The sequence below is a fragment of the Saccharothrix ecbatanensis genome (assembly GCF_014205015.1).
GTDB lineage: Bacteria > Actinomycetota > Actinomycetes > Mycobacteriales > Pseudonocardiaceae > Actinosynnema > Actinosynnema ecbatanense.
The window spans coordinates 4428194-4485864 of the sequence record NZ_JACHMO010000001.1; the positions used below are offsets into that span (position 1 = coordinate 4428194).

At 70.9% G+C, this 57671-nt stretch carries 35 protein-coding genes and 2 tRNA genes (1 of these 37 cut by a window edge); 14 read left to right on the forward strand and 23 right to left on the reverse strand.

The features are described 5' to 3' along the window. Window positions 1–339: 339 nt before the first annotated feature. Window positions 340–1710, forward strand: a complete 1371-nt coding sequence (locus tag F4560_RS18140) for a hypothetical protein (protein WP_184921521.1) — start codon at window positions 340–342, stop codon at window positions 1708–1710. A gap of 134 nt (window positions 1711–1844) precedes the next feature. Here the strand turns inward: F4560_RS18140 and F4560_RS18145 are convergent. After that, window positions 1845–1921, reverse strand: a tRNA-His gene (locus F4560_RS18145). A gap of 2 nt (window positions 1922–1923) precedes the next feature. Continuing rightward, window positions 1924–1996: transfer RNA gene (locus F4560_RS18150), tRNA-Val, on the reverse strand. 272 nt (window positions 1997–2268) lie between these two features. Here F4560_RS18150 and F4560_RS18155 point away from each other — a divergent pair. After that, window positions 2269–2922, forward strand: coding sequence for a pentapeptide repeat-containing protein (locus F4560_RS18155; RefSeq protein WP_184921522.1), 654 nt, complete (start codon window positions 2269–2271; stop codon window positions 2920–2922). Here the strand turns inward: F4560_RS18155 and F4560_RS18160 are convergent. From F4560_RS18160 to F4560_RS18170, 3 genes are all read right to left on the reverse strand, one after another. Next, the gene (locus F4560_RS18160; protein WP_184921524.1) at window positions 2906–4267 is read right to left on the reverse strand and encodes a serine hydrolase domain-containing protein; all 1362 of its coding nucleotides are present in this window, start codon (window positions 4265–4267) and stop codon (window positions 2906–2908) included. The genes F4560_RS18155 and F4560_RS18160 overlap by 17 nt on opposite strands. Window positions 4268–4328: 61 nt before the next feature. Next, window positions 4329–4904: an LOG family protein gene (locus tag F4560_RS18165; protein ID WP_184921526.1), complete on the reverse strand. Its 576-nt coding sequence runs from the start codon at window positions 4902–4904 to the stop codon at window positions 4329–4331. Window positions 4905–5298: 394 nt separating this feature from the next. Further along, the gene (locus F4560_RS18170) at window positions 5299–6018 is read right to left on the reverse strand and encodes an SDR family NAD(P)-dependent oxidoreductase (RefSeq protein WP_184921528.1); all 720 of its coding nucleotides are present in this window, start codon (window positions 6016–6018) and stop codon (window positions 5299–5301) included. 398 nt (window positions 6019–6416) lie between these two features. On the opposite strand from F4560_RS18170, the gene F4560_RS18175 reads away from it, so the two are divergent. Then, on the forward strand, window positions 6417–7427 hold the full coding sequence (locus F4560_RS18175) for a S66 peptidase family protein (RefSeq protein WP_184921530.1): 1011 nt from the start codon (window positions 6417–6419) through the stop codon (window positions 7425–7427). A 527-nt stretch (window positions 7428–7954) separates the two neighbouring features. Continuing rightward, window positions 7955–8422: an allene oxide cyclase barrel-like domain-containing protein gene (locus F4560_RS18180; RefSeq protein ID WP_184921532.1), complete on the forward strand. Its 468-nt coding sequence runs from the start codon at window positions 7955–7957 to the stop codon at window positions 8420–8422. Window positions 8423–8436: 14 nt separating this feature from the next. On the opposite strand, the gene F4560_RS18185 is transcribed toward F4560_RS18180, so the two are convergent. Together F4560_RS18185 and F4560_RS18190 are read right to left on the reverse strand one after the other, a co-directional pair. After that, a complete protein-coding gene (locus F4560_RS18185) occupies window positions 8437–8973 on the reverse strand; it encodes a type 1 periplasmic-binding domain-containing protein (protein WP_184921534.1) in 537 nt (178 codons plus the stop codon). After that, complete coding sequence (locus tag F4560_RS18190; protein WP_184921536.1) at window positions 8954–9547, reverse strand: ABC transporter substrate-binding protein; 594 nt, start codon at window positions 9545–9547, stop codon at window positions 8954–8956. Before F4560_RS18190 ends, F4560_RS18185 begins: the two co-directional genes overlap by 20 nt. 419 nt (window positions 9548–9966) lie before the next feature. On the opposite strand from F4560_RS18190, the gene F4560_RS18195 reads away from it, so the two are divergent. Continuing rightward, a complete protein-coding gene (locus F4560_RS18195) occupies window positions 9967–12063 on the forward strand; it encodes a cellulase family glycosylhydrolase (RefSeq protein ID WP_246477838.1) in 2097 nt (698 codons plus the stop codon). Between the two features lie 99 nt (window positions 12064–12162). On the opposite strand, the gene F4560_RS18200 is transcribed toward F4560_RS18195, so the two are convergent. The 8 genes from F4560_RS18200 to F4560_RS18235 all read right to left on the reverse strand — a co-directional run bounded on the left by F4560_RS18200 (window position 12163) and on the right by F4560_RS18235 (window position 22795). Further along, window positions 12163–14184, reverse strand: a complete 2022-nt coding sequence (locus F4560_RS18200; RefSeq protein ID WP_184921538.1) for a HEAT repeat domain-containing protein — start codon at window positions 14182–14184, stop codon at window positions 12163–12165. Next, entirely contained in the window at window positions 14159–16492 is a 2334-nt protein-coding gene (locus F4560_RS18205; protein WP_184921540.1) for a glycoside hydrolase family 95 protein, read from the reverse strand. The genes F4560_RS18200 and F4560_RS18205 overlap by 26 nt, the downstream gene beginning before the upstream one ends. Before the next feature lie 45 nt (window positions 16493–16537). Next, window positions 16538–18229: a cholesterol oxidase substrate-binding domain-containing protein gene (locus F4560_RS18210; protein ID WP_184921541.1), complete on the reverse strand. Its 1692-nt coding sequence runs from the start codon at window positions 18227–18229 to the stop codon at window positions 16538–16540. 29 nt (window positions 18230–18258) lie between these two features. Next, window positions 18259–19482: a cytochrome P450 family protein gene (locus tag F4560_RS18215; protein WP_184921543.1), complete on the reverse strand. Its 1224-nt coding sequence runs from the start codon at window positions 19480–19482 to the stop codon at window positions 18259–18261. A 44-nt stretch (window positions 19483–19526) separates the two neighbouring features. Next, window positions 19527–20027 (reverse strand): aspartate carbamoyltransferase, encoded by a 501-nt coding sequence (locus tag F4560_RS18220; RefSeq protein ID WP_184921546.1) that lies wholly within the window; start codon window positions 20025–20027, stop codon window positions 19527–19529. Further along, window positions 20014–20466: a MarR family winged helix-turn-helix transcriptional regulator gene (locus F4560_RS18225; RefSeq protein ID WP_184921548.1), complete on the reverse strand. Its 453-nt coding sequence runs from the start codon at window positions 20464–20466 to the stop codon at window positions 20014–20016. The genes F4560_RS18220 and F4560_RS18225 overlap by 14 nt, the downstream gene beginning before the upstream one ends. A 58-nt stretch (window positions 20467–20524) precedes the next feature. Continuing rightward, window positions 20525–21799 (reverse strand): MFS transporter, encoded by a 1275-nt coding sequence (locus F4560_RS18230; RefSeq protein ID WP_184921550.1) that lies wholly within the window; start codon window positions 21797–21799, stop codon window positions 20525–20527. A gap of 135 nt (window positions 21800–21934) precedes the next feature. Beyond that, window positions 21935–22795 carry a universal stress protein gene (locus F4560_RS18235; RefSeq protein WP_184921552.1) on the reverse strand — a complete coding sequence of 287 codons (861 nt, stop codon included), beginning with the start codon at window positions 22793–22795 and terminating at the stop codon, window positions 21935–21937. 144 nt (window positions 22796–22939) lie between these two features. On the opposite strand from F4560_RS18235, the gene F4560_RS18240 reads away from it, so the two are divergent. Next, window positions 22940–24541, forward strand: coding sequence for a serine/threonine-protein kinase (locus tag F4560_RS18240; protein ID WP_184921553.1), 1602 nt, complete (start codon window positions 22940–22942; stop codon window positions 24539–24541). 20 nt (window positions 24542–24561) lie between these two features. On the opposite strand, the gene F4560_RS46205 is transcribed toward F4560_RS18240, so the two are convergent. From F4560_RS46205 to F4560_RS18265, 5 genes are all read right to left on the reverse strand, one after another. Continuing rightward, window positions 24562–26916 (reverse strand): transglutaminase TgpA family protein, encoded by a 2355-nt coding sequence (locus F4560_RS46205; RefSeq protein ID WP_184921555.1) that lies wholly within the window; start codon window positions 26914–26916, stop codon window positions 24562–24564. 334 nt (window positions 26917–27250) lie between these two features. Continuing rightward, on the reverse strand, window positions 27251–28405 hold the full coding sequence (locus tag F4560_RS18250) for a DUF58 domain-containing protein (RefSeq protein WP_221483555.1): 1155 nt from the start codon (window positions 28403–28405) through the stop codon (window positions 27251–27253). Further along, window positions 28402–29388, reverse strand: coding sequence for an AAA family ATPase (locus F4560_RS18255; RefSeq protein ID WP_184921558.1), 987 nt, complete (start codon window positions 29386–29388; stop codon window positions 28402–28404). The genes F4560_RS18250 and F4560_RS18255 overlap by 4 nt, the downstream gene beginning before the upstream one ends. Before the next feature lie 55 nt (window positions 29389–29443). Then, window positions 29444–31612: a fibronectin type III domain-containing protein gene (locus F4560_RS18260; protein WP_184921560.1), complete on the reverse strand. Its 2169-nt coding sequence runs from the start codon at window positions 31610–31612 to the stop codon at window positions 29444–29446. A 169-nt stretch (window positions 31613–31781) separates the two neighbouring features. Beyond that, the gene (locus F4560_RS18265) at window positions 31782–32273 is read right to left on the reverse strand and encodes a MarR family winged helix-turn-helix transcriptional regulator (RefSeq protein ID WP_184921562.1); all 492 of its coding nucleotides are present in this window, start codon (window positions 32271–32273) and stop codon (window positions 31782–31784) included. Between the two features lie 93 nt (window positions 32274–32366). Between F4560_RS18265 and F4560_RS18270 the strand changes: the two genes are divergently transcribed. Next, a complete protein-coding gene (locus F4560_RS18270) occupies window positions 32367–32912 on the forward strand; it encodes a YceI family protein (protein WP_184921564.1) in 546 nt (181 codons plus the stop codon). A gap of 368 nt (window positions 32913–33280) precedes the next feature. Next, a complete protein-coding gene (locus tag F4560_RS18275) occupies window positions 33281–33781 on the forward strand; it encodes an ATP-binding protein (RefSeq protein WP_184921566.1) in 501 nt (166 codons plus the stop codon). A gap of 197 nt (window positions 33782–33978) precedes the next feature. Here F4560_RS18275 and F4560_RS18280 read toward each other — a convergent pair whose 3' ends face one another. Then, a complete protein-coding gene (locus F4560_RS18280) occupies window positions 33979–34824 on the reverse strand; it encodes an EamA family transporter (RefSeq protein ID WP_184921568.1) in 846 nt (281 codons plus the stop codon). A 207-nt stretch (window positions 34825–35031) separates the two neighbouring features. On the opposite strand from F4560_RS18280, the gene F4560_RS18285 reads away from it, so the two are divergent. Both F4560_RS18285 and F4560_RS18290 read left to right on the forward strand, forming a co-directional pair. After that, on the forward strand, window positions 35032–35646 hold the full coding sequence (locus tag F4560_RS18285) for a GTP pyrophosphokinase (RefSeq protein WP_184929231.1): 615 nt from the start codon (window positions 35032–35034) through the stop codon (window positions 35644–35646). Between the two features lie 255 nt (window positions 35647–35901). Further along, on the forward strand, window positions 35902–36363 hold the full coding sequence (locus tag F4560_RS18290; RefSeq protein WP_184921570.1) for a VOC family protein: 462 nt from the start codon (window positions 35902–35904) through the stop codon (window positions 36361–36363). Between the two features lie 6 nt (window positions 36364–36369). Here F4560_RS18290 and F4560_RS18295 read toward each other — a convergent pair whose 3' ends face one another. After that, on the reverse strand, window positions 36370–37065 hold the full coding sequence (locus F4560_RS18295; protein ID WP_184921572.1) for an MOSC domain-containing protein: 696 nt from the start codon (window positions 37063–37065) through the stop codon (window positions 36370–36372). Between the two features lie 2 nt (window positions 37066–37067). Further along, the gene (locus tag F4560_RS18300; protein WP_221484348.1) at window positions 37068–37490 is read right to left on the reverse strand and encodes a nuclear transport factor 2 family protein; all 423 of its coding nucleotides are present in this window, start codon (window positions 37488–37490) and stop codon (window positions 37068–37070) included. Window positions 37491–37581: 91 nt separating this feature from the next. Here F4560_RS18300 and F4560_RS18305 point away from each other — a divergent pair, with 91 nt between their 5' ends. The 4 genes from F4560_RS18305 to F4560_RS18320 all read left to right on the forward strand — a co-directional run. Next, window positions 37582–38160, forward strand: coding sequence for a CGNR zinc finger domain-containing protein (locus F4560_RS18305; protein ID WP_312869353.1), 579 nt, complete (start codon window positions 37582–37584; stop codon window positions 38158–38160). A 380-nt stretch (window positions 38161–38540) separates the two neighbouring features. Continuing rightward, on the forward strand, window positions 38541–39809 hold the full coding sequence (locus F4560_RS18310; protein WP_184921576.1) for a serine hydrolase domain-containing protein: 1269 nt from the start codon (window positions 38541–38543) through the stop codon (window positions 39807–39809). A 92-nt stretch (window positions 39810–39901) separates the two neighbouring features. Further along, entirely contained in the window at window positions 39902–47578 is a 7677-nt protein-coding gene (locus F4560_RS18315; RefSeq protein ID WP_184921578.1) for a non-ribosomal peptide synthetase, read from the forward strand. 7 nt (window positions 47579–47585) lie between these two features. After that, window positions 47586–57671 carry the 5' portion of a non-ribosomal peptide synthase/polyketide synthase gene (locus F4560_RS18320; protein ID WP_184921580.1) on the forward strand. Its footprint extends 8637 nt past the window's final position, so 10086 of the gene's 18723 nt are visible here — the first part of the coding sequence; its start codon is at window positions 47586–47588; its stop codon lies beyond the right edge, outside the window.

Below are 57671 nucleotides of genomic sequence, written 5' to 3' on the forward strand. Positions count from 1 at the left end.
CATGCGGGCAGCATTCGCCGGCGACCGCGGCCAGGGCAATCACCCGCGCGCATTCTTTACATCACCCGTGCGCCGAAGTACCGCTAGGCAGGGGTCGCAGGCGGGAGGTCAACGGCGCTCACCTCCAGCAGGTGCCGCAGCTGTTCTGCCTGCACATCCGACCCGCCAACCCGGTACCGGACGGCCACCCGGCGTTACGCCCACTGGGGATGGCGCGCGACCGTCGAAGGGGTGAAGTTCGAACTCTCGCGGGTGAGAGCCGCCTCCGCAGTCTCTCTGTCCTTCGTATGGTCGGTGCGGAAACTGCGATCAGGCCGAAGGAAGAGGTGGATCGTGCGCGTGTCCCCGATAGTGCACGGGCTCGTGGCCGTCTGCCTGGCCGCCGTCATGCCGGCCGTCACGTCCGCGACCGAGGAGATCACCCCGAAGGCGCCCGTCCACGCGTACGTCCACCCCTGGAACACCGTCCCACTCCAGCCCACGGTCTACGGCGTCAACAACGAGTGGCGCCAGGTCACCCACGCCGAATTCCCGGCGTTCGCGGACAAGATGCGTGCCCTCAACTATCAGATGCTGCGCTTCCCGGGCGGTTGGGAGGCCGAGCACTACGACTGGGCGACCAACCGAACCCCCGGCTGGGAGCACTCCCCCACCGTGCCCGGCGCGAACTCGACCCAGGCGAAGAACGCCGCCGCGAACCTCGCGTTCGTGATGCGCACCGCGCCCTACATCGACAACCCGACCACCGCCAACCTCGACGCACTGGCCAACCAGGCCCGTGACCTCGTGCTGGCCCACGGCGACAAGGTGAAGCACTGGCTCGTCGGCAACGAGTGGTGGCTGCACTGGGGCGGCGGCAGCGAGCGGGCGGTCAAGCTCCGGCGGTACGCGACCGTGGCCCGAGCCATCACCAATCGCATGAAGGCCGCGAACCCGGCGATCAAGGTGTACGTGACCGGCGACTGGACCCAGCCGGACGAGTTCGGCTCGATCAAAGCCGTCTTCGACGCCAATTCCAGCTGGCCCAACGTGGACGGGATCGACCTGCACGTCTACTCCGGCGACAACCCGGCCCTGCCGACCCACTACTCGAACATCGCACCGAACCTCGCCGACATCAAAGCGACCACCGGAAAAAGCGACCTGTTCATCTCCGAATGGGCCGCCACCAAGGGCGACTCCACCGACAACAAACGAGCCCTGCGGTCGGTGAACAACATGGTCCTCGTCATGCACAAGCTGATCCGCGCGGGCGCGACGGCCATGACCTATTGGCCCGCACCGGACATCGCCCCGGGCATCGGCCTGGTCGACGAAGCAGACGGCGTCTACACCGACCTGCCCCACGGCCAAGCTTTCCGTTGGATGGCGACGAGCATGGCCCAGCATTCGGTGCAGACCACCGGCACTCCCGAGACGGCGGCATCGCACAACACCGTCGCCAGGACGATCACCGTCCTCGTCCCGGCGAAGACCCTGTCCAACCAGGCCATCACGGTCCACTTCGCCAACACCGCGCTCACCGGCGTCCTGTCCGCGCAAGCCATGTGGATGCCCGACCCCGACACCACCAAGGAACCCGCGCGAATCACCGACGTCACCACCACGCTCGACACCGCGAACAACACGGTCACCGTCGTCGCCAACCCCGGCGCCACGGGCCGGGGCAGCAGCTACGAACTGATCCGCCTGATCGTCCGCTACCAGTAGTTCCGCTGGTCGCGCGTCCTGGTGTCGATCCAGGCACTCCGGAGATATGAGCTCCAGGTGGCCGCCGGGCCACGCGCGTGACCGCCCACCGCTCACCGGTGGACGGAATTCTAGGGTGGGTTTTTGGGGTGGTTTGGGGTGACCGACCGGACTCGCACCGGCTTCGACCAGATCCACAATCTGGCGCCTCGTCTACTTCGGCTTCGGCCACAGTCGTCCCGCCAGGCTTCGAACCTGGGACCTTCCGCATGTCGAGCGGATGCTCTACCGGCTGAGCTACAGGACGTCATTCTCCACATGCCAAATAGAAGAGCCGCCCGGATCGGTTTCCCGATGGGCGGCTCCCCGGTCACGACGACAGTCACGTCATGACAGGAAGTCCGCACAGCCCAGGAGCATTCGATGGACAGGATGGACCGCGTGTCGCATGTTCATCATGATGTCCGCTCCTTTCACGGTGGCGCGTCTCTGTGGTGCGGCAAGCATGCACGTCGCACGCAACCGCAAGCAACACCTTTATCCAGTCCCGCAAGCGATCGCTCGGCTACGATCCACCGCATGCCGGAACCCCGAGCCCTGGCGGACCTGCCCTTCGCCTCCTACCTGGAGGACCACGACGAAGAGCACCTCGAACCCGGCGGCGACTACAACGTCGTCCGCTTCACCGACCGGGAGTTCCCCGCCCAGACCGCCGGCAACGCGAGGTTCAGCGAGACGGCCATGTCCACCGTCCGGTTCACCGACGGGTCGTTGCGACGCTCCCGGTTCAACGACGTCTGGCTGCACGGCGTCCAGGTCATCGGCACCGACCTTGCCGAAACGGGATGGCTCGACGCGGAGATCGTGAACAGCGCGTTCGCCGGGGTGGCGATGTTCGAGTCGTCGCTGAGCCGCGTGACGTTCTTCGGCTGCAAGCTGGTCTCGATCAACCTCCGTGGCGCGACGCTGCGCGACGTCACGTTCGTGAACAGCATCCTGCGCGACGTGGACTTCACCGAAGCCGAGCTGACGAACGTCTCCTTTCCCGGCTCCACGCTCGAGGAAACCCGGTTCGAGCAGGCCAAGCTCAAGAAGGTGGACCTGCGTGAAGCCTCCGAGCTGGGCATCCGCAACGGTTACGACTCCCTCAAGGGCGCGACGATCACCTTCACGCAGGCACTCGACCTCGCCCCGATGTTCGCCCACACGCTCGGCATCACCGTGAAGGACTGACCTTCGGCGCCGCACGCAGCCCGAAGTGCAAATAGGGCGAACCGTCGGGCAGGTCGTAGAACACCACGGGCGCCCACGGGTCGTGCTCGTTGCGCCGTGCCGCGAAAAGCCCATCCCCCACCGGCACGAGGTCCATGTCGAGCGGCGTGCTGACCTCGGCCAGCTCACCGCTGTTCACGCCGCGCAGGTGCAGCACACCGTTCCGCTCGGTCACCTCCACCGTGAAGCCCTCGCGCGGGTAGCAGCCGACGTACCGGGCGATGTCCACGACGGGCGGCTCGTCCGGCGGCGCGAAACGCGGCACCGTGACACCGGCGCACTCCGCTAACAACTCAGTGAACAAACGGGAGTAGACCTCGGTGGCCACACCGCCGTTGGCGAGCAGCGCGACCGCCACCCCGGCCTCCGGCACCACCCGCAGTACCGCTTTCTGGCCGATCGTCGCGCCGTCGTGGCCGATCACGCGACCGCCGGGCCAGTCGTAGAGGATCCAGCCGAGGCCCCAATGCGCCCGCACGGCACGGCGGAACGGCAGCGCCACCTGCGGCTCCAGCATCGCGGCGACCTGGCCGGCGGGCAGGATCACGGTGCCGTCCGGCGCACGGCCGCCGTCCATGTGGAGTCGGGCGAACCGGACGACGTCGGCGGCGGTCGCGGTGATGGTCCCGGCCGGTCCGGCGGAACGGGCGAGATTCCACACGGGCGCGGGCACCGGATCTTCACCGGGTTCACCGAGATGGCCCAGGGCGGCACGGAATCTCAGCGCCTCCTCGGGCAGCGTCATCGTGCTGTGCGCGCCCAACGGGGTGAGGATGCGTTCCCGCAGCGCGACGTCCCAGACCTGATCGGTGAGCACCTCGACGATTCGGCCGAGGATGGTGAAACCGCTGTTGCAGTAGGACATCGTGACGCCCGGCGGGTGGTTCTGGCCGAGCCCGGCGCACGCCGCCACGTACACGGCCAAGCAGTCGTCACCGCGCCCGGTGTCGTGGAAGAAGTCCCCGTCGATGCCGCTGGTGTGCGAGAGCAGTTGCCTGGTCGTCACGGTCTTCGTAGCCACCGGATCGGCGACCGCGAACCCCGGCAACACCGAGGCGACCGGCGCGTCCAGGTCGAGCCTCCCCTCGGCGACCAGCTGCATGACCAGGGTCGCGGTGTACAGCTTGGTGATCGAGCCGATCTGGAACAGCGAGTCCGTGGTCGCCTCGACGCCGGTGCCGACGTGCAGCACGCCGGTCGCGCACTCGTGGATCTCCCCGTCGACCAGAACGGCCAGTGACGCGCCGGGGACCCGGTGCTCCTCGCACAGCTCCGCAAGCCGGTTCTCCCAATGGCCGATGTCCATCGCGCGCTCCCCCCGGATGCCGGAAATACCGTCCTGCCAACACGTTAACCGACTTCGTGATCTACGGGAGGGCGCTTTCCTCCGACCAGGTGTAGTCGGGCGGACGGTAGTCGCGGCAGCGCTCCAGGAGCCGGTCCAGGTCGTGGTCCACCAGCAGCATCCGGCGGTACGGCGGCTTGAGGAACCCCTCCTCCACCATGTGGTCGATCATCTTCAGCAGGTGCCCGAAGTAGCCGTCGACGTCCAGCAGGCCGACCGGCTTGGAGTGCAGGCCCAACTGCGCCCACGTCCAGACCTCGAACAGCTCCTCCAGCGTGCCCGCGCCGCCGGGGAGCGTGATGAAGGCGTCGGCGAGGTTCGCCATCAACGCCTTGCGCTCGTGCATCGACTCGACCACGTGAAGTTTCGTGAGATTTTCGTGCGCCACTTCCCACGCGACCAGGCTGCGCGGGATCACGCCGGTCACCGACCCGCCCGCCGCCAAGGCGCCGTCGGCCAACGCGCCCATCGTGCCGACCCTGCCGCCCCCGTACACGACTTCGATACCGCGTTCGGCCAACGTTCGGCCGACCAGCGCGGCGACCTCGACGTGCCGCACCCGGCCGCCGGACGAACCGCAGAACACGCACACTCTCATGCGCCCACGGTAGGATGTCGGCGGCCGGGCGGCCGAGATCACCCGAAAGTGGCACCGAGTTCGGGCATGAATGGAATCCCCGGATTTGTTGCCGAAGAAGAAAGGTGTGGCGCTCGGCCCCCCATGCTGACGGTAGGCCGTCGGCGGCCGGGCAACCGATGGAAGCCGGTGGAAGCCCGGCCGGGAACCCTAGGCGTGGAAGCCGGGCAGGCGGTGGAAGCCCGGGCGGGGCGGGCCTAGCCGGTGGAAGCTGGGCATCCGGCGGACGTCGCGGCTGGGGAAGGCCAGGTGACGGGAGCCGGGCATCCGGTGGACGCCCGGCCGGAAATGTCAGCCGGCCGAAGCCGGTCGAAGCCGGCCGGGGAAGGCCAGCGGCCGAGGCCCGCGCGGAAGGTTAGCGGCCCAGGCCCGCGCCTCCGTTCACGCCGATGACCTGACCGGTGATGTGGCCCGCCTCCGGTGACGTCAGGAACGTCACCGCTGCGGCCACGTCGGCCGGGGTGCCGGTGCGGCCGTTGGCGGGCTGTCCGACCAGCTTCTTGCGCCGTTCCTCGGACAGCGTGCCGCCGAAGAACTCGGTCTCCTCGGTGACGCCCGGCGACACCACGTTGACCGTGATGCCGCGACCGCCCAACCCGAACGCCAGGTCCGCGGTCCACGCCTCGATCGCTGCCTTGGCCGGTCCGTAGCTGCCCGAACCGCGGCGGGCCGCGATGGAGCCGATCGTGACCACCCGCGCGTCGTCGGCGAGGCGCGGTTCGAGCGCGGTGGTCATCAGTACGGCGGTGAGGACGTTCGACTCGAAGTTCGCCAGCCACAGGTCGCGCACATCTGCCAAGCCGTCCGGCGCGGGGCGGCGGCGGGCCATGTTGCCGCCGGCGTTGTTCACCAACACGTCCACGCGCTCGGGCAGTTCCGCCAACGCGGCCTGCACCTGCGCCGGGTCGGCGGCGTCGAACACCACAGCCCGTGCGCCGATCTCCGCCGCCGCGGCGGCCAGCACGTCCGCCCGCCGACCGGTCACCACGACGTCCAGACCCTGCTTGACCAACCCGGCCGCCACTGCCTTGCCGATACCCGTCCCGCCACCGGTCACGACCGCTGTTCTTGTCATGTGAAGGTCATATCAGCGCGATTCACCCGGGTCGATCCGCTCGTCGGCCCAATAATTCCGGTGATTGTTCACATTTGTGATCAGGGTGGCGATCCGTGTGGTCAGGGTGGCGATCCGTGTGATCAGGGGTGGTGCGCGAGGGGCGTTTGCGGTCGGGGAAGGAGATGAAAGTCATACCGCGTTCGAAGGTCATTTTCGCGTTCGGAGGTCATTTTCGGTCGAAGGTGTCGCGCTCGCCGGTAGGCGGTCGGTGGCGGGGTTGGTGGCGGGGTTGGTGGCGGGGTTGGTGGCGGCGGCGAGTCACGTATTGCGCAGGTCCGGGTATGTAGGCAATGCGTGCCGGATGGTCGGTCGGTAAATGTGTCGCGTGTTGCCGAGAGTGTCTGGATACTGCGTCGGTGACCGGCTCCGCACTGCCTCGACTGCTTCGACCTCGAGCCCTGAGGCCCGGCGATCTCGTCGTTATCGCATCGCTGTCCGGGCCGCTCCATGCCGCTTACGAACCCGACCTCAAGCAGGCGGTGGTCGTGCTCGAACGGATGGGATTCCGCGTTCGGCGGGCACCGCTTCTCGAAGCCGGCCGGCACCATTGGTGGAGCGCGGCTCGACCTGCGGAGATCGCCGAGGAGTTCAACGGACTGCTGCGTGACCCCGAGGTGCGCGCCATCATTGCGCACGACGGCGGCCAGACGGCGCTCGGCTACCTCGACCTGATCGACGTCGAGGCGATCACCGCCGACCCCAAGCCGATCCTCGGCTACAGCGACATCTCACTGCTGCACCTGGTCCTCTACGCGCGCACGGGCCTGGTCGGCTTCCATGCCGACTTGGCGACCCCTGGACTCGGCGGGCACTGGCAGGCTGCGCCCGCAGCGCGCCAGGCGGTGCTTGAGCAGCTCTACTCGAGGCTGCTGACCGACGACGAGCCGATCGGTGCGCTGCCGGCCACCCCGTCGTGGGAGTGCTGGCGTGCCGGCCGCACCGAAGGCCGACTTATCGGCGGGGTGATCAATCGCATCGTGCTGACACAGGCGACGCGTTTCGCGCTGCCGCTCGAATGGTTCGACGGCGCGGTGCTGTTCTGGGAGGAGATGGGCGGCCAGGCATCGTATGTGTGGAGCTACCTACAGGTGCTGCGGCACTCCGGCATCCTCGATCGCATCTCCGGCATGGTCGTGGGCATCCCGCACGCGATCGACGGGCTCGGGACGCCTGACTCATCCCCGACGCTGCCCGAGATAGTCCTCGACGTCCTCGGCGACCGCGACATCCCGGTCCTGGGCAACGTCGAGATCGGCCATGCCGGCCCGAATCTGCCGCTGCCGGTCGGCATCCGCGTCGCCCTCGATTCGCAGCAGGAGCAGAGGAGTTTGTCGCTGCTCGAACCGGCGGTATGCCGTTCGCGGTGACCGGACCCGACGGCGACCGGATCCGACGGCGACCGGATCCGACGGCGACCGGACCCGTCGGCGACCGGATCCGACGGCGACCGGATCCGACGGCGACCGGACCCGACGGCCGGCTGGAGAACCTACGGGCGGCCTGGGTCCAGCTGACGCCCGCGCGAGCCCTAGTGGTTGCAGCCAAGGCGATCCCGTCGAACTCCCGGCACGGCAGGTCGGCCAGGTCGTGGCGGCGACGGGACGATCGGCGCAACGCGGCCGGCCGTGCGCGCCGGACCGGGGTCGGTGCTTCTCACAGGTCCGCGAGCATGGAGCCTGATGTCGGCCGGCCGAATAATTCCGTGATTGTCCGCATTTGCGATCAGGGCGGCGGTCCGTGTGATCAAGGCGAGGCCCGTTCGCGGCCGGGTTAAAGGGGATACCACGTTCGAAGGTTCATTTTCAGTCGAAGGTGGAATTGACCGGCCTATCGCGCGATCTCCGCACTAGCGTCCGGACCGGAAGAGTGTTCCCAGGCTCCGGAGGTGTTTGTCGTGCAGGTCCACCCATGGCTGGTTCTCGCGCTCGCAGGCGGTCTTCTGGGCGCCGACCAGGTCAGTTCCGCCGAGACGACGGTGGAGGTCGTGTCGAAGCGGACGCTCATGTCCGCCCCCGCGGCGCCGACGGTCGGCGGCGGGTTCGTCGTCGGTGGCGACCTCTTCACCCCCGACGGCGCGACCCGCGTCGGTGACGGCTTCTCCCATTGCGGCGTCGTGTCGGTTTCGGTCGAGGTGCCGCCCGTGGTGACGGCGCACTGCACGTCGACGTTCCGGCTCAAGGACGGGGAGGTCCACCTCTCCAGCATGCGCACGTACAAGTCGATCGCGTCGGGCTTCAACGACATGACCATGGCGGTCGTGGGCGGCACCGGTGCGTACGCCAACGCCCGGGGTGAGGCCAAGGCGACGCGGGCGAACGGGTCGGGCGTGGGCTACAAGTTCGTCATCACCCTGGCCGACTGACGCACCCGGCAGGCTCAGCCGACTTCCAGGTCGCCGGACAGCGGGACGAGTGGTGAGCGGCGGTTGTCCACCACCGCCAACGACGGTCGCGGGCCGCCCCGCCACTGCCCGCCCGCCAACGGGATCGTCGTGACGCCGGGAGCCGGCCCACGGGTCCAGTCGAGCACGCCGGCCATCGTCGCCAAGCGCGTGGTCGACAGCACCTCGGCCACCGACGTGGTCGAATCGGCCGCCTCCACGGCGTGCACCGCGACCTCGAACAACGCGTGCGCGAGCCCGAGCGGTTGCAGCCAGGGCGATCCGGTCGCCTCCTCGTACGCCCGTGCGAGATCCTGTGGCGTGCGGCCGTTTCCGCCGACGTGCTCGTGCTCCGGCGTCCACGACACGATCGTCGCGACCCCGTCCAGCCCGTGCCGGGCCACGCCGAACGGGTAGGTCAGCCACCGCGAGCACGTCACCAGCCGGGGTCGCCGGGCGCGCACGACGGCGGCAAGGTCGGCGGCGGTCGCGGCACTGGTCACGACCTCCACGTCACCGAAACTCCACGTCACCGAACTCCACGTCACCGAACTCGGGCACCACGCCGCTCGACTCCCGGTATGGCAGGTCGATCAGGTCGTGCCCGCGCGCGACGGCGACGGGCCGGAACCACCGCCGCAACGCGCTCCCCTGCGGCCCGTCGTTCCACACGCAGCCGACCGTCCGCGCCGGACCCAGGTGCTCCCACAAGTCCGCGAACACGGACGCGATGTCGTCCAACCCCCAGCAGAAGTGGAACGCCCAACCCGGACTCGACCAGCCCGAACGCGACCAGCCCGAACGCGAACGGGCGGCGGCGAACACCTGCCACGGCAACGTCGTGGACACACACGGCACCTCGTGCTCGGCACACGCGTCCACCACCGCCGGCAACGTCGTCGTGCCGCCCAACGTCACCACCACCCGCACACCGGCCTCCACCAGCGACCGGGTCGCCGCACGGGCGCCCTCCGGCGTCGAACCGCTGTCCCGCAGCAGCACGTCGGCGGGCCAGGGCAGGGCGCGGGCGACGAACTCCAGCGGCGCGCCGAGCGACGCCAGCCTTCCGGTCGTCGCGAGGACGACTCCGATCACGGGACGCGGCACGGCGGCAACGTACCGACGTCCCTTCCACCACGATCGGGCGATCCCCGGCCGAAACCGGAGGGCGTTTCGCCCGCTGCCGAACAATCCGCTCACAGGGCGATCGTCGAAGGGATTCGATTCGTGCGGTCGAATCGCCGACCGGATTTCCGTCGAACACATCGACGCGATACCCGACTACCGCATCGCGGAACCGCGTTGTCAGTCGATTCGCGTCGAAACCCTTGCGTCACCCATCTGTTGCCGACAACATCATGGCGAGGCAGCGCTGGAACACGCCGCCGCGCCCGTCCGACGGTCGTGGCGCACGGGTGCGCCGGGCGGCGACCGGCGCATCTGGATTCCCACTGCGGCCGGTCCCGTCCTCGGCGCGCGTTCGGTTCCCACCCTTCCCGCTGCCGCATGCGATTACGAGGAGCGTCATGGCCGATATGCGCGGCAAGCTGAGAAGAATTCGGTGGCGGGTTGGCCTGCTGGCGGGCGGAATGGTCTCGTTGCTCGCGAGCGTGGGGTTGGTCGCGGTGACCGACGCCCAGGCGGCGGCGGGCTGCAAGGTGGCCTACTCGGTCCCCAGCCAGTGGCAGGGCGGCTTCAGCGGCAACGTCAACATCACCAACCTCGGCGACCCGATCAACGGGTGGCGGCTCACGTGGGCCTTCCCGTCCGGCCAGCAGGTCACCCAGGCGTGGAACGCCTCGGTCACCGCGTCGGGCGCGCAGGTCACCGCGACGAACGTCAGCTACAACTCGAACATCGGCACGAACGGCACGGTGTCGTTCGGCTTCAACGGCTCGTGGACGGGCACGAACACCGCTCCGACCTCGTTCGCGCTCAACGGCGTCACGTGCACCGGTGGCACGACTACCACCACCAGCACCACGACAACGACGACCACCACGACGACTACCACCACCACCCCGCCGGTCGGCGACGCGATGGCCCAGGTCGCCGCGATGCAGCCCGGCTGGAACCTCGGCAACTCGCTGGACGCCGTCGGCAGCGACGAGACCGCGTGGGGCAACCCCCGGATCACCGAGGCACTGCTCGACAACGTCCGCGCGCAGGGGTTCAAGAGCATCCGCATCCCGGTGACGTGGAGCGCGCACCAGGGACCGGCCCCCGGCTACACCATCGACGCGGCGTACATGAACCGCGTGAAGGAGGTGGTCGACTGGGCGCTGGCGGACGGCTTCTACGTGATGATCAACATCCACCACGACTCGTGGCAGTGGATCAACGCGATGCCGACCGACCGGACGAACGTGCTGGCCCGCTACAACGCGCTGTGGACCCAGCTGGCCACCAAGTTCCGCGACTCCTCGACCAAGCTGATCCTGGAGAGCGTGAACGAGCCGCAGTTCGCCAACAGCTCCGGTGACGCGCAGAACGCGCAGCTGCTGCACGAGCTGAACACGTCGTTCCACGGCATCGTGCGCCGGTCCGGCGGCAACAACGCCAGCCGACTGCTGGTGCTGCCGACCCTGCACACGTCGTCCGAGCAGGCCCGGGTGGACGAGTTGACGACCACCATCAACTCGCTCAACGACCGCAACCTCATCGCGACCGTGCACTTCTACGGCTACTGGCCGTTCAGCGTGAACGTCGCCGGCGGCACGCGGTTCGACGCCGCCGTGCAGAAGGACCTGACCGACTCGTTCGACCGCGTGCACGCCGCGTTCGTCGCGCGCGGGATCCCGGTCATCATCGGCGAGTACGGCCTGCTGGGCTTCGACCGGCACACCGGCACCATCCAGCAGGGCGAGAAGCTGAAGTTCTTCGAGTTCTTCGGCCACTACGCCCGCAGCAAGCAGCTCACCACCCAGTTGTGGGACAACGGCCAGCACCTCGGCCGCACGTCGTTCCAGTGGAGCGACCCGGAGCTGTTCGCGCAGATCAAGTCGAGCTGGACCACGCGGTCGGGCACGGCGTCGTCGGACCAGGTGTTCAGCGCCCGCGCGTCGGCGATCACGAACAAGGCGTTGACGCTCAACCTGAACGGCACGTCGTTCGTGGGCTTGCGCCACGGCACCACGGATCTGGTGCGCGGCACGGACTACACGGTCTCGGGCGACCAGCTGACCATCACGGCCTCCGCGATCACCAGGTTGAGCGGCTCGCGGGCGTACGGGACGAACGCGACGCTGTCCGCCCGGTTCTCCGCGGGTGTGCCGTGGCGGATCAACCTGGTCACGTACGACACACCGGTGCTCCAGAACGCGAACGGGACGACGGCCGCGTTCGCCATCCCGACCACGTTCCGCGGTGACCAGTTGGCCACCATGGAGGCCAAGTACGCGGACGGCTCCAACGCCGGGCCGCACAACTGGACGTCGTACAAGGAGTTCGACCAGGCGTTCGCGCCGGACTACACCGCCAACACGACCGTCCTGAAGCCGGCGTTCTTCGCCGACGTGAACGACGGCGCGAAGGTGACGCTCACGTTCCACTACTGGAGCGGCGCGAAGGTGACGTACTACGTGACCAAGTCGGGCTCGTCGGTCACCGGCAGCCTGACCTGAGCCACAACGACCGGCACTGACCTGCACTGCCCTGCCGAAAGTCGGCGGCCCGGAGCCCACCGCTCCGGGCCGTCGGTGCGTCAGCGGCCGCTGATCCGGCTACTCCGCGCCGATGGCGACCAGCGCGTCCCGGCACAACCGCACCAGCTCCTCATCGGCACGCACCTGGTCGCTACTCCACGCGGTGTCACTCGCCCCGTGCCGCCGGGGGCGTGCAAGTTCGTCCCGCAGCAACGGGAGGGCCGGTGCGGCGGCGGGCCCCATGTCGGCGAGGCAGCGGGCGGCTGCGGGCCGGACGCGCGCGTTCACGGTCCAGACCGTGGTCAGGAGTGGGAGGACGGCGTCGGCGTCACCTGTCGTCCGCCACAACGCCTCGGCCACGTGCAGGCGTCGCCATCCGGTGTCGTCCGGGGCTTCGAGCAACGCCCGCAGCGCGGGAACGTGCGGAGCAGCGGCCTGCCCCAACTCCGCGATCGCCTCCACGGCCTTGGTGTTGTCCAGGTGGCGCAACAGGACCGGCAGCACGACGTCCGCGTCGCCGTCCACGCGCCACAACGCCGACGCCGCACGGATCGCCACCCACTGGTCCGGGTCGTTCAGAAGGCCGCGCAGCGCCGGTAGTGCTTCAGCGGCGCGCGGCCCGAGTGCGCCGAGGGCGTCCAGGGCGGAGGTGTCCGGTAGGAACTCCAGGATGTCCGGCACGGCTTCCGCCGCGCCCAACGACCCGAGCGCCAGGACCAGGCTGCTGCGGCGGGAGTCGTACCCCTCGATGACCGGCAGATCACGCAGCCGCGTCCGGATCAGGGGCAGGAAGTCGGCGGCCGGCGGCCCGAGCGCGCGGACGACGTGCCCGATGTCCGACGGCGGTTCAGGGCGTTCGAGCGCCCAGCGGACCGGCTCCACCGCCCTTGGGTCACGCAGGACGGCCAAGGCGTGCAAGGTCGGCCCGGTGCTGGGCAGGCCGTTCGACCACAGGGTGAGCCATGCCGGTGGCCCGGTGTCCGTGTGCGGTGCTTCCCGCGGTGCGGCGGTGAGCGAGTCGGCTAGCGCGTCGGCTGCGGGGGCGGCAACCTCGTAGAGGTCCTTCAACGCGGACGCGGCGGCTGCCGGGACGCGTGGTTCCGGGGCGTGGAGCTGGGCGCCGATCAGCCGGACGAGCCGCTCGTGGTCGCCACGCCAGCCCTGGACCAGTGCGCTGGCGACGTTGACGGCGTCGATCCGCTGTTCCCAGTCGGCGGATTCCAGCAGTGGGAGGAGCAGGGCGGTCCGGTCCGCGACCCGGTCGCCGAGTGCCCGGTTCAGCCCTGCCAGCAGGATGAACGCGTCGGGCGCGTGCCGACCGGCCGCGCGCTGCTCGGTCTGTTCCCGCAGCATTCCCAACAGGGTCGGGGTGGAGAAGCCGGCGGGTTCCGGGGTCGGTGTGCCGGCGGCGTAGACCTCGGCGATCAGTCCCGACGCGACGGCGACCACGTCGTCCGGCAAGGCGTCCGGGGCGAAGCGTGCCAACTCGGTGAGCGCGGTGATCCGCAGTGCCGGGTCGGTGTGGTCGGCGACCAACTCCGACAGCCGGACCGCGAGTGACGGAAGTTCCGCACGGGCGCCGAACGTCCCGAGCGCCGTCACGATGGCGGTCCGCGCCTCCGCGTCGGTTTCGATCCGCAGCCGCTCGACCAGGACGTCCACGACGTGGTCGGTCTCTGCACGGCACACCGTCAGGGCCTCGCACGCGGCCTGTCGCACTGCCGGGTACGGGTCGTCCAACGCGGCCAGGAACAGCGGGAACGCCTCGGCCACGGCGTCGGTCGCCTGCCGTTCCAGGGTTCCCGGCTCGAAGTCCCCTTCCGGGTTGCCGATGCTCGCCAGCAGCTCCACCACGTCGGCCCGTCCCGGCAGCTCGACCTGACCGGCGATCCTGATCAGGAACGGGATCGAGGCCAGCGTGCTGTCGTAGATGGACTCCTGGTGGTGCACGCCGCCGTACATGCTGTCCAATGCCGACTCCCGCACCGCCGGGTCGTCGGACACCAGACCCCGCAACAGATCCGGCACCTCGTGCGCCGGCCCGTAGGCGTGCTCCAGCGCGTTCCAGTCGATGTCATCCAACCCGGTGAAGAGATCCACCGGGTGAGGCTACCGATGCCGTCATCACGTAGCGGTGTCCGGCCCGCCCGGTGAACGTGGCCGCGTCGCCGTCCACCCGCACCGGAACCTCCTGTCCCGTCAAGGCGTCGACCACCTGGAAGTCCTCGCGGAACAGCGTGCCGCGAACCGTGACCGGGCCGTCCTGGCCGGTGGTCAGTGCGATCTCGCGCGCCGCGCCGCCGGACCACCGGACGTCGACCGTGATGTCACCACGGGCACGCAGCCCGGTGTACGAGCCGGTCGGCCACTCTCCGGGCAGCGCGGGCAGGACGTGGACGACGCCGTCCTGGCTTTGCAGCAGCATTTCCGCCATGCCGGCGGTCGCGCCGAAGTTGCCGTCGATCTGGAACGGCGGATGGGTGTCCCAGAGGTTCGCGGTGGTGCTGTCGACCAGTTGTTCCGCCAGCATCCTGTGCGCGCGGTCGCCGTCGAGCAGCCGGGCCCAGAAGTTGATTTTCCACGCCTTGCTCCACCCGGTGCCGCCGTCACCGCGTGCGGTCAGGGAGGTTTTGGCGGCTTCGGCGAGTTCCGGTGTCTTCAGCGCGCCGATCCCGTTGCCGGGGAACAGGGCGAAGAGGTGCGACACGTGTCGGTGCTCGTTCGTCGGGTCGTCCCAGTCCTCCTTCCACTCCTGCACCTGGCCCCACGACCCGATCCGGGCGCCGGGGTCGAGCCGGTCGAGCGCCTTGCCCACCTCGGCGCCGAAGTCGTGGTCGCCCAGGACGTCGGCGGACGCGACGACGTTGGCGAACAGCTGACCGACGATCTGCTGCGACATCGCCGCGCCGGCCGAGAAGTCGCCGTGCTCGGGCGAGAAGCTGGGCGTGACGACGAGCTTGCCGTCACGCGGGTCGACTGCCAGCGCGTCCAGCCAGAACTGCGCGAGCTCCTTCATCACCGGGTACGCCCGGTCGCGCAGGAACCGGCGGTCCATGGTGAACAGGTAGTGCTCGTAGTAGTGCTGCGCGAGCCACGCGCCGGCTTCGGGGAACCAGAACGCGGTCGCCCAGTCGTGGACACCGCTGAAGCCGAACGGGTTGATCTCGTTGTTGACGACCCACCCTCGGCTGCCGTGCATCTGCCGGGCCGTGACGGCGCCGGGTTCACGCAGCTCGTCCACGTAGGAGAACAGCGGCGCGGTCGTCTCGGACAGGTTCGTGGTCTCGGCCGGCCAGTAGTTCATCTGGATGTTGATGTTGGTGTGGTAGTCCGCGCTCCACGGCGGCGACACCGAGTCGTTCCACACGCCTTGAAGGTTCGCGGGCAGTGATCCGGGCCTGGAGGAGGAGATCAGCAGGTAGCGCCCGTACTGGAAGTACAGGGCTTCCAGCGCGCGACGGTCCGGCGCCGGGGCGGTGGCGTAACCGCGCAGGAGTTCGCCGGTCGGCACGTCCACCGGCTGCTGCCCGATGTCCAGGCGCACGCGGTCGAACAGCTCGCGGTAGTCGCGTTGGTGGGCGTCGAGCAGCTCGGTCCAGCCCTTCGCGGACGCCGCGTCGACGGTCGCCGTCACCCGCTGGTGTGGGTCGGGGCCGCGGTAGGTCGGGTAGTCCCCGGCGTAGTCGGTGCCCGCCGCGAAGACCAGCACCACGCTGTCGGCGTCCGTGACGGTGATCGAGCCGTCGGCGTTGTCGGTCCGCACGCCGCCCTGGTTGAGGACTTGAAGTTGGGACTCGAACCGCAGTCCGTTGTCGTGCAACGCGCCCGAGAACGTCGAACGGCCGTCGCTCGCCGTGGTCCGCCGGGTGCGGTTGTCGGGGGCGGTGATGGACGTGGTGAAGCCGATGCGGCCGGGCCGGTCGGCGGACAGCCGGGCGACGATCACGCCGTCGGCCGCACTGGCGAAGTACTCCCTCGTGTGCCGGACGCCGTCGGCCAGGTACGACACCGAGGCGACCGCGCGGGCCAGGTCGAGGTCACGGCGGTAGTCGGTGATCTCGGCGGGCGGGTCGGTCAGCGTCAGGCGGAGTTCCCCGAACGGCTGGTAGGCCCCGAACCCGCGCCGCTCCTGGCCCAACGCCGCCGCGACGGTGTCGGGGTCGACGCGGTGTTCGCGTTCGATCCGGCCCCGCACGCCGCTCAAGGCGTCCGGCCGTGGGCCGGCCCAGTTGCCGAAGTCGTAGCCCTGCGCCGAGCCGGGGCCGCCGGTCCACAGCGTCTTCTCGTTGAGCTGGATCCGTTCGACGGCGACCGTGCCGAACACACTGCCGCCTAGTGCGCCGTTGCCGATGGGCAGCGTCTCGGCTTCCCAGTCGGTGGCGGGCCGGTCGTACCACAACGTCACCATGCTCAGCCACCGCCTGATCCGTGTGGCGCAGACGGTACCAAGTGGTCACGGCAGCAGGACGTCCAGGAACGGGTTGCTGAACACGCGGTGCGGGTCGTACGCGTTGAGGGCGGCGAGGGCGGCGTCCCACGTCGGGTTCGGGCCTTGGCGGTAGGAGTCGGGCACGGTGGAGGTGAGCATCGTGTGGTCCGCCCACGCCGCCTCGGTGGTGTAGGCCCAGCCCTTGGACCACTCGGCGCGGGTCGCGGCGTACGCGCCGGTGTACCGGGTGAAGAAGAACTGCTCCAACTCGCGGTAGAACGCCGCCGCACCGGGCGCGGTCGGGAACGTCAGCACGTCGAACCACACCGCCACGTCCCACTCCAGGTGGTCCTCACGGGGTCGCACGGCCGACAGGGCGGGCGGTTGGGCGCCGGGCACGCCGACGTGCGACGGGTCGTCCAGGCCGCCGACGCGGATCTCCACCTGGCCCGTGACGGGGAACAGGCCGCGTTCCCCGTAGGAGGTCAGGAGCTGCTCGTAGAACGCCGCGAAGTCGCTGACGACGCGTTGCACCTCCGCACGGCTGGTGAGCACCGCGTACCCGTTCGCAGTCTCGCGCAGCGTGGTCGGCTTCACGTAGAGCATGAGGTTCTTCGACGGGCCCCACAGGTCCGTGGTGAGCGTGGCGGTCAGCCCGGTGACGGCGGCGGTGTACTGCAACCGGCCGAACGTCGGCGTGAGGAACCAGGCGCCGTTGATCAACTGGTCGGCGAGGTCGGAGACGGGCTTGGGGACGTTGTCGGAGAACGGGTAGTTGTACGGCGCGGCAACGGGTCGGGACGTCAGCGGCCGGTTCGGCGACACGCTCCACACCTTCAGCCACGGGCGGTCGGTGTAGGCGAACCAGATCGCCTCGATCCGGCCGGCCCGATCGAGGAAGCTCGCGAACGTGCGCGTGGCCCCACTGCCCGGAGGGGCGAACAACTCGCTCGTAGGGATGTCGATCCGGCTGACGCAGCGCAGGTTCTGGTTCGCGCCCACCCGCAGCGTGACTTCGGTGAGGAACGCGCGCCCCACGTGGGTGAGCAGGGCGGCGCAGTCCGGTTCGTCGCGGTGGAAGGTGCGCAACCGGTATTCGCCGGCGTCCCACACGACGGCGGTCAGCGAGATGATCATGTTGCTCAGGGAGCCGTAGGTGTGGCCGGGTGTGCGGGTCTCGCCGATCGCGGGGATCGACGTGCCGTGACCGTTGATCGCCAGCACGCCGCCGATGGTGAGGTCGCCGGGAGCGGGCGTGTTGGCCACGCCGAGGCCCGCGTCCTCCAGGAACGCCAGCAGGTCGTCCATCGACGCCCCGGTCTGCGTCCGCACCGCGCCCGGCAGGATCGCCATCGCTTTCAGGTGCCGGGTGGTGTCCACCAGGACGACGCGGTCCGCGCCGGTGGTGCCCGGCGTGACGGTGAGCGGCGCCCACCCGTGCCGGAAACCCTTGGCCCTCAAGGTGAATCCGTGGCCGTGCGCCCAGTTCGCCAGGAGCACCACGTCCGCCGGGGTGCGCGGGACGCACGTCCACAGTTCGTCGGTCCGGATCTCCCCCGCCCAGTTCTCGTACGCCTGCCGGTACAGGTCGATGCCCGGCGGGAAGTCCGGCGGCTGATCACCGGCGGACTCCCCGGGTGTCGGGACGGGTAACCACGCCAACGTGGAAGCGCCGAGAAAACGGCGTCGGGACAGGGAATCGCCGAGCTGGCTCATCTTCCGACCATAGGGTCGGGTGCGTCCGGCTACAACCGTTCGGGTGTGAGGGCGACCGGCAGGGAGAGGTGGCCGTTCGTGATGAACGACTGGACGGGCCGCAGTTCGTCCGCCGGCACGGCGAGCGCGAGATCGGGGAAGCGGCCGAACAACGCCCGCAACGCCACCTCGGCTTCGACCCTGGCCAGGGGTGCGCCGAGGCAGTAGTGGACGCCGTGGCCGAAGGCGAGGTGCGACTTGTCCGCGCGGGTGAGGTCGAACTCGTCGGCGGTGGCGCCGTGGTGCGCGGGATCGCGTCCGGCCGCCGCGTAGTTCACGATGATCGCGTCACCCTGGCGGATGTCCACGCCGTCCACGGTGATGTCCTCGACGGCGTAGCGCAGCGGCAGGTTCGCGACCGGCGCCTGCCACCTCAGCGTCTCGTCGATCACGTCGTGCCACGTGCGTTCGCCCGAGACGACGAGGCGGCGTTGGTCGGGATGGGTGAGCAGCGCGGTGATGGCGTGGTCGAGGAGGTTGACCGTGGTCTCGAAACCGGCGGCGATCAGCAGGAGCAGGGTGTTGACCAGCTCGTCCTCGGTGAGCGTCGCGCCGTCCTCCTCGCGGGCGGCGATCAGGCCGCTGGTGAGGTCGTCACCCGGCTCGGCGCGTTTGGCGGCGATCAGGCCGTTCAGGATTTCGTAGACGCGGTGTTGGTTCTCCAGGAACTGCTCCGGCGTCGTGGTCGTGTCGACGATGCCGTCCACGCTCTTGCGCAGGCCTGCGCGGGCGTCGTCGGGGATGCCGAACAGGAGGCAGATGACCTCGATCGGCAACGGGTAGGCGAACTCGGCGCGCAGGTCGACCACGTTCGGGCCGGCGGCGAGCCCGTCGACCAGGTCGGCCACCATCCGGTCGACCCGCGGCCGCAGCGCCGCGACCCGGCGAGCGGTGAAAGCCTTGGACACCAACGACCTCAGCCTGCGGTGGTCGGGGCCGTAGGCGTTGAACATGTCGTTCACGCCCACCCAGATGTTCAGCGGCCAGTCTTCCGGGATGTCGCCGTTCTTCCAGGCACGCCAGTGCTGGCTCGGGTCCTTCGACACGCGCGGGTCGGCGAGCAGTTGGCGGATCAGGTCGACGCGGCCCACCGACCAGGCCGTGACGCCGCCCGGCAGCTCGACCGGTGTCACCGATCCCCTCGCACGCAGCAGTGCCGCTTCGGCGTGGATGTCGCTGCCTGTCGGGTCGAGCACGTGCGAGCCGGAAGTCATGCCGCCCATCGTTCAGCACGTACACCGTAAGTACAAGTGGCGTTCTAGCGTCCGTGTTCGGCGTGCTCGCCGTGGTCCGCCACCTGGGCTTCACCCCAGGCGTGCAGGGCTTCGACCAGTGCGGGGTCGGCGGTGCGGAAGGTCAGCGACGCGCCCGCGGGCAGGTCCAGGTAGTCGATGGTGATGGCGGACGCGCCGGCGGACAGTGCGGACAGGCCGGGCATGTCGGCGCCGTGGATGCTCGCGGGATCGGCGAAATCGCCACCGCGGAAACGTTTGGCCTCGTCGGTCAGGTGCTCGCGGACGAGGTTGATCTGGGTGGGGTCGGCCGGTTCGTCGGCGACGACCTCTTGCAGCAGGCCGTCGGGGCGGGGAGTGAAGCGGTGGGTGGTCTTGTCCAGGTCGAACGGCATGACGGTGCTGCCCTTGGCCGCGACTTCGGATTGACGTGCGGCCGTTTCCGGCGTCTGGTTCGGGCTTGAGCACGCGGTGCCGAGTGCGGCCAGTACGGCCACTGCGGCCACGGTGGCTCTACGAACGTTCACGGCCGCTGGCCTCCTTGAGCAGGCGAAGTGCTTCGATCACGGTGGTGTGGTGCGCGGGGTCGATGTGGTCGAGCAGTTCGGCGAGCCGCCGCCCCCGCCGCTCCACCACCCCGGCCGCCGCCTCGGTGCCGGAGGCGGTCAGCACCAGGAGCCTGGCGCGTCCGTCGTGGGGATCGGCCTCTCGACGCACCCAGCCGCGTTGCTCCAGGCCGTCGGTCAACCGGCTGGTGGTGGACTTTCCCAGGTGCAGCTGGGCGCCGAGTTCTCCTTGGTGCAGCGGACCTTCGCGCAGGATCGTCAGCGCGTGCGCCTCGGCGACGGACATCGGCGACCCGCACGGCGTGTGGTCGGGTTCGAGCAGCCCAAGGGACCGCACGAGCCCCATGAACGCTTCGGTGAACTCACCGACAGGCGATTCCGGCGCTCCGCTGCTCGACATAGTTCCAGACTAGAACTACTTGGTTCCAGAGTGCAACTGGTTTCGGCCCTCATCCCGTTCAGCCAGTCGCTGACCGGGCTTCGGGGGTCGGGGCGGGTTCGAAGTCGGGGGACACGACCGGTGGCTGGAGGTGGCGGCGACGGAGGACGGTGATGCCGGCCATCAGGGCTGCGAGCAGGGCGAAGGCGGCGGCCACGGTCAGGGCGCGTTGTGGTCCGGCGGCGTTCACCACGGCGCCCGCGGCGACCATGGCGATCGTGCCCGCGCCGACCGTGATCGCGCCGACCGTGGCGAACACCCGTCCACGGACCGAGTCCGGTGTCCTCGCTTGGACCAGGGCGTTCAGCGTGAGGTTCTGGACCGAGCTGCACGCGCCGGCGACCACCCACGCGACCGCGTTGACCACGACGTGCGGGATCAAGGAGGGTGCGATGAGGGCCAAAGCCATCAACAGGTTGGCGGTGGCGAAGGCGGCGACCAACGACCGCGCGGTGGTGAAGCGGCGGCTCGCGGTCGCTCCCAGGAGCAGCCCGGCCGTCCAGCAGGCGAGCATGACGCTGTAGGTGAGCTCGTTGCCGCCCAGCGGGCCCTGGACCAGGAAGACCTCGTTGACCAGGGCGATGGCCACGGCCACGCCACCGACGACCTGCGCCACCACCCGGCCCACCAGCAACCGGTCGCTGCGCAGAAGCACCGAACCGCTCCACTGCGCGCCCGGTCCGGCGGTGTCCTCGTCCTGCCCCGGATCACGGTCCACGCGAAGCCGCAGCACCAGCGCCAAGTGCACGAACGTGGCCACCGCGTCCAGCAGCAACGCCACCTCGATGCCCGGTCCCGCCGCGATCACGCCACCGAGCACGATGCCCGCCACGGACCCCGTGTTCTGCGCGGACGACAACCACGCGTACCCACGCGCCGCCTGGTCCTCGCCGGTCGTCTGGTCCTCGCCGGTCGTCAGCGGGATCAACACGGACGCGCACGCCCGGACGACAGCGCCGGACAAACCGAGCAGCACCATCAGCCCGTAGAGCACCGGCACGTGCGCGTACCCGAACAGCAGGCCGACCAGCAGCAGCACCTGCCCGCACACCGTGACGGCGAGCAGCATGCGGTTGCGGAACCGGTCGACCGCCCACCCGGCGAGCGGCGCGCCGAGGACCGCGCCCAGAGCGGCGGCCACGAACAGCCCGGCGACCGCGAACGGCCCGGACCCGGCCAGCACGATGGTGAACCCGATCAGCGTCAACTGCGTGCCGAGGCTCGACACCCCGGAACCGGCCACGAGCACCGCCAGGTCCCGATTGGCCCGCAGACCGCCCAGCACTGCGACCATTCCGCTCCCCTGCTGCGTCGCCGGTCGGACCGGGGTCGGGTGCCGTCCCGCCACCCGACCCGTCGATCACCTCGCGGTGCCGATCATGCCCGCTGTGCCGACCAAGCGGAAAGACCGCCCCTGGTGACGGGCGTGTCAGGCCTCGGACCGGACCACCATGAGCGGGCACGGCGAGTGGTAGACGAGGGCCTGGCTGGTGGAACCGAGGAACATGCCGGCGAAACCGCCGAGGCCGTGGCTGCCGACGACCAGGAGCTGCGCGTTCCGGGCCGCGTCGAGCAGCGCCCGCACCGGCCGTTCGCGGACGACGACCCGCTCCACCGACACGTCCGGGTACTGCTGCTGCCAACCGGCCAGGCGTTCGGCCAGCAACTCCCGCTGCTGCACCTCGATCTCGTCCCGGTCGACGCGCAACCGCGTGGCATACGGGTTCTCCACCAGGAGGTCCGTCCACGCGATCAGGGCGGTGAGCGTCGCGTCCCGCAGCGACGCCTCCTCGAACGCGAACCGGATCGCCTCCTCACTGGCCGGCGAGCCGTCCACGCCGACCACGACCGGTCCCGCGTCAGGTACATCGTCGTGGATCACGACAACGGGACACTTGCCGTGCTGGGCGACCGCCACGGCCACCGAGCCGACCAGCAGCCCGGACACCGCACCCAACCCCTGCGAGCCGAGCACGACGAGCCGCGCGTTGCGGGACTCGGCGATCAGCGCGGCGGCGGGCCGCTCGAACACGACCGACGTCTCCACCTCGGGCACGACGTCCCTTACGGTGCGCGCCGCCTCCTCCAGCCACTGGTTGCCCTGCTGCTCGAACGCCTGCCGCACCTCGTGGCCGGTCACCACCATGTCGGGGTAACCGCGGGTGGGCAGGAGGAACGCGTGCACGAGCTTGAGCGGCGCCTTGCGGCGGGCGGCTTCCTCCGCGGCCCACCGGACGGCCGTCAACGCCGACTCCGACCCGTCCACGCCGACCACGATCGGGGTACTCATCACGGGTTCCTTCCGCTGGTCCTGTGTCTGGGCCTGTGTCTGGGCCGATGTCGCCGGCGTGCCTCCCACCTTGCGATGCCGGGAAGCCGACCGTACGCCGAAAGCTGTCCGTCGGTGTCGTGGCCGGCCGATACGATCGTCGGCGTGGATCCCGCCGACGACCTGCTGGCCTGGGCGCCCCCGCCCGGCGAGGGCGCGGCGTCCGCCGTCGCGCTGCCCGGCTACAGCGACTTCCGGCTCGTCGCGCACGGCGGCGAGGGCACGGTGTACCGGGCCACGCAGGACGGTCTGGGGCGTGACGTCGCGGTGAAGGTGCTGGACGTGACCGATCCGGACACGGTCAGCCGGTTCCGCCGCGAGCTGGAGATCACCGTGCGGCTGGGCCGGCAGCACCCGCACATCGTGACGGTGCTGGACACGGGCGTGATCGCCGGCCGGCCGTGCATCGTGATGGAGTACTACGACCTCGGATCGCTGCACGACCGGCTCCTCCAACGCGGGCCGCTGCCGGTGCACGAGGTGGTCGCGGCGGGGATCGCGGTGGCGGACGCGCTGTCGTTCGCGCACGGCCAGGGCATCCTGCACCGGGACGTGAAGCCGCAGAACATCCTTGTGCTGCCCACGTCCTACGTGTTGGCCGACTTCGGCATCGCGCGTGGGGCGGACGCGGCGCACACGGCGTCGTTACAGCTGGTGAGCTACCGGCACGCCGCTCCGCAGATGGTGGACGGCCGCCCTCCGGCCGTGGCGGACGACGTGTGGTCGCTGGGCTCGACGCTGTTCACGCTGCTGGACGGGCAGCCGCCGTTCACGTCGGACACGCCCGGCGAGGACACCATGCTCGCCTACCTGGGGCGGGTGCGTGAGGGGCAGCCTCGGTCACTGCTGCGGCGTGACGTGCCGGTCGAGTTGGTGGCGATCATCCTGCGGTGCCTGCGCAAGGCGCGGGAGGAGCGGTTCCCGGACGCGGCGTCGTTGCGGGCGGCGCTGGCCTCCGTGCCGGCGTGGACACCTCAGTCCACAGTGGACCCGGATCACACGGTGGCGGTGCGGCAGGAGGTGCCGGAGCGTTATCCGGAGGGTCCGACGGAGTTGCCGGACTTCGGTCCCAAGCCGTTGGTCGAGGCGGCGCCGGTCGCTGTCGCGCCTGAGGTGGTGAAGACGTGGACGGAGGACTTGGCGGACCTGACCGTCCGTCACAACACCGTGCCGCGTCCTGTCGTGCCACCGCCCGCTCCGCCGTTGGTGGAACTGCCTGAGCCGCCACCGCCGCGACGTGGGCGTCGATTGTGGACGGTGGGGGCGGTGGCGGCGGTGGTTGTCGGTGTGGTTTTCGGGGTGGTGTCGAGCCTGCCGGACCGGTCGGATCGGGTTGCCGCGCCGCCGTCTTCGTCTTCGTTGCCTACTTTGTCTTTGTCGGTTGCCGGGACGACTACGGCGAGCGTGCCGGAGGGTGGTGATCCGGAATTCACCCCGACGCTCAAGCGGCTGGAGGACGACGGTGACCGGATCGAGCTGTTCTGGACGGATCCGAGCGATGGCAACGCGCAGTTCGTGGTGGTGGATGTGACGGGGGCGTCGGCGAAGCCGCTGGTGACGGTGGCGGCGGGTGCGACTTCGCACGTGGTGGAGGGTTTGGAGCCGGCGGCGGGTCAGTACTGCTTTCAGGTGCTGGCGATCGGGTTGGCCGACCCGGCGACTCAACGCGGGGCTTCTGCCCGGACGTGTGCCGTGCGGAACGGCTGACGCCTGGCTTCCAGCGCCTTCTATCGTCGCCACAAGGGTCGCGGGTCGACCGCCCAGAACATCCTGCGGTACCAGGGAACACCCCGCCGCAGCCCACCGCGCACGTGACGCGCCAACCTCCACGCGTGACCGCGATCCTGGATGTCGACGACCGGTCTGACAGGCGCGAAGGCCGCGAACTCGGCCAACCTGGCCAGTTCCAAGGCCTGCTCAGCCATGCCCGACGCGGCCGTCATGTGGGATGCCGTCATGTCGGATGATGTCGTCATGTCGGATGCGATGTCGGGCGCGGTCCGGTCCGGTGACGGGGTTCGACCGGCCAACAGCAGACCGTCGAGCACGTAGGCCCATGCCCCGGACGCACCGGCCGCCCGCAGACGTCTCCGCCGCGCCAGCCGAGCCGTCGCCAGCACGAACAACACCAACACCGGCAGTGCGCCGAGCACCGCGTACCCGACCCACCGCCGTGATTCGGCCGGCGCCTGGACGGCCACCGCGCTGGACGGCGTCACCAACGGCGGCGGCGTGGACAGCGGCGTGCTGGTCGGACTGGCCGTGATCGACGCCAACCGGTCCAGCACCTCGCGCTTCTGCGCCGCGCTCGACCCGCCCGACGACGCACCCGCCACCGGGTCGAAGGGAACCCAACCCCATCCGGCGAAGTACACCTCGGGCCACGCGGTCGCATCACTTCCGCGCACGACCCGTTCCTCCCCCGCGGCCGGCTGGAACCCGACGACCACCCGCGTCGGCAACCCCACCGCCCGTCCCAGCACCGCGAAGGCCGAGGCGAACTGCTCGGCCGTGCCAGCGTTCGCACCGGGTTCACCGGGGGCACCGAACAGGAACCTCTCCAGCCGCGCGTAGGACGACCCGACCGGCGCCTGCGCGTCCGGCACCCGTCCCTGCTTGACCACCTGCTCGATAGCCACCGCCCGCTCGTAGGGCGTGCGCGCGCTCCGCACAATCTGGCGCGCGTACTCGGCGAGCGAGTAGGGCAATCCCGGCAACGCCACGTAGCGACGCGTCTGGTCGCCGGTCGGAACGGTGGCTTCGAGGAGATCCGTGTCGTCGGGTACGTCGAGCACGCCGCGTACGCGGTACTTGAGGCCGGGCTCCAACTCGTCCAGCGACACCAACGATCCCGAGTCGGGGTCGACCATCGCGCCGTCCAGCGTGACCGCGGTGGGGCGGCCAACCGTCGGCAGCCAACTGCCGTTCAGCGCGGTGATGGTGATCTCCACCTCGGCCTCGTCGACCCGTGCGCCCGGAGGGAGGTCCGGCGCGGCGACCGCGCCGATCGGCCCGTACAGCGAGGCAGCCCGCCAGGCCGCGCCCGAGTAGTCCGACAACGCCACCAACCGCACCGCCCGTTCGGGACCGCGAACCCGGAACAGCTCGGTATCCCCCAAACCCGCCCACGACGCCAACTGCGGCAACGGACTGGCCACACCGAGCCCGGTGACCGGCGGCTCCACCAACTCCCGAGGCTCGAACGCCGCACCGGACGGCATCCCAACCGCCACCAACGCCACCACAGCCACACCCACCGCAGGCAGCCCAAGCAGCACCCTGCCAGCACGGCGGCCCCCCGCCACCCCGCCACTCGCCACGCCGCCACCCGCCACCGCACCGCCGGCCACACCGCCGCTCGCACCACGGCCACCCACCACGCCGCCGCTCGCCACGCCGCCACCCGCCACCCGGCCGCCCGCCACACCGCCACCAGCCGCCCCGCCGCCAGCCGCACTGCCACCCACCACGCCGCCGCCAGCGTCCAGCCGGTCCACCACCAACCAGCCCACCGCGACAAGCGCAAGCAGCACCGCCGCGACCACCCCGTTCCGATCCGCCTGCCCCGCGGTCAACAACGCCGTGCACGTGTAGAGCACCGCCACCCCGACAACCGGCGCAAACAACGACCGCCCCCGGCCCGCCAACACCGGCAGCCCCCGCCTCGCCGCCGCCGCCACCGGCCCACGCCCCGCCGCCGCCACCGACCCACGGCCAGCCAACGCCACCCCCAGCGACACCCCGAACACCAGCAACGCACCCGGAACCAACAGCTCGGGCGTCGCGGGCGCGGGGCGTGCGGCGGTCAGCAGACGGGGCACGAGGTCCAGCAGGACAGGGAGCGGGTCGGTGGAGTCGATCGCCGAGTCCCGTGCGATCAAGTAGCCGCCGACCAACGCCAGCGCCACCACCGCGAACACCACCAGCCCGGCGGGCATCCACCGGGTCAGCGGCAGGCACAGGAACGCCACCACCACCGCTCCCGCGAACACCAGCGACGGCGCATACCCCTGCCAACCCGCGCCCAGGTGCATCGCCGCGACGACGAGCAGCAACGCCGCCCACCCCAGCCGGGCGCTCACACCCAGCCGCGTTCTCGCATCCGGTCGGGCGCTTGCGCCCGGTTGCGTGCTCCCGACCGGCTGTGGGTTCGCATCGACGCCGTCGAGCCGCCGCGCCGTCACGCACCCACCGCCCAAAGGCACCGGGGGCCGTGGCGCCGCGCCTTCATACTTCTGGCAACGAAATCGGTCTTACCATTCATCCCCGACGCCCCTTGCACTATCGGGTGATCTTCAGATGCTGGAGCGAGGGATGTCGTCTGCCACGTTGCCTGGCCGGCGGGCGCGGATGTGGGCAGCTTACCGAGCTGGGTGGCAAGGCGCTGGCCCGACCGCGCGCCGGACGCGAACGCGCTCACCGCGACACCGCCGTGTTCCAAGCGTCCAACAACCCCTCGGCCTTCACGTGACGCAGCACCACCACCGACCCCACCGCCGAAACCGCCACCGCCGACACGGGGTCGACTACGAGGACCACTCCTACCGACGCCCGGCCCGCCTCCAACACCAACCCGGACAGCTCCGCCTTCGCCCCGCACACCACCGCCACCACATCCAGGTCCCGGATCGGCAACGGCCGCGTCACCGAAGCCCGCTCCGCAGGCTCGGCCTTCAGATCCGCCAACGCCGCCAACACCACCGACGCGTCCGCCGAAACCGCCCCCGCCGGCAACTCCACGTCCACCGCACCCGACCACGACACCAACCGCACCGGATGCCCCTCGGCGATCGCCACCGTCACCAACGACGCCGCCACCTCCACCGCATCCTCTAAATCCGCGACCGACGCATACCCGTCCGCATGGTCGTCCAACACCACCGCCAAGTGCGGCCGCGCGGGATCGGCGTCCTCGCGGATCATCAGCGTCCCGGTCCGCGCGGACGTCGCCCAGTGCAGTCGGCGCAAGTCGTCACCAGGCACGTACTCGCGCAACCCCACCAAGTCCGTCCCGCCGCGCTCCACCCGCTCGTCCGCCCCCACATGCCCACGCCGCACCCCACCGGGCAGTCCACGCACCGGCAACACCCGAGGCACGACGCGGACCTCCACCACGTCACCGACCACCGTGGTGGCATGCGCCAGACCGGCCAACCCACGACGGCTCAACGTCAGCGGACCGACGGAGAGCAGGCCGCGCGTGTGCGTCGGGATCGGGTACTCGACCTTCACCTGCTGCCCCGGCGCCAGCAGCGGGATGTCCACCGCGACGACCTGACCCGCGACCGAGTCCGTAGCGTCGAACCACACCGGGAACCGCTTGCTCGTCCCCGTCAACTCCACAACGCCGGTGCACACGCCCAATCGCTGCACGGTCCGAGGTCGCACGATCCGCTTCGGCGCGACCTGGGCCCGCGACAACACCGACACCACACCCGCCCCCGCCAACGCCAAGAGCGCGATACCGAACCCCGCCACCCCCGGATAACGCCACCACAGCCCCAAAGCCACCAACGGCACGCCGAGCAGCACGGCGCCGATCCCCCGTGCGGTCAGCCGCACGCGGGTCATCGTGCGGCCGGTCTGGGGACCGCCACACCCGCCAGCACGTCGGCCAGGACTTCCTCGGTGGTCGTCCCCGCCAACTGCGCCTCACGCGTCAACACCAACCGGTGCGCCAATACCGGCACCGCCAACGCCTGCACGTCACCCGGCACCACGAAATGCCTGCCCTGCGACGCCGCGTACACCTGCACGCACCGCACCAACGCCCGCAGACCACGCGTGCTCGCACCCAACCGCAACCGGCCGTCCTCGCGCGACGCCACGCCGATATCGCTGATATACCGCAACAACGGGTCCGCCACGTGCAGCATCGCCAGCCGACGCCCGTGCTCCGCCACCACGTGCGGGTTGCTCACCGTCGGCACGGCGCCGACCTGACCGGCGCCGCTGCCCGGCCGCAGCACGTCGATCTCGTGCTCCACCGCCGGGTACCCGATGGACGTCCGCAGCATGAACCGGTCCAACTGCGCCTCCGGCAACCGGTACGTGCCGTCCAGGTCGATCGGGTTCTGCGTGGCGACCACCAGGAACGGCGCGGGCACCGCGTGCGCGACGCCGTCGACCGTGACCGTGTGCTCCTCCATCACCTCGAGCAGCGCCGACTGCGTCTTGGCGGCGGCACGGTTGATCTCGTCCGCCAGCACGATGTTCGCGAACACCGGCCCCGGCCGGAACCTGACCTCACCGGTCTGCGGGTCGTAGACGGACGTGCCGGTGACGTCCGACGGCAGCAGGTCGGGCGTGAACTGCACCCGCCGCGACACCCCGCCCAACGCGCCCGCCACCGCACGCGCCAACGTCGTCTTCCCCGTGCCCGGCACGTCCTCCAACAGCACGTGCCCGCCCGCGAACATCGACACCAGCACGAGGTCCACAACGTCCCGCTTGCCCCGGATCGCGGACTCCACCGCGTCACCGAGCCGCGCGTGCAGTGCGCGGAACGCCGCGATCTCGTCCGCACCGATCGCCGGAACCGCCGTCGTCGTCACAATCGCCCCTCGTGCTCGTCACCCACGCACACCGCCGACCGACAGTGGCCGGGTCTCACTCCGACTCGCCGCGCCGCTCGCGCCGGTTCCGCAACGTCAGCAGCCACGCCGTCGCCAACAGCCCGATGCCGCCGCCGACCAACTGGTTGCCCTCCGCGGCGGCCGGGACGCTCCTCGGTTGGCAGATCCGACCACCGCACTCGTCGATGTCGCGCACCGGCGTGCTGCGGACCGCGGAATCCACGGATCCGGTGCCGGTCGCGGCGTGCGCCCGCACGACGATCCGGTTCGAGCCGACGTCGACCCCGATCATCGCGGACGTGGCCGAGCACGCGATCGGTTCGGAGTGGCCGAACGTCAGGTTGATCAGCTCGCACGGGCCGTCGTGGCTCGCCCAGTCCGCCGGCGGGGTCATGTTCACCCGCTTTGTGTACATGTCCCCGGTGGGGCCGAAGGTGGTGATCACCGCAGCGCCCGCCGTGGGCAGGCTCGGCGGGGGAGGAGGCGGCACCGTCGTCGTAGTCGTAGTCGTTGGCGGAGGGGCCGGCGGCACCGTCGTCGTGGTCGTCGTCGGCACAGGAGCCTGGGTAGTGGTGGTCGGTGGTGGCGCCACCGGACGAACCATCCACGACGCCGCACCGGTCTCACCCGCGCCGAACCGGTTGTACGCCGCCACGGCCACGTCGAGCCTGCCGCTGGTGCAGAACGTCCCCGCGCACGCCAACGTCAGCTCGGTCGACGTGCCCGCGACCTGGACCTCCCGGCTACCGCCCGAGAACCCACCGGTCGCCGTCACGGTGTACCCCGAGATCGGCTCGCCGCCGTCCGGGACCGCTCTCCAGCTCACCGTGACGACCACCGACGTGCCGTTGTTGCTGCGCTGCGACACCGTCACACCGGACGGACGCCCCGGCACGACCCCCGCCACATCGGCACTCGACGTCGTCGTCACAGGCGCAACGGGCGTCGTCGTCTCGTTGTCGCCAGCCGGCGGATTGGGGCCACCACGCGGGTTCTCGCGCGTCGGCGGATCCGGGCGCGGCGGCGGCGGGCTCGGCACGCTCGGGATCGGCGACCGCTCCGGGTCCATCACCGGCAACTCGGGATCGCGGATCACCACGCTGCGCGTCCGGCCGTCGGCGTCCACGATCACGCCCTGGTTCGCACCCGGCGTGTTGATGAACAGCTTGCCGTCGTCGAACACCAGCGCCGGGTCACCGGAACCGCCCGTGCGCACGTCTTCCGCGCCACGCCGACCGGACCGGTCCAGCACGACGACCTTGCCCGAACCCCGGCACGGCACGTAGACGCGGTCGCGGAACACCGCCGGTCGTCCCGGCTTGGGGCAGCCGAGGGCGCCCGTGTCGACCCGCACCACCTCGTCACCGCTCAACAACACCACTGCCGACGCGTCCGGGATCGACGCCGGCACCAGGCCCGTCGGGCTCGTCTGCGCGGCCAGCACCTCGCCGGCCAACGACGCGGTGCTCGCGGTGAGGTCGCGGCCGGTGCCGTCACGCACCACCACGCCGCCCTCCAACCCGAGCAACGTCACGCCACGCTCGTGCGGCACCAACGCGGTCCGCGGACCGGCGCCCGGCACCGGCTTGTTCGACCGCTCCGAGAAGTTCTGCTCTTCCTCCGACCACCGCAACGCGTGCAGGTTGCCGCCGTGGTCCACCGCCCACACCACGCCGTCGTCGTCGGCCACCACGTCGGCCAGCGGCTGGCCCGCGAGCCACGGCGTGCCGATGTCGGCCAACGTCACCGCGTCGGCGTGGTGAACGGAGCCGGCCGCGCGGTCGACCACGAACACCCAGTCGCCCACGATGAGCACCTTCGCCGACGGTCCGGGCGGCGCCTGCCGTCGACCGGACGACAGCAGCGTGGCCAGGTCGATCACGGTGATCTGCCCGGTGCGGCGGTCGAGCACGATCAGCGTGTCGTCGGACTGCGCGATCTCCAGCTGCGCGTCCGCACCGCTGACCTGCAACCGGGTCTGCGGTTTCGCCGAGCTGGGGTTGACCTGGACGACCTCGCCGCGCTGGTCGTCGTTCAACCACGTGAGCCCGTCGGACACTTCCACGGCGGTGCGCGCGATGCCGTCGCCCAACGCGGCGCCGGCCAACAGCAACAGCCCTAACGCGGCCACCCCGACACTGGCCGACTCACGTCGACCGGCACCGACGACGCGACGCGCGATCGTCCCCAGCTTCGCTCCCACGGGGCGGATGCTAACCGTGCGGCATCACGTTTCCGAGCACACTTCCCGGCCTGCTCCGGTCGGCCCACGGCCACTGCGCCGGATGCACCGGACGCGTCCACATCGGACACAGCGTGACACGGCGGAACGTCCGGACATCCGCTGTCAGACACCCTCGGCTCCGACGTGGTCAGAAGTCGGCGAACTCCTCGCGCACCTTGTCGCACTCCACCGTGAGCCCCGCGTCCACCGCCCGGCTGATCTCCGCCAGCGACTGCAACTGCTCGGGCGTGAGCACGTCGAACAGGTGCTCCCGCACCGCCGTCACGTGCCCCGTCGCCGCCTGCTCCAGCACCTCGAACCCGGTGTCGGTCAGGGCCGCGATCGAACCGCGCCGGTCGGACGGGCACGCGCGCCGCTCGACCCAGCCCTCCTTCTCCAGCCGGGCCACCGCGTGCGACAGCCGGGACCTGGAGGAGTGGCACACCGACGCCAGCTCGCTCATCCGCAGCGCCCGTCCCGGCGCCTCTGACAGCGCGACCAGGATCTCGTAGTACGCCATCGGCATCCCGGAGTCGCGCTGCAACTGCCGGTCCAAGTGGTCGGTGAACTTGGTCACGGCGGTCATGAAGGCACGCCACACCTGTTGCTCCTCGGCGTTCAGCCACCGCACGTCGCTCATGTCCCACATCATACGCGGCGTTGTTGAACCCTCAACAAACGTCGGCTATATTCGGTTGAGAGTTCAACAAGACCGACTGAGAAGGATCATCCGATGACCACGCAGACTGTTCAGATCCCCGGCTACCTCGCGGGCACGTGGGCGATCGACCCGGTGCACTCGGACGTCTCGTTCGTGGTGCGCCACCTCGGCGTGTCCAAGGTGCGCGGCCACTTCGGCGCCTTCGAGGGCACGATCGTGACCGCCGAGAACCCGCTGGAGTCGACCGTCCAGGCCAAGATCGACACCACCTCGATCGACACCCGCAACGGCCAGCGCGACGCCCACGTCAAGGGCGAGGACTTCCTGGACGTCGACAAGTTCCCCGAGCTGACCTTCACGTCCACCGGCGTGCGCGCCAAGGCCGAGGGCTTCGTCGTGGACGGCGAGCTGTCGCTGCGCGGTGTGACCAAGACCGTCGAGCTCGACCTGGAGGTCAACGGCTTCGGCGACGGCTTCGAGGGCGCGAAGGTCGCGGGTTTCTCCGCCTCCACCGAGATCAACCGCCGCGAGTTCGGCGTGACCGGTGGCGCGGCCGGCGCGGTCGTCGGCGACAAGATCACGATCCTGCTGGAGATCGAGGCCGTGAAGCAGGCCTGAGCCACCCGCGCCGGACATGTCCGGACGCGATCCACGGAGGGGCCCGCCGGAGTGTCGGTGGGCCCTTCGTGCTGCTCGGCCCTACTCTGCGTAGGTCAAGTCGCTCGTCCGGGCGAACAAGCTCGTGATTCCATTTCATCGCGCATTTCGGTACTTTCCGGTTCGTCGCCGCAACCGTATGTGAACCGCGCACAGTCTCCAGCCGTAGTAGATCGTGAATCCAGGGTTCTCTTTCGGTGAACACTGAAGGCGTAGAACTCAAAGCGGACACGGTCCGCTCACGGTCGGTAGACCACGTGGGTGACATCGGACGCACTCATGGCACCATCTGGCGTAACACGCGCCGGACGCAGGCGAGGAGGATCGGTGTGAACGCCCAGACCGAACAGGTCGACGACCTTCGACTCGTCGCGCTGCCCACCGCGGTGAGTGTCGCGGACATGTTCGTGCGCTTCTCGCTGGGCGAATGGCGCCTGCGCGCGATGCAGGACGAGGCCGCGCAGACGATTCGCAGGCTGGTCGGCGCGGCGGTCGACGTGGCCGATCGGCGCGCGCCCGGCTTCCTGCTGGTGCGCCTGCGGCTGACCGGCACGTACCTGGTGGTCGAGGTCGAGGGCAACCGGGTCGCGTTGCCGCCGGAGCTGGCCGGCACCCGTGCGGGCCTGGTCGACCTCACCGCGGGTGGCCGCCTGGCGTGGTGCGAGCTGGCCCTGCCGAGCGGCATGGACGCCTCGGCCGTGCCCCTGCCGCGCCGTGAACCTCGCCGCTCACCCGCTGCCGAGGCGTTGGGCGACGAGCCGAACGTGGACCCGGAAGTGATCCAGCGCATCCTCTACGGCCTGGGCGGCGGCGCTCACCGCAGCGACTAGCGACCCGCGACCCGGCTGCCCACGATCCGGGCGCCGACGATCCGACTGCCGACTACTGGCGACCAGCACTGACCGGCCCGGCCGGCGCCCCGCATCGGAGCGCCGGCCGGGCCGTTTCCGTGGCCTGGCCGCGATCTGCGGCCGATCTCGGGCCTGTTCGCGGCCTATCTGCGGCCTATCTGCGGCCCGTCTCGGGCTTATCTGCGGGCGAGTGCGACCAACGCCAGTGCCAGCACGCCCATCCCGCACCACGACACGAACGGCAGTCGTTCGTGCAGGACGACCACGCCCAGCACCGACGCCACCGCCGGTTCGGCGAGGGTCAACGTGGTCGCCGCCGCCGCACTCGTGTGCCGGAGCCCACGTCCGAACAGCAGGTAGGCGACGAACGTGGTGAACACCGCCAGGTGAGCGGTCACCGCGAGGCCCGACGGGCTCGCCACCCACCCGACGCCGAGCAGCAACAGCACCGGCAGCGTCAGCACCGACGCGCCGCCGAACACCGCGCCCACCACCGCGCCGGACGGGTGCCCGAGCCCGATCAGATGCGCGCAGATCACCGAGTACACGGCGTACGACAGGCCCGCGATGAGCGCCAACGCCACCCCGACCAGGTCGACGTGCGCGTCACCGCCACCCAGCACGAGCACCGTGCAGCCGACCACGGCGGCCGACGTGACGAGCGGTCGGGAACGCAGGCCCAGCACGATCGGCGCGGTGGCCAACGCCACGGTCGTGGCGACCGCCACACCGGTGCGCTCGACCGCCGGGTAGAAGGCGAGCGCGTAACCCGCCACGGTCAGCGCGCCGAGCGACAAGAGCCGCCAATCGGCGGTCCGCAGCACGGCACGGGCGCCGCGTGCGGTCACGAAGAGCAGGAAGCCACCGAGCACGAGACCCGCCGCGCCGACGGCCGAGGCCGGTGCGGAGGCGGGCGCCAGTGAACTGGCGGTGCCGGTGGTGCCCCACAGGACGCAGGCGGCCAGGATCGGCAGCGGTCCGTGGGTGAATTGAGCGCGTAGTCGTACGGCAAGGGTCGACACGAGGTCTCCGTTCGCGGGAGGAGAAGAGGACGCGCGAACGGGCGCACCGCAGCATCAGACAGGCGTGCGGATGTGCATCGGTGATGCGTCAGCGGGTGTGCTTCAGCGAGTGCGCCCGGTCAGGCGCACGGCGGCGGAAGGACCACGTGCCAGTGGGTGTTCACGACCGGCATCCTAGCGGGAGGGAGTCCCGGTATCGTGGGGATCATGGACATGGGCGTCGCGGACGACGTGCTGCGGCAGTCGCTCGTGGTGTACAAGTTCGCGGTCGACGAGTTGATGACGAAACTCCGCATCCTGAGCGAGGAGTTCGACCTCATCCACCGGCACGACCCGATCGAGCACGTCACGCAGCGGGTGAAGCGGCCCGACGCGATCCTCGACAAGCTCAAGCGCAAAGGGCTGCCGGCGGACCTGTCGCTCGCCGCCGAGCACCTGGACGACGTGGCGGGCGTGCGGGTGGTCTGCCCGTTCGTGTCCGATGTGTACCGGGTGCGGGACATGCTGGCGCGGCAGGACGACGTGGAGATCCTGAAGACGAAGGACTACATCGCCGCGCCGAAGGCCAACGGCTACCGCAGCCTGCACCTGATCGTGCGCATCCCGGTGTTCCTGTCGGACCGGGTGGAGCACGTGAAGGTCGAGGTGCAGCTGCGGACCATCGCGATGGACTTCTGGGCCACGCTGGAGCACAAGCTGTACTACAAGTACGACGACCACGTGCCCGCCGGCTTCGTCGAGGAGCTGACCGCCACCGCCGCCATCGCGGCCGAGCTGGACGCCCGGATGGAGTCGCTCCACACCGAGGTCCAGCGCGACTGAGGTACGACGCGGCTGGAATCCGACGCGACTGCAGGGCGGCGGCGGTGCAGTGCGGGGCGGCGGCGGTGCGACGGGGCTGAGGTACGGCGGCGGGGCGGTGCGGGGCGGGCGGCTGGAGTCCGCGCCGGCGCGGTCGCGGTTGTCGGGGCACCATTCCTCTGTCCGGCGCCCTGTCCGGCCCCATACCCGGACCGTTTCTGTCCGCTATGGGTGTCATGGTGACCCCATGGACGCCTTCACGAACGGAGCTGCCTGATGAGCCGCCACATCCAGGTCACCTTCGACGCCCACGACCCGCGCGCGCTGTCGTCGTTCTGGCGCGACGTGCTCGGCTACGTCCACCCCGCCCCGCCCGGGGTCGAGCTGCCCGAGGGCGCCGACCCGCTGGCCGCGTGGGACGACTTCCTCGCGCGGATCGGGGTGCCGGAGGACCAGCGCAACACCCGATCCGCCATCGAGGACCCGGACGGGTCCGGTCCGCGGGTGTTCTTCCAGCAGGTGCCGGAGGACAAGGTCGCCAAGAACCGGGTCCACCTCGACGTCCGCGCGGCGCCCGGTCTCCAGGGCGAGGAACGGATGGCGGCGCTGGAGGCCGAGTGCGACCGGCTCGTCGCGCTCGGGGCGACGCGGGTCCGCCGTGACGAGCCCGCTCCCCCGATGAGCAGCGGCTACATCGTGATGACCGACCCCGAGGGCAACGAGTTCTGCCTGGACTGATGGCGCTTACGGCTGGATCGCGGGCAGGTAGGGGGCGCCCACGATCCAGCCGCCGACCCGCTCCGGCACCTCGTCGGTCGGCACCAGCTCGACCCCGTCCCCGGGCCGGATCTCCCCCGGCGTGATCACCCAGCAGTTCAGGCACAGCTCGTTGCCGAACTCGGTGCGGATGCGGCGGAACACGTCCAGGTCCTGCGCGCCGGTGTCCGGGTCGATCGACGTGACGACGCACCGCCCCCGCACCGAGTGCACCCCGACCACCGCCTCGCCGATGACGAGCGCGTGCCCCGGCCAGTCGCGTTCCTCGCGCGGGCCGACGCCGCCGATCAGGATGTTCGGCCGCAGCCGGCGGAGGTCCGCGCCCCAGTGCGCCACCGCGCCGTCCGTCGCCACCAACAGGTTCAGCACGTCGAACCGCGCGGGACCGGAGTGCGCCACGAGCCGTCCGCCGTGCCGCGCGACCAGGGCGCCGGCCTCCGCGCTGTCCCACCGGCGCCCGGCCACCAACGGCGTGCCGTCGGGACCGGTGGACGCCGGGATGGTCAGCAGACCGTGCCTGGTCCGGCCGGTCAACGGGCCGCGATCACCCTGCACGTGCACCAGCCGGTCCCCCGCCACGCCGTCCTCGGTGAGCGTGGCGGTGGTCAGCGGCTCGCCGCCCAGGGACTTCACGGGGTACCGCCACAGTCCGTCGACGCGCATGGTCACGCCACCGGGAGTTCGGCCGGGCCGGGCAGGCGGCGGTCGGTGGCGGCGATCTCCACGTCGTTGATGCTCGCCTCACGGCGGCGCATCAGGCCGTCCGGCGCGAACTCCCAGTTCTCGTTGCCGTAGCTGCGCCACCACCGGCCCTCGTCGTCGCGCCACTCGTACTGGAACCGGACCGCGATGCGGTCGCCGGTGAACGCCCACAGCGACTTCCGCAGCACGTAGTCGTGCTCGCGCTGCCACTTCCGGGTGAGAAACGCGACGATCTCGTCGTGGCCGCGGACGAACTCGGAGCGGTTGCGCCACACCGAGTCCGATGTGTATGCGGCGACGACCCGCCGCGGGTCACGGGTGTTCCAGACGTCCTCGGCCGCGCGGACCTTGGCGCGGGCGGAGTCCTCGGTGAACGGTGGCACCAGCAACACGGGACACTCCTTCTAACGTTTGGTCGGCCATACAAACGTTAGAACGAATCTCTAACGGGCGCAAGCCCGTGTTAGCGTTAGAAGCGTGCAGTCACAGGACGCGCGACCGGAGCAGCCAGGGCAGTCCGAGGAACCCCGTCCGATCCGCCTGATGAACACCATCCGCGCGGACCGCTCCGGCGTGCACGACCACCTGACGACCACCGAAGAGCTGACCGCCTGGCTGGACGGCGCACCGGCGGCCGAGGCCGATCTCGTCGCCTTCCGGTCACTCCGCGTCGCACTGCGCGACCTCGCCGCCCTACTGACGGGTGACACGCGCCCGATCGCGGCGGACCACGACGTCGAGCGTGCCGTGGCGGAGGTCAACCGGACGGTCACCACCGCGTCCACGTGGCCGCAACTCACCCTGAGTGACGGCGAACTCCACCGCCTCCTCACCACCGACGCCCCCGCCGCGAGCTCCGCACTGGCCGGCACCGCCGCCGAAGCGGTCGACCTGTTCACCGGCCCCGGTCGGACACTTCTTCGCGCCTGTTACGCGCCGAACTGCGTCCTGTACTTCATGAAGGACCACCCGAGGCGCGAGTGGTGTTCGACGGGCTGCGGTAATCGGGCCCGAGCCGCCCGGCACTACCGGCGGACCTCCGCTACGGCCGGGTAACCGCAAACGACGCGGGCGATAAAAGGTTACGCCGCTTCACCCGGAATTGCAGGAATCCAACTAAACGGAGCACACCGCACATTTCGGGGTTAACCGCGTGACGCACGTGTAGGATCACGACAGGACCGCAGAAATGTTGCCAAGCGGGTGCGAATAACCCTCGCGTACTGCCTGGCATTTACGAGACGACGCAGTCCAAACCGGCCATTCGAGTGAACGGCGAAGTGGCCTTCTAACCTGGGGTTACAGTCGACGGAAATGGGTTATACCCATTCCGCGAAAGCCTCCGTTCGGCGGTAGCCACGGTCTCGTGACGGCAGCCAACGTTGTGGCCGCAGCCGCCGTTGTGCTCACCGTGGCTTCAATTAGAAGGATCAATCATGGACACCGACCGGATCGTCACCCGATTAACGGCGCTGACGCGTGACCACCTGGTGCCCGGCGCGCAGATCGCCGTGCACCGGGCCGGGCGCACGTGGACGCACGAGGTGGGCCTGCCCGTCGAGGCCGCCGTGCCGATCGGCTCGATCACCAAGACGTTCACCGCGACCGTGGCCATGGCCCTCGTCTCCGACGGCGACCTCGACCTGGACGCGCCGCTGTCCGACCACCTGCCCGTGGTGGCCGACGGCCTCACCCTGCGGCACCTGCTCAGCCACACCGGCGGCCTGCCTTCGGACCCGGACGACGTGCGCGCCACCTCGCTGGGCCGCCACGTGCGGCAGGCCCTGCGCGAACTGCACCCCCTACACCGTCCCGGCGCGGGTTTCTCCTACTCGAACATCGGGTACTGCCTGATCGGCCACCTGATCGAGGTGGCCACCGGGATGTCCTGGTCAGAGGCGGTGGAAGCGGTCCTGCTCCGCCCGCTCGGCCTGCGCGCCCGGTTCACCACCGGCTCCGATCCCGACGTGGTCACCGGCCACGCGGTCAACCCCACCACCGGCCGGGTCGTCCCGGTGCGGCAGTCGCTGGCGCCGGTCGACGCGCCGGCGGGGGCACTGGCCGCCAGCGCGACGGACCTGGTCACGTTCGGCCGCATGCTCGGCGGGGCCGCGCCACGCCTGATCGACCCGGACGAACTGGCGCTGATGCGGGAGCCCGTCCGGCACGCCGAACCGTTCGGGATGGCCGACGGGTGGGGTCTGGGCCTGGCCTTGTTCCACCGCGACGGCGTCCGCTGGGTCGGTCACGACGGCACCGCGGACGGCACGTCGTGCCATCTCCGGGTCAATCCCGCAGACGACACGGCGGTGGCGCTGACCACCAACGGCAGCACCGGATTCGCATTATGGCGCGAACTGGTTCCGGAATTGGCAGCGGCCGGCCTTCCGGTGGCGGATTACGACGGAATGAGTGGGCTGCATCACCGCATCGCACCGCCGCCCGACTGCGCGGGCAGTTTTCGCAACGGTGATGTCGAATACGCTGTGCGAGCGGTGGACCGGGAACACCTCGCGCTCACGGTGGACGGCGAGCCGTTCGCGGACCTCTCGTTGTTCGACGGGCTGGTGTTCGCGATGCGCGATTCCGACACGGGTGACACGAACCAGACCGGGCGTTTCCTGCGCGACCCGGGTGACGGCGGGATCCGGTGGATCCAGATCGGCGGGCGACTCGCCCGCAGGCAGGTCTCGACAATGTCTTGATCCGAGGTTTGAACCCTTCGCGCAATGGGTAAGGCGCGCCCTTCAGCAGAAAGGCACCTCACGCGATGACGCACGCCCACAGCCTGCCGGAAATGATCGCCGCACAGGCGCTGCGAACCCCGGAAGCGCCCGCGGTGATCTCCGCCGAAGAGGTGGTGAGCTACCGGGAACTCGACCGTCGGGCGAATCGGCTCGCGCACCTGCTGCTGGCCAAGGGCGCGCGACCCGAACGGGTGGTGGCGCTGGCGCTGCCGCGCTCGGTGGACAACGTGGTCGCGCGCCTCGCGGTGCTGAAGACCGGCGCCGCCTACCTGCCGATCGACCCGGACTACCCGGCCGACCGGATCGCGTTCATGGTCGAGGACGCGGACCCGCTGCTCGTCCTCGACGGCCTGCCCGAGCCGGGCGAGTCGGCGGACCACCCCGTCACCGCGCCCGACGTGGCGATCCGGCCGGACGACCCGGCGTACGTGATCTACACGTCCGGCTCGACCGGCCGACCCAAGGGCGTTGTCGTGCCGCACAGAGGATTACCCGCGTTCGCCAGAGCCGAGATCGCGCAGTTCGACGTGCGGCCCGGCGACCGGGTGCTCCAGTTCTCCTCACCCAGCTTCGACGCCTCCGTGCTGGAGCTGTGCATGGCCCTGCCCGCCGGCGCGGCGCTCGTGGTGCCGCCGCCCGGACCGCTGCTCGGTGACCAGCTCGCCAAGGTGATCGCCGACTTCGGCGTCACGCACGCGCTGATCCCGCCGGTCGCGCTGGCCACGGTGCCCGACGTCGCACCGCCGTCGTTCCGCACGCTTGTCGTCGGCGGTGACGCGTGCCCGCCGGACCTGGTGGCGAAGTGGGCGCCCGGCCGTCGCATGATCAACGCCTACGGCCCGACCGAGTCCACCGTGGTCACGTCGTGGAGCGGGCCGCTGGAACCCGGTGGCACGCCGCCGATCGGCTGCCCGATCCCGGGCACAGAGGTGCGGGTGCTGGACGCGGACCTGCGCCCGGCCGCCGAGGGCGAGCTGTACGTCACGGGCGTCGGCCTGGCGCGCGGCTACCTGCGCCGGCCGGGGCTGACCGCGCAGCGGTTCGTGGCCGATCCGTTCGGCCGGCCCGGCGCCCGCATGTACCGCACCGGTGACGTGGTCCGCACCCGTGACGACGGCCAGTTGGAGTTCGTCGGGCGGGCCGACCACCAGGTGAAGATCCGCGGCTTCCGGGTCGAGCCCGGCGAGATCGAGGCGCTGCTGCGCCGGCAGCCCGGCGTGGAGCACGCCGTGGTCGTGGCGCGCGACGAGCCGAAGCGGCTGGTGGCCTACGTGGTCGGCGAGACGTCGGGGCTGCGCGAGCACCTGGCCGCCCGGCTCCCGGACTACCTGGTGCCGTCCGCGTTCGTCGCGCTGGACGCGTTCCCGTTGACGCCCAACGGAAAGCTGGACCGGGCCGCGCTGCCCGCGCCGGTCGTGGGCACGGTGGCGGAGGGTTACGTCGAGCCGCGCACACCGGCCGAACGTCGGGTCGCCGAAGTGTGGTCGGACGTGCTGGGCGTGCCTCACGTCGGCGCGCTGGACGACTTCTTCGCGCTGGGCGGCGACTCGATCCTGGCCGTGCGGGCGTTGTCCAGGCTCGGCGGGCTGCCGGTGCGGGCGATGTTCGACCACCGCACGGTCGCCGCGCTCGCCGAAGCCCTCCCGGACGGTGAAGCACTGCCGAAGCCCAAGGCGATCACGCGTGTGCCGGTCGGGATGCCGCTGCCGTTGTCGTCGGCGCAGCGCCGCCTGTTCTCGCTGGACGGCACCCCCGAGCAGAACACGGCGGTCGGGTTGCGGCTGACCGGGCCGTTGGACGTGCCCCGGCTGGCGAAGGCGCTGGACGCGGTGGCCGCTCGGCACGACGCGCTGCGCACCACGTTCGACGTGCTGGGCGACGAGCCGGTGCAGGTGGTCGCTCCGCACGGCACGATCCCGCTGCGCGTGCTGCCGGTCTTCGACCCCGCTGGACTCGGGCTGGACGAGCCGTTCGACCTGCGGCACGGGCCGCTGACCCGCGCGGTGCTCTGCCCGATGGGAGCCGACGAGCACCTGCTGGTCCTGGTGCAGCACCACATCGTCACCGACGGCTGGTCGGTGCAGGTGCTGCTGGAGGAGCTGGCCGAGCTGTACGCGGGCGGGCAGCCGGTGGAGCCCGAGGTGCAGTACCCCGACTTCGCCGTGTGGGACCGGAGCAGAACCGGCGGCGATCCGACCTACTGGCGTGACCGGCTGGACGGCATCGAGGCGCTGGACCTGCCCACCGATCGCCCCCGGCCACCTCTTCGCACGACATCCGGCGCGGTGCTGCGCCGTGCTCTGCCCGCGGACCTGGTGCGGAGGCTGGCCGACGTCGGCCGCGCGCACGACGCGACCCTGTTCATGACGCTCACCGCCGCCGTGCAGGTGCTGCTCTCCGCGCGCAGCCGGCAGCGTGACATCGCGGTCGGCACGGTCAGCTCCGGCCGTGACCGCACGGAGCTGGAACGCACGGTCGGGTTCTTCGTCCGCACGCTGGTGCTGCGCTCGTGGGTCGACCCGGACCTGGCGTTCACCGGGTTCCTGGACCAGGTGCGGGACACCACCCTCGAAGCGCTCACGCACGACGACGTGCCGTTCGACCGGGTGGTGGAGGCGGTCCGCCCCGACCCGGACCCGAGCCGGACGCCCCTGGTGCAGGCCGTGGTCGCGCTGCACCAACCGCTGCTGCGCGACGCGTCGTTCGGCGACCTGACCGCGGCCGAGCACGACCTGCCGCGTCCGGTGGCCCGGTTCGACCTGGTGGTGGAGTTCTGGCCGCGTGGCGACGACCTGGCGTTGACCGTCGAGTACAACACGGATCTGTTCGACGCCACGACGATCGCGGCGTTGAGCGACGACCTGGACTCGTTGCTGCGCCTGGTGGTGGACGACCCGGACCGCCCGCTGCGCGGCATGACCGACCTGTCGTTCTCGCGCGATGACGACTCGGTCCGCATCCGCGGCGTCCGGGTCGACCTCGGCGAGGTGGAGGAAGCGCTCCGGCGGCACGACGAGGTGACCGACGCGGCCGTGGTCGCGGTGGACCGGCGGCTGGTCGCGTACGTGACGCCCGCCGTCAGCCCGGCCGCCCTGCGCGCGTTCCTGGGTCAGGTGCTGCCTGTGCACGCCGTGCCGACGACGTTCGTGGGCTTGGACCACCTCGACCGCGACGCGCTCCCCGCGCCGCCCGACGAACGCGCCGAAGTCCGTTACGTGGCACCGCGAACGCCCGTCGAGGCGGTGCTGGCGGACGTGTTCGCCGACGTGCTCGGCGCGTCCAGGGTCGGTGTGCGGGACAACTTCTTCGCCCTCGGCGGCGACTCGATCCTGGGCATCCAGGTGGTCACCCGCGCCCGTCGTGCGGGCCTGGTGCTGACCTCGCGGGACATCTTCGCGCACCAGACCATCGCCGCGATCGCGCCGCACGTCACCCGTGACCTGCCGCCGACCGCCGAGCAGGGCATGGTCATCGGCGCGGCGCCGCTCACCCCGATCCAGCGTTGGTTCCTGGACACCCACGCCGTCCGCCCGGAGCACTTCGACCAGTCGGTGGTCGTGGACCTGGCCGAGGTCGACGTGCCGGCTCTTCGCACCGCGCTCATCGCGCTGGTCGACCACCACGACGCGCTGCGCACCCGTTTCGAGGGCGACCGCCAGGTGATCGGACCCGGACGTCACGTGGACCCGTTGGCGCTGGACCGCTTCGACCTCACCCAAGGCCCGTTGCTGCGGGCGGAAGTCCTCGACGGACGGTCGGTGCGGCTGACCGCGCACCACCTCGTGGTCGACGGCGTCTCCTGGCGCGTGCTGGTGGAAGACCTGATGACCGCATACCAGCAGGTCCGCACCGGCCAGACCGTCCACATCGGACCGAAGACCACCTCGTTCCGGGACTGGGCGATCCGGCTCGCCGACCACGCCACCGACGGCTTCGCCGACGAACTGGACCACTGGACGACCGTGGCCGCCACGCCGACCGCCATCCCGCTCGACCGGCACGGCCCGAACACCGTGGCCTCGCAGCGTGAAGTAACCGTGCGGCTCACCGCCGACGAGACCGCCGCGCTGCTCCGCGACGTGCCCGGCGTGTACCGGACGCAGGTCAACGACGTGCTGCTGACGGCGCTCGGCCGCGTGCTGGCCGACTGGACCGGGCGCTCCCGCGTGCTGGTGGATCTGGAGGGCCACGGCCGCGAGGAGTTGTTCACCGACGTCGACCTGTCCCGCACGGTCGGCTGGTTCACCACCGTGTTCCCGGTCGCGCTCGACGTCCCCGACGGTGGTTGGGGTGCCGCGCTGAAGTCGGTGAAGGAGCAGTTGCGCGCGGTGCCCCGGCGTGGCATCGGGTACGGCGCCCTGCGTCACCTCGCCCGCACCGCGCCCGGCTGCGACCCGCGGATCAGCTTCAACTACCTGGGCCGGTTCGCCGAGGACCAGCGCGACCTCGCACTGTCCGTCGACCCGAACGCCCCGCGCCCCCACCTGCTGGACGTGGTGGGCCAGGTTCGCGGCGACCGGCTGGCGTTCACGTTCCACTACAGCGAGAACGCGCACGACGCGGCCACGATCACCCGGTTGGCCGACGGGTTCGCCGAAGCGCTGCGCGGGATCGTCGCGCACTGCGCCGAGCCGGAGGCGGGTGGCCGCACGCCGTCCGACTTCCCGCTGGCCGACCTGACCCAGGACGAGGTGGACCGGATCACCGGCGCCGACGCGTACCCGCTCACCCCGATGCAGGCGGGCATGGTGTTCCACGGCCTGGGCGACCAGGGCGTGTACTTCCAGCAGACCACGTTCGTGGTGGACGGCGTCACGGACTCCGCCGAGTTCGCCCGCGCCTGGCAGCGGGTGGTCGACCGCACGCCCGTGCTGCGCAGTTCTGTGCTGTGGGAGGGCGTGCGCGAGCCGTTGCAGGTTGTGCACGACCACGCCACCGTGCCGTTCACGTTCCTGGACTGGAGCGGCCTGGGGGACGCCAACCGCGCCGACCGGCTGCACGCGCTGCTGGCCGAGGACCGGGCGGAGGGCATGGACCTGGGCACGCCGCCGTTGATGCGGGTCGCGATCGCGCGGCTCTCCCCCACCAGCGTGCAGGTGCTGTGGACGTTCCACCACGTGCTGCTGGACGGCTGGAGCGTCTTCCACGTGCTGTCCGACGTGCTCAGCCCCGGTGAACCGCCGGAACGCCGACCGTTCCGCGATTACGTCGCCTGGCTGACCCGGCAGGACGACCACGACGAGGCCGAGGCGTACTGGCGCGGGGTGCTCGGCACGGTCGACGCGCCGACCCCGCTGCCCGCCGACCGCCCCGCGCCGCACGGCACGTCGTCCGAACGGCTCCCGATGACGCTCACCGAGGCCGAATCCGGGCAGCTGTACGAGTTCGCCCGCCGGCACCGGCTCACGCCGAGCGCGATCGTGCAGGGCGCGTGGGCGTTGCTGCTGGCGCATTCCAGCGGCAAGCGCGACGTGTGCTTCGGCGCGACCGTGTCCGGCCGTCCGGCCGACCTGCCCGGCGTGGACTCGATCACCGGCATCTTCATCAACACCCTGCCCGTCCGGGTCGAGGTCGACGGCGCCGCGCCGGTCGCGGACTGGCTGCGCGCGTTGCAGGACGCCCAGGCCGACTCGCGGCGGTTCGAGCACGTGCCGCTGACCGACATCCAGTCGTGGAGCGGGGTCGAGCGCGGCACCGCCTTGTTCGACAGCGTGGTGGTGTTCGAGAACTACCCGGTCGAGTCGGCCGAGGGCATGGGCCTGCGCGAGCTGTCCGCGATCGAGACCACCAGCTTCCCGCTCAGCGTCACCGCGTACCCGGCCGAACGGCTCGGCGTGCTGCTCGGCTACGAGCCGGCGATGTTCGAGCGGGCCACCGTCGAGCGGCTGGGCGAACGGCTGCACCGGCTGCTCGTGGGCCTGGTCGCCGACCCGGACCGGCCGGTGGCCGACGTGCCGTGGCTGTCCGAGGCGGAGATCCGCCGGGTGATCGTCGACTGGAACGACACGGCGGTCGATGAACCGACCGGCACGATCCCCGAGCTGTTCACCGCGCAGGTGGCGCGCACACCCGACGCGGTGGCGGTGACGGGTAGTGGGAGGAGCCTGACCTACCGGGCGCTGGACGAGACGGCCAACCGGCTGGCGCACCACCTGATCAGGTCCGGGGTCGGGCCGGAGTCGGTGGTGGCGTTGAAGTTCCCCCGTTCGGTGGACCTCGTGATCGCGGTGCTGGGCGTGCTGAAGGCAGGGGCGGCCTACCTGCCCGTCGACGTCTCCTACCCGGCCGATCGCATCGCGTACATGATCGCCGATTCCCGGGCGGCGCTCGTCCTGGACGGCATCCCGGACCTGTCCGGGATGCCCGACGACGCACCGGAGGTGGTGCTGCGGCAGGAGAACGCCGCGTACGTGATCTACACGTCCGGGTCCACCGGCCGGCCCAAGGGAGTGGTCGTGTCCCACGCCGGTCTGGCGACGTTCTCCACCGCCGAGATCGCGCACTTCGACGTGTCACCGGGCGACCGCGTCCTCCAGTTCTCCTCACCCGCCTTCGACGCCTCGGTCCTCGAACTGTGCATGGCGCTGCCCGCCGGAGCCACCCTGGTCGTGCCGCCACCCGGGCCGCTGCTCGGCCGGCACCTCGCCCGGTTCGTCACCGACTTCGACATCACCCACGCCCTGATCCCGCCGGCCGCCCTCGCCACCCTCCCCGACGCCGAACTCCCCACCCTGCGCACGCTCGTCGTCGGCGGTGACGCCAGTTCGGCCGAACTCGTGCGGCGGTGGGCGCCCGGCCGACGGATGATCAACGCCTACGGCCCCACCGAGTCCACCGTCGTCACCACCTGGAGCGACCCGCTCGAACCCGGCGGCACACCACCGATCGGACGCCCCATCCCAGGCACCGCGGTGCGCGTGCTGGACGACGAGCTCAAGCCCGTCCCGGCCGGCGTCACCGGCGAGCTGTACATCGCGGGCATCGGCCTGGCCCGCGGCTACCTGAACCGACCGGGCCTGACCGCGCAACGGTTCGTGGCCGACCCGTTCGGCGCCGCGTCCGGTTCTTCGGCCGGCGAACGGATGTACCGCACCGGCGACCTGGCCCGCTGGGACGACACCGGCACCCTGCACTACCTGGGCCGCGCCGACCAGCAGGTGAAGATCCGCGGGTTCCGGGTCGAGCTGGGCGAGGTGGAATCGGTCCTCGCGGCGCATCCTGCCGTCGCCCAGGTCGTTGTAGTGCCGAACGAGCACCGCTTGGTGGCGTACTTCGTGCCGGACAAGCCGACTACGGCATCGGAGTTGCGCGACCACACGGCCGAGGTCCTGCCCGACCACATGGTCCCAGCGGCGTTCGTCGCACTGGAAAGCATGCCGCTGACCGTGAGCGGCAAGCTCGACCGCGTCGCGCTTCCCGCGCCCGAGCGCGACGCGGTCACGTCCAGGGAGTACGTCGCACCGCGCACCGAGACCGAAGAGGCGATCGCCGCGATCTGGGCGGACGTGCTCGGCGTCGGCGAGGTCGGCGTGGAGGACAGCTTCTTCGCACTCGGCGGCGACTCGATCCGCGGCCTGCACATCACTTCCCGCACCAAGTCGGCGTTCGGCGTCGACCTCTCCCCCCGTGACGTCCTCACCGCCCGCACCGTCGCCGCCCTGGCCGAACTGGTCGAGGAACTGGTGCTCGCGGACCTCGAAGCTCTCGTTGCCGACACGGAGGCGTGACCCCGCCATGACTACGTCCAAGCACGACCGCATCTCCGCGTTGCCGGAGCACGTGCGCGAACTCCTCCGTGCCCGGCTCGCGGGCAAGGCGGCCGGCCAACCCGCGCGCGCCGACGTGATCCCGCCCGCGCCGCGGGACGAGCCGCTGCCGCTGTCGGCGGGTCAGCAGCGGCTGTGGTTCCTCGCCCAGTTCCAGCCGGAGAGCACCGAGTACACCAGCGCGGTGGCGTTGCGGCTCACCGGGTCGCTCGACCTGCCCCGGCTGACCGCGGCACTGCGCGGGCTGGTGCGCCGGCATGAGTCGCTGCGCACCACGTTCGACCAGGTCGACGGCCGGCCGGTGCAGGTGGTGCACGACGACGTCGACTTCGACGTGGCCGCCACCGACGACCTGCAAGCGGAGCTGGACCGGCCGTTCGACCTGCGGCAGGGGCCCTTGTTCCGCGCCTCGCTGTTGAGACCGGCGGGGTCCGATGACGTGCACGTGCTGCTGCTGACGTCGCACCACATCGTCGTGGACGGGTGGTCGCTCGGCCTGCTGATGGACGAGCTGGCCGCGCTCTACCGCGGCGAGACCCTGGCCCCGCCGACCCTCCAGTACGCCGACTACGCCGTGTGGCAACGGGGACGGCCGGTGGACACGGGCTTCTGGGTCGACCGGCTCGCGGGCGTCGTGCCGCTGGAGCTGCCCACGGACCGGCCACGCCCGGCGGAGCGCACGTCCGCGGGCGCCACGCACGAGTTCGCGGTGCCCACCCGGCTGGCCGGCGACCTGGCCGAGTTGGCCCGGATCAACGAGACCACGCTGTTCACCACGCTCACGGCCGCGTGCAAGCTGCTGCTGGCCCGCTACTCCGGGCAGGACGACATCGCGGTCGGCACGGTCACCAGCGGGCGGGAACGGCCGGAGCTGGCCGGGCTGGTCGGCTTCCTCGTCGGCACGGTGGTGCTGCGGGACACCGTGGACACGTCACGGTCGTTCGCCGAGTTCCTGGCGCAGGTCAACCGCACCGCGCTGGACGCGTTCGCGCACGCCGACGTGCCGTTCGACCGGGTGGTGGAGGCGGTCGGCGCGACCCGCGACCCGAGCCGCACGCCGCTGTTCGACGTGATGGTGGTGCTGCAGAACGCTTCCCGGGCGCTGCCCGAGCTGCCCGGATTGCGCGTCGAGGACCACCCGCTCACCCGCGAGTGGGCGAACTTCGACCTGAGCATCGACTTCACCCAGACCGACGACGGCATCCACGGCGTCGTGGAGTACAGCACCGAGCTGTTCGACGCGGCCACGATCGACCGGATGTCGCAGCACCTGCTGGTGCTGCTGGCGGGCATCACCGCCGACCCGCACCGGCCGATGGCCGAGCTGTCGCTGCTGCTCGGCGACGAGCCGGCGGGCAAGGGTCGGGACCTCGACGTCCCGGCCACCACGTTCCCCGCCCTGTTCGAGGCACAGGTCCGCCGCACGCCGGACGCCACAGCACTGGTGTGCGAGGACATCCGGCTCACGTTCGCCGAAGTGGACGCGCGGGCCAACCGGCTGGCCCACCACCTGCTGCGCGAGGGTGTCGAGCCCGAGCAGGTCGTCGCGCTGTCGCTGCCGCGCGGTGTCGAGTCGGTGATCGGCATCCTGGGCATCCTCAAGGCCGGCGCGGTGTACCTGCCCGTGGACCCGGGACTGCCCGAGGCCCGCAGGCGCTACCTGCTGGAGGACTCCCGCGCGGTGCTCGTGATCGACGCGCCGGTCGACACCTCGGGCCTGCCCGGGACCGACCCGGTGGTGTCGACGCGGCCTGACCACGCGGCGTACGTGATCTACACCTCCGGCTCCACCGGCAAGCCCAAGGGCGTCGTGGTGGAGCACAGGCAGCTGGTCAACCTGCTGCACAACCACCGCGCGGACTTCGCGGGCGAGCACATGCGCGTCGCCGTGTCCGCCGTGTTCTCCTTCGACACGTCCTGGGAGGGCCCGCTGCTCATGGCCGACGGCCACGAGCTGCACGTGCTCACCGACGACGTGCGGCTGGAGCCGACCGCGCTGGTGCGGTACGTGCGGGAACACCGGATCGACTTCCTCGACCTCACCCCGTCCTACGTGCGGCAGCTCCTCCCGGCGGGCCTGCTCGACGGCGAGTGGCGCCCCAGGGTGCTGATGCTCGGCGGTGAGGCCCTGGGCACGGCGCTGTGGCAGGAGCTGGCGCGGGCCGACGTCGCCGCCTACAACTTCTACGGACCCACCGAGACCACGGTGGACGCGGTGTCGTGCCGGATCACGGGCCACCGCCCGGTCATCGGCCGACCGCTGGCCAACCTCACCGCGCGGGTGCTGGACGAAGACCTGCGGCCGTTGCCGGTCGGCGTGCCCGGCGAGCTGTTCCTCGCGGGGCCCCAGGTGGCCCGCGGCTACCTCTACCGGCCCGGCCTGACCGCGGACCGCTTCCTGGCCGACCCCTACGGCGAGCCCGGCACCCGCATGTACCGCACGGGCGACAAGGTGCGGATGCTTGCCGTCGGCGGAGCCGACAATCAGACAGAGCGGCACGTCCTCGAGTATCTCGGCCGGACCGACGAGCAGGTCAAGATCCGCGGTTTCCGGATCGAGCCCGGCGAGGTCGAGGCCGCGCTGCTGAGCCACCCGACCGTGCGGGAAGCCGCTGTGGTCGCGCGCACCGACGGCGAGCACACCCGGCTGGTCGGGTACGTCGTCACGACCGGCCCGGCGGACCTGCGGGAGCACCTGCGGCGGTCGCTGCCGGAGTACTCGGTGCCGTCGGCGTTCGTCCGGCTGGACCACCTCCCGCTGACCGCCAACGGCAAGCTGGACAAGGCCGCGCTGCCCGCGCCGCAAGCCGTCGGTGACGGCGAGTTCGTCGCGCCGCGCACACCGGTCGAAGCCGAGCTGGCCCGGATCTGGGCCGAGGTGCTGGGCGCGGACCGGATCGGCGTGGAGGACAACTTCTTCGCGGTGGGCGGCGATTCGATCCTGTCCATCCAGCTGGTGTCCCGCGCCCGGCAGGCCGGGCTGCACCTGACCTCGCGGGACGTGTTCCGGCACCAGACCATCGCCGAGTTGGCGCTGGTGGTGTCGGAGGCCAAGGCGGCCGAGCCCGAACGCCTGTTCACCGGACCCGCGCCGCTCACGCCGATCCAGCGGTGGTTCTTCACCGAGCACGGGCCGTTGCGGCACTTCACGATGTCGCTGCTGGTGGAGCTGGACCCACAAGTGGACGCCGAAACGCTGCGGGATGCCGTGCGGACCGTCGTCCGGCACCACGACGCGCTGCGAATGCGGTTCCGCCAGGTCGACGGGCAGTGGGCGCAGGAGGTCGCGGACACCGAGGCCGACGTGTTCCGGGTGGGTACGGACGTGGAGACGACCACGCGTGAGGCGCAACGCAGCCTGGACCTGGAGGAAGGGCCGTTGCTGCGCGCGGTGTTCTTCCCCGGCGAGCGGCCGGCACTGCTGCTGACCGTGCACCACCTCGTCATGGACGGGGTGTCGTGGCGCATCGCGCTCGGCGACCTGGAACAGGCCTACCGGGGTGTGCCGCTGGAGCCGGTCGGCACGTCGTTCACTCAGTGGGCACATCGGCTGGACGAGCACGTGCGGTCCGGCGCGTTGGACCACGCACACGAGTACTGGAGTTCCCTGCCGGAACCGGAGGCGCTGCCGGTGGACCGGGACGGCGCGAACACGGCCGCTTCGGCACGCCTGGTGTCGGTGCGGCTGGACCGTGCGACGACGGACGCGTTGCTGACCGCCGTGCCGCCGGTGTACCGGACGCAGGTCAACGACGTGCTGCTGAGCGCGTTGGGGCGGGCGTTGGCGGAGTGGACCGGCCGTGACGCGGTGAGCGTGACGCTGGAGGGCCACGGCCGTGAGGAGTTGGTGCCGGGCACCGACCTGACCCGCACGGTCGGCTGGTTCACCACGCAGTTCCCGGTGGTGCTGGAGGCGACCGACGACTGGGACCGGACGTTGAAGTCGGTCAAGGGGTCGCTGCGCGCGGTGCCGCACCGGGGGTTGAGCTTCGGTGCCCTCGACGTCGGGCGTCCGGGCGGCGGAAAGCTGCCCCAGGTCTCGTTCAACTACCACGGTCGGTTCGACGTCACCGGCGGCGGCTTCTACCTGGCCCGCCGGGACGACGTCGGCGCGGACCTGGCGCCCGAGGAGACGCGCAGCCACCTGCTGGACGTGACGGGGCTGATCGAGCACGGCGAGTTGGAGCTGAGCTGGCAGTACTCCGCGCACGTGCACGACGAGGAGACCGTACGGCGGCTGGCCGAGCGGACGCTCGACGGGCTGCGCGAGATCGTGGCCCACTGCGCGCAGCCGGGTGTCAGTGGCCGCACGCCCTCGGACTTCCCGCTGGCACGGCTCACGCAGGATCAGGTGGACGCCATCGCGGGGCCGGACGTGGAGGACATCTACCCGCTCACGCCGTTGCAAGCGGGCATGGTGTTCCACAGCCTGGTCGAGCCCGGCGCGTACGTGGACCGGATGCGGCTGGTGCTCGACGGTGTCGGTGATCCGGCGGCGTTGCGGCAGGCGTGGCAGCGCGTGGTCGACCGGACGCCGGTCCTGCGGTCAAGCGTGGTGTGGGAAGGAGTGGCCGAGCCGGTGCAGGTGGTGCACCGGCACGTCAAGCTGCCCGGCGGGCCGGTGGACGGGCCGTTCGACCTGGGTGTCGCACCGCTGCTGCGGGTCGACGTCACGCCGCTCGGCGGTGACCGGGTGGAGCTGGTGTGGTCGTCGCACCACGTGATCCTGGACGGCTGGAGCACGGCGCAGGTGTTCGGCGAGGTGCTGGAGCAGTACCGGGCGATCACCACCGGCACCCCCGCCCGGTTGCCCGCGCGGCGGCCGTTCCGGGACTACCTGGAGTGGTTGGCGGCGCAGGACCAGGCCTCCGCCGAGTCGCACTGGCGCACGGTGCTGTCCGATGTGGACGGTCCGACGCCGCTGCCGTTCGACCGGAAGCCCGCGCGGGCGCACCGGTCCGAGGCGTCCGAGTCGGTGCGGTTCTCGCTGGACCTGGGTGACGCCGTGCAGCGCGCGGGCCTGACCGTGAACACGGTCGTGCAAGGCGCGTGGGCTCTGCTGCTGGCCCGTGCGTGCGGTGAGGACGACGTGGTGTTCGGCAGCACGGTGTCCGGTCGCCCGGCCGAGCTGGCGGGCGTCGAGTCCATGGTCGGCATGTTGATCAACACCGTGCCGACCCGGGCGGTCGTGGACGGCACGGCCGAGGTGGGCACGTGGCTGCGCGCGTTCCAGACCGCGCAGAGCGAGTCCCGGCGGTTCGAGCACACATCCCTGTCCGAGATCCAGTCGTGGGCCGGTGTCCGGCTGTTCGACAGTGTGGTGGTGTTCGAGAACTACCCGTACGACCCGGACGGTGACGGGCCGCGCGTGGTCGAGGTGAAGGGCGTCGACAACACGACCCTGCCCTTGACGCTGAGCGCGTCCCTCACGGACCACCTGAAGATCGACCTCGCCTACGACCCCGAGCTGTTCGACGCCGCGACGGCCGAACGGCTCGCCGGATGGCTGCGGGCGCTGGTGGAAGCGATCGCGGCCGACCCGTCGGCGCGGATCGCGGACCTGCCGTGGCTGTCCGACGCCGAGCGCCACCAGGTCCTGGTGGAGTGGAACCGGACCGCGCGCGACATGCCGTCCGCGCTGTACCCGGAGGTGTTCGCCGAGCAGGTCCGCCGGACGCCGGACGCGTCCGCGCTGGTGTTCCGGGAGACCTCGCTGACGTTCGCCGAGCTGGACGCGCGCGCGAACCGGCTGGCACACCACCTGTTGGCACATGGTGCCTGGCCAGAAGAGACAAGCGCGGAACGCACGGTCGCGGTGCTGCTGCCGCGTTCGGCGGACTCGATCGTCGCCGTGCTGGCGGTGTTCAAGGCGGGGGCGGTGTACCTGCCGATCGACCCGCAACTGCCCGCCGAACGCATCGAGTTCCTCTTGCGTGACGCCAAACCGGCGTTGGTGCTGGACGCGATGCCCGACCTGACCGGACAGCCCGACACCGCGCCCGGGGTCGAGCTGCGCCCGGAGCACGCCGCCTACCTGATCTACACGTCCGGGTCGACCGGCACGCCCAAGGGTGTGGTGGTGGAGCACCGGCAGTTGGCGAACCTGTACTACGCCAACAACGAAGACCTGAAGATGTACGAGCCGACCCGGTTCGCCGTCACCGCCACGTTCTCCTTCGACACGTCGTGGGAGGGCCTGCTGTTCCTGGCCGCCGGCAACGAGCTGCACGTCATCGACGACGAGCTGCGGCTCGACCCCTCCGCGCTGGTCGGGTACCTGGAGCGGCACGGCATCGGGATGGTCGACGTCACCCCGTCCTACGCGCGGCAGTTGGTGCAGGCCGGGCTGCTGAAGTCGGGGCTGCGCCGGGTCATGGTCGGCGGCGAGGCGGTGGACGCGGCGCTGTGGCGGCAGATCGCCGAGTCGCCCGTCGAGGGCGTCAACTACTACGGGCCGACCGAGGTCACGGTGGACTCGGTGGGGACCCTCATGGCCGGCGAACGGCCGGTGATCGGCCGTCCGCTGTCCAACCTCAGGGCGTACGTGCTGGACGCCGACCTGCGGCCGGTGCCGCCCGGTGTGCCCGGCGAGCTGTTCCTGGGTGGCGCCCAGGTGGCACGCGGCTACCTGGACCGGCCGGGGTTGACCGCGCAACGGTTCGTGGCCGACCCCTTCGGCCCGGCCGGGGCGCGGATGTACCGCACCGGCGACCGCGTGCGGTGGGTCGACGGGGTGTTGGAGTACCTGGGCCGGGCGGACGACCAGGTCAAGCTGCGGGGCTTCCGGATCGAGCCCGGTGAAGTCGAAGCGGCGCTGCTGGGCGTGCCCGGCGTGCTCCAGTCGGCGGTGGTGGTCCGCGAGAACCGCCTGATCGGATACGTGACCGGCACGCCGGAGACCGATCCGCGTGACGCGCTGGCCCGGACGTTGCCCGACTACCTGGTGCCGTCGGCGGTCGTGGTCCTGGACGAGCTTCCGTTGTCGCCCAGCGGGAAGTTGGACCGGCGGGCGTTGCCGGAACCCGACCTGACCGGTGGTGACTTCGTCGCGCCACGCACCGAGGCCGAACGGGCCGTCGCCGAGGTGCTGGCCGACGTGCTCGGCTTGGACCGGGTCGGCGCGACGGACGACTTCTTCCGCCTCGGCGGTGACTCGATCCTCAGCATCCGCGTGACCTCGCGGTTGCGCGCGGCGTTCGGCGTGCAGTTGTCGCCGCGCGCGGTGTTCGAACACCCCACGGTGTCCGGGCTCGCCGCCGCCATCCTCGTGGCGGCGGGCTCCGGCAAGGTGGAGGTGGACGCCATCCCGGTGATCCCGCGTGGTGGCGTCCACCCTTCCTCCATCCACGTCACGGTCGACCAGTCGCCCGCCCAGCGGCGGCTGTGGTTCCTGGACCAGTTCGAACCCGGCAGCACCGAGTACGTCACGCCCACCGCGTTGCGCCTGCACGGGCCGCTGGACCTCGTCGCGCTGGGACGCGCCCTCGACGGCCTGGTGGCACGGCACGAGTCGCTGCGCACCACCTTCGACGACGGCGTGCAGATCGTGCACGAGCCGTACGACGTGGTGCTCTCTGTTGAGCAGCGGCCGTGGGAAGAGGTGCTGCTGGAGGAGGTGGGCACGCCGTTCGACCTGCGTGAAGGGCCGCTGTTCCGGACGCGGCTGGTCCGGGTGACGCCCGAAGAGCACGTGCTCGTGATGACGCTGCACCACATCATCACGGACGGCTGGTCGACCGGTGTGCTGGCACGCGATCTCGGCGCGTTGTACGCGGGTGAAGAGCTGCCGCCGCCGGCCGTGCAGTACGTGGACTACACGGCCTGGTTGAAGGACACCCCGGTCGACTACTGGGCCGGGCACCTGGCCGGTGTGCCGCCGCTGGAGCTGCCGACCGATCGGCCGCGTGCGGCGGTGCGCGGCACGGCGGGCGCGAAGCACGAGTTCACCGTGCCCGCGTCGGTGGCGAAGGCCGTGAAGGCGCTGGCCGCCGAACGCGGTGACACCCTGTTCACCGCCTTGCTGGCGGCCACGAAGGTGCTACTGGCCCGCTACACCGGGCAGGACGACATCGCGGTCGGCACGGCGGTGTCCGGACGTGGACCGGCCGAGCTGGACGACGTGGTGGGCCTGTTCGTGAACACCGTGGCGCTTCGGTCCGCAGTGGACTTGAGGCGGTCGTTCGCCGAGGTGCTGGAGGACGTTCGGACCACCGTGCGGACCGGTTTCGCGCACCAGGACGTGCCGTTCGAGCGGGTGGTGGAGGCGGTCCGCCCGGACCGCGACCCGAGCCGCAACGCGTTGTTCGACGTCATGGTGCTGATGGAGAACTTCGACACCGCCATGCCCGAGTTGACCGGGCTCCGGGTGGAGGAGGTCCGACTGCCGCTGCTCACGTCGACGTGCGACCTGACGTTCGAGTTCGGCGAGGCGGACGGCGAGCTGCGCGGCGCGGTCGAGTACAGCACCGACCTGTTCGACCAGACGACCGTCGACCGGATGACCCGGCACCTGGTCACGCTGCTGGCCGGGATCACCGCGCGGCCGGACCGCCCGTTGACCGAGGTGCCGCTGCTGCTCGGTGACGAGCCGGACGGCCGCGGCGTGCGGCTGGACGTGCCGAACCTGACGTTCCGCGATCTCTTCGAGGAGCAGGCGAAGCGCACGCCCGACGCCACCGCGCTGGTGTGCGACGACGTCCGCCTCACCTACGCCGAGGTCGACGCACGGGCCAACCGGCTCGCTCACCACCTGCTGGCACAGGGCGCTTCCCCGGAACGGACCGTCGCGGTGTCGCTGCCGCGTTCCGCCGATTCCGTGGTGGCGATCCTGGCCGTGCACAAGGCGGGCGCGGTGTACCTGCCGATCGACCACGACCTGCCCCGCGCACGTGTGGACTTCCTGCTCGGCGACGCGAAGCCGACGCTGGTGTTGGACGCCGTGCCGGACCTCACCGGGCTTCCCGCCACCAGTCCGGACGTGCCGCTGCGGCCCGACCAGGCCGCGTACGTGATCTACACGTCCGGCTCGACCGGTGTGCCCAAGGGCGTGGTGGTCGAGCACCGGCAGTTGGCGAACCTCCTGCACAACCACCACCGGACGTTCTCGGCCCGGCGGCTGCGGGTCGCGCTGAGCGCGGTCTTCTCGTTCGACACGTCGTGGGAGGGCCCGCTGCTCATGGCCGACGGCCACGAGCTGCACGTGCTCACCGACGATGTCCGCCTCGAACCGGCCGCGCTGGTCGGGTACGTGCGAGAACACCGGATCGACTTCCTCGACCTGACCCCGTCCTACGTGCAGCAGCTCATCCCGGCCGGCCTGCTCGACGGCGAGCACGTGCCGAAGGTGCTCATGCTCGGCGGCGAGGCGCTGCCCGACTCGCTGTGGCGCGAGCTGGCCCGGTCGAGGACCACCGCGCACAACTACTACGGCCCCACCGAGGTCACCGTCGACGCGGTCGCCACGCCGGTCACCGGCGACCGTCCGCTGATCGGCCGTCCGCTGGGCAACCTCGTCGCCCACGTGCTGGACGACGACCTGCGGCCGGTGCCGGTGGGCGTGCCGGGCGCGCTGTTCCTCGGCGGCGCCCAGGTCGCTCGCGGTTACCTCAACCGGCCGGGCCTCACCGCGCAGCGGTTCCTGCCCGACCCGTTCGGCGAGCCCGGTTCCCGGATGTACCGGACCGGCGACCGCGTCCGCTGGGTCGGCGACCAGCTCGACTACCTGGGCCGCGACGACGACCAGGTGAAGGTCCGCGGGTTCCGGATCGAACTCGGCGAGGTGGAGTCGGCGCTGCTGAACCACCCCGACGTGACCCAGGCGGCCGTGGTGGCACGCGAGCACAACGGCCACCAGCGGCTCGTCGCCTACACCGTCGGCACGGCCACCGACCTCGCCGGCTGGCTCAAGCAGCGGCTGCCGGACTACCTGGTGCCGTCGGCGTTCGTGCCGCTGGAGGCGTTGCCGCTGACGTCGAGCGGCAAGGTGGACCGGCGGGCGCTGCCCGCGCCGACGTTCGCCGAAGCCGGGTACGTGGCGCCCGAACCGGGTGTGGCG

Coding starts and splice junctions, on each gene's coding strand:
- F4560_RS18295 (WP_184921572.1), bottom strand. CDS start 37,065: ATGCGCGTCGACGGACTGTGGCGGTACCCCGTGAAGTCCCTGGGCGGC.
- F4560_RS18250 (WP_221483555.1), bottom strand. CDS start 28,405: ATGACCCGCGTGCGGCTGACCGCACGGGGGATCGGCGCCGTGCTGCTC.
- F4560_RS18235 (WP_184921552.1), bottom strand. CDS start 22,795: ATGAGTACCCCGATCGTGGTCGGCGTGGACGGGTCGGAGTCGGCGTTG.
- F4560_RS18270 (WP_184921564.1), top strand. CDS start 32,367: ATGACCACGCAGACTGTTCAGATCCCCGGCTACCTCGCGGGCACGTGG.
- F4560_RS18215 (WP_184921543.1), bottom strand. CDS start 19,482: ATGACTTCCGGCTCGCACGTGCTCGACCCGACAGGCAGCGACATCCAC.
- F4560_RS18265 (WP_184921562.1), bottom strand. CDS start 32,273: ATGAGCGACGTGCGGTGGCTGAACGCCGAGGAGCAACAGGTGTGGCGT.
- F4560_RS18155 (WP_184921522.1), top strand. CDS start 2,269: ATGCCGGAACCCCGAGCCCTGGCGGACCTGCCCTTCGCCTCCTACCTG.
- F4560_RS18205 (WP_184921540.1), bottom strand. CDS start 16,492: ATGGTGACGTTGTGGTACGACCGGCCCGCCACCGACTGGGAAGCCGAG.
- F4560_RS18310 (WP_184921576.1), top strand. CDS start 38,541: ATGGACACCGACCGGATCGTCACCCGATTAACGGCGCTGACGCGTGAC.
- F4560_RS18225 (WP_184921548.1), bottom strand. CDS start 20,466: ATGTCGAGCAGCGGAGCGCCGGAATCGCCTGTCGGTGAGTTCACCGAA.
- F4560_RS18160 (WP_184921524.1), bottom strand. CDS start 4,267: ATGGACATCGGCCATTGGGAGAACCGGCTTGCGGAGCTGTGCGAGGAG.
- F4560_RS18170 (WP_184921528.1), bottom strand. CDS start 6,018: ATGACAAGAACAGCGGTCGTGACCGGTGGCGGGACGGGTATCGGCAAG.
- F4560_RS18210 (WP_184921541.1), bottom strand. CDS start 18,229: ATGAGCCAGCTCGGCGATTCCCTGTCCCGACGCCGTTTTCTCGGCGCT.
- F4560_RS18165 (WP_184921526.1), bottom strand. CDS start 4,904: ATGAGAGTGTGCGTGTTCTGCGGTTCGTCCGGCGGCCGGGTGCGGCAC.
- F4560_RS18290 (WP_184921570.1), top strand. CDS start 35,902: ATGAGCCGCCACATCCAGGTCACCTTCGACGCCCACGACCCGCGCGCG.
- F4560_RS18195 (WP_246477838.1), top strand. CDS start 9,967: ATGGCCGATATGCGCGGCAAGCTGAGAAGAATTCGGTGGCGGGTTGGC.
- F4560_RS18285 (WP_184929231.1), top strand. CDS start 35,032: ATGGACATGGGCGTCGCGGACGACGTGCTGCGGCAGTCGCTCGTGGTG.
- F4560_RS18230 (WP_184921550.1), bottom strand. CDS start 21,799: ATGGTCGCAGTGCTGGGCGGTCTGCGGGCCAATCGGGACCTGGCGGTG.
- F4560_RS18315 (WP_184921578.1), top strand. CDS start 39,902: ATGATCGCCGCACAGGCGCTGCGAACCCCGGAAGCGCCCGCGGTGATC.